The organism is Sphingomonas sp. RIT328, assembly GCF_000632225.1.
GTDB lineage: Bacteria > Pseudomonadota > Alphaproteobacteria > Sphingomonadales > Sphingomonadaceae > Sphingomonas > Sphingomonas kyungheensis.
In genome coordinates this window covers 1-54,526 of the sequence record NZ_JFYV01000022.1, presented here as the reverse complement: position 1 = coordinate 54,526, position 54,526 = coordinate 1, and the positions used below count along the sequence as shown (strand labels likewise).

General features: G+C 69.0%; 57 protein-coding genes and 3 tRNA genes. 33 read left to right on the top strand and 27 right to left on the bottom strand.

The annotated features are described in order from the left end of the window. Positions 1-564: 564 nt before the first annotated feature. Positions 565-1,215: a Tim44/TimA family putative adaptor protein gene (locus BW41_RS10865; RefSeq protein ID WP_152542264.1), complete on the bottom strand. Its 651-nt coding sequence runs from the start codon at positions 1,213-1,215 to the stop codon at positions 565-567. A gap of 190 nt (positions 1,216-1,405) precedes the next feature. Between BW41_RS10865 and secB the strand changes: the two genes are divergently transcribed. Genes secB through trpS form a run of 3 tightly spaced genes read left to right on the top strand, consistent with a single transcriptional unit; the run spans position 1,406 to position 4,524 of the window. Next, positions 1,406-1,915: a protein-export chaperone SecB gene (secB, locus tag BW41_RS10860; protein ID WP_037534356.1), complete on the top strand. Its 510-nt coding sequence runs from the start codon at positions 1,406-1,408 to the stop codon at positions 1,913-1,915. 24 nt (positions 1,916-1,939) lie between these two features. After that, positions 1,940-3,502, top strand: a complete 1,563-nt coding sequence (gene murJ, locus BW41_RS10855) for a murein biosynthesis integral membrane protein MurJ (protein ID WP_037534355.1) — start codon at positions 1,940-1,942, stop codon at positions 3,500-3,502. 8 nt (positions 3,503-3,510) lie between these two features. Then, complete coding sequence (gene trpS / locus BW41_RS10850) at positions 3,511-4,524, top strand: tryptophan--tRNA ligase (protein WP_037534353.1); 1,014 nt, start codon at positions 3,511-3,513, stop codon at positions 4,522-4,524. Here trpS and dapE read toward each other — a convergent pair. From dapE to rpmH, 7 genes are all read right to left on the bottom strand, one after another. Continuing rightward, positions 4,521-5,636, bottom strand: coding sequence for a succinyl-diaminopimelate desuccinylase (gene dapE, locus BW41_RS10845; RefSeq protein ID WP_037534352.1), 1,116 nt, complete (start codon positions 5,634-5,636; stop codon positions 4,521-4,523). The genes trpS and dapE overlap by 4 nt on opposite strands. Next, positions 5,633-6,292, bottom strand: coding sequence for a glutathione S-transferase family protein (locus BW41_RS10840; protein ID WP_037534350.1), 660 nt, complete (start codon positions 6,290-6,292; stop codon positions 5,633-5,635). Before BW41_RS10840 ends, dapE begins: the two co-directional genes overlap by 4 nt. 246 nt (positions 6,293-6,538) lie before the next feature. Further along, on the bottom strand, positions 6,539-7,204 hold the full coding sequence (yihA, locus tag BW41_RS10835; protein WP_051583435.1) for a ribosome biogenesis GTP-binding protein YihA/YsxC: 666 nt from the start codon (positions 7,202-7,204) through the stop codon (positions 6,539-6,541). After that, a complete protein-coding gene (gene yidC / locus BW41_RS10830; RefSeq protein ID WP_037534349.1) occupies positions 7,201-8,904 on the bottom strand; it encodes a membrane protein insertase YidC in 1,704 nt (567 codons plus the stop codon). Before yidC ends, yihA begins: the two co-directional genes overlap by 4 nt. A 16-nt stretch (positions 8,905-8,920) precedes the next feature. Next, positions 8,921-9,133, bottom strand: a complete 213-nt coding sequence (gene yidD / locus BW41_RS20545) for a membrane protein insertion efficiency factor YidD (protein WP_081793046.1) — start codon at positions 9,131-9,133, stop codon at positions 8,921-8,923. Beyond that, positions 9,130-9,444, bottom strand: a complete 315-nt coding sequence (gene rnpA / locus BW41_RS10825) for a ribonuclease P protein component (protein ID WP_051583438.1) — start codon at positions 9,442-9,444, stop codon at positions 9,130-9,132. Before rnpA ends, yidD begins: the two co-directional genes overlap by 4 nt. Before the next feature lie 131 nt (positions 9,445-9,575). Next, positions 9,576-9,710 carry a 50S ribosomal protein L34 gene (gene rpmH, locus BW41_RS10820; protein WP_031393806.1) on the bottom strand — a complete coding sequence of 45 codons (135 nt, stop codon included), beginning with the start codon at positions 9,708-9,710 and terminating at the stop codon, positions 9,576-9,578. A gap of 227 nt (positions 9,711-9,937) precedes the next feature. On the opposite strand from rpmH, the gene BW41_RS10815 reads away from it, so the two are divergent. Beyond that, entirely contained in the window at positions 9,938-11,446 is a 1,509-nt protein-coding gene (locus BW41_RS10815) for a YifB family Mg chelatase-like AAA ATPase (protein WP_037534347.1), read from the top strand. On the opposite strand, the gene BW41_RS21250 is transcribed toward BW41_RS10815, so the two are convergent. Next, positions 11,419-11,589 carry a hypothetical protein gene (locus BW41_RS21250; protein WP_153810802.1) on the bottom strand — a complete coding sequence of 57 codons (171 nt, stop codon included), beginning with the start codon at positions 11,587-11,589 and terminating at the stop codon, positions 11,419-11,421. The genes BW41_RS10815 and BW41_RS21250 overlap by 28 nt on opposite strands. Before the next feature lie 161 nt (positions 11,590-11,750). On the opposite strand from BW41_RS21250, the gene BW41_RS10810 reads away from it, so the two are divergent. The 10 genes from BW41_RS10810 (at position 11,751) to BW41_RS10770 (ending at position 21,049) form a co-directional block, all read left to right on the top strand. Further along, a tRNA-Leu gene (locus BW41_RS10810) sits at positions 11,751-11,834 on the top strand. Positions 11,835-12,110: 276 nt separating this feature from the next. Continuing rightward, on the top strand, positions 12,111-13,826 hold the full coding sequence (locus tag BW41_RS10805; protein ID WP_051583437.1) for a phospholipase C: 1,716 nt from the start codon (positions 12,111-12,113) through the stop codon (positions 13,824-13,826). Positions 13,827-13,831: 5 nt separating this feature from the next. Beyond that, positions 13,832-15,208, top strand: a complete 1,377-nt coding sequence (locus BW41_RS10800; RefSeq protein WP_037534346.1) for a cytochrome-c peroxidase — start codon at positions 13,832-13,834, stop codon at positions 15,206-15,208. Between the two features lie 105 nt (positions 15,209-15,313). Next, the gene (locus BW41_RS10795) at positions 15,314-17,134 is read left to right on the top strand and encodes a methyl-accepting chemotaxis protein (protein WP_051583434.1); all 1,821 of its coding nucleotides are present in this window, start codon (positions 15,314-15,316) and stop codon (positions 17,132-17,134) included. A gap of 247 nt (positions 17,135-17,381) precedes the next feature. Then, positions 17,382-17,768: a MerC domain-containing protein gene (locus BW41_RS10790; protein ID WP_037534345.1), complete on the top strand. Its 387-nt coding sequence runs from the start codon at positions 17,382-17,384 to the stop codon at positions 17,766-17,768. A gap of 41 nt (positions 17,769-17,809) precedes the next feature. Beyond that, positions 17,810-18,277, top strand: coding sequence for a Fur family transcriptional regulator (locus BW41_RS10785; protein ID WP_037534344.1), 468 nt, complete (start codon positions 17,810-17,812; stop codon positions 18,275-18,277). 54 nt (positions 18,278-18,331) lie between these two features. Next, entirely contained in the window at positions 18,332-20,257 is a 1,926-nt protein-coding gene (gene dxs / locus BW41_RS10780; RefSeq protein ID WP_037534342.1) for a 1-deoxy-D-xylulose-5-phosphate synthase, read from the top strand. Beyond that, positions 20,254-20,403, top strand: coding sequence for a hypothetical protein (locus BW41_RS21565; protein ID WP_153810801.1), 150 nt, complete (start codon positions 20,254-20,256; stop codon positions 20,401-20,403). The genes dxs and BW41_RS21565 overlap by 4 nt, the downstream gene beginning before the upstream one ends. Positions 20,404-20,420: 17 nt before the next feature. Continuing rightward, positions 20,421-20,648: a hypothetical protein gene (locus BW41_RS10775; protein ID WP_037534340.1), complete on the top strand. Its 228-nt coding sequence runs from the start codon at positions 20,421-20,423 to the stop codon at positions 20,646-20,648. Continuing rightward, on the top strand, positions 20,648-21,049 hold the full coding sequence (locus tag BW41_RS10770) for a PIN domain-containing protein (RefSeq protein ID WP_037534338.1): 402 nt from the start codon (positions 20,648-20,650) through the stop codon (positions 21,047-21,049). The genes BW41_RS10775 and BW41_RS10770 overlap by 1 nt, the downstream gene beginning before the upstream one ends. Positions 21,050-21,055: 6 nt before the next feature. On the opposite strand, the gene BW41_RS10765 is transcribed toward BW41_RS10770, so the two are convergent. Then, positions 21,056-21,727, bottom strand: a complete 672-nt coding sequence (locus BW41_RS10765) for an RBBP9/YdeN family alpha/beta hydrolase (protein ID WP_037534336.1) — start codon at positions 21,725-21,727, stop codon at positions 21,056-21,058. A 198-nt stretch (positions 21,728-21,925) separates the two neighbouring features. Here BW41_RS10765 and BW41_RS10760 point away from each other — a divergent pair, with 198 nt between their 5' ends. The 5 genes from BW41_RS10760 (at position 21,926) to BW41_RS10740 (ending at position 25,012) form a co-directional block, all read left to right on the top strand. Then, positions 21,926-22,660 (top strand): TlyA family RNA methyltransferase, encoded by a 735-nt coding sequence (locus tag BW41_RS10760; RefSeq protein WP_037534333.1) that lies wholly within the window; start codon positions 21,926-21,928, stop codon positions 22,658-22,660. Positions 22,661-22,749: 89 nt separating this feature from the next. Continuing rightward, positions 22,750-23,301: a TspO/MBR family protein gene (locus tag BW41_RS10755; RefSeq protein ID WP_200870402.1), complete on the top strand. Its 552-nt coding sequence runs from the start codon at positions 22,750-22,752 to the stop codon at positions 23,299-23,301. Positions 23,302-23,329: 28 nt separating this feature from the next. Further along, on the top strand, positions 23,330-23,614 hold the full coding sequence (locus BW41_RS10750; protein ID WP_037534332.1) for an accessory factor UbiK family protein: 285 nt from the start codon (positions 23,330-23,332) through the stop codon (positions 23,612-23,614). A gap of 97 nt (positions 23,615-23,711) precedes the next feature. Then, positions 23,712-24,215: a YbjN domain-containing protein gene (locus BW41_RS10745; RefSeq protein WP_037534330.1), complete on the top strand. Its 504-nt coding sequence runs from the start codon at positions 23,712-23,714 to the stop codon at positions 24,213-24,215. 11 nt (positions 24,216-24,226) lie between these two features. Beyond that, the gene (locus tag BW41_RS10740) at positions 24,227-25,012 is read left to right on the top strand and encodes a pyrroline-5-carboxylate reductase family protein (protein ID WP_037534365.1); all 786 of its coding nucleotides are present in this window, start codon (positions 24,227-24,229) and stop codon (positions 25,010-25,012) included. Here the strand turns inward: BW41_RS10740 and BW41_RS10735 are convergent. Then, complete coding sequence (locus BW41_RS10735; RefSeq protein ID WP_037534329.1) at positions 25,009-25,497, bottom strand: MarR family transcriptional regulator; 489 nt, start codon at positions 25,495-25,497, stop codon at positions 25,009-25,011. The two genes, BW41_RS10740 and BW41_RS10735, sit on opposite strands and share 4 nt — an antisense overlap. A gap of 60 nt (positions 25,498-25,557) precedes the next feature. Here BW41_RS10735 and BW41_RS10730 point away from each other — a divergent pair, with 60 nt between their 5' ends. Continuing rightward, positions 25,558-26,664, top strand: a complete 1,107-nt coding sequence (locus BW41_RS10730) for a branched-chain amino acid aminotransferase (protein WP_037534327.1) — start codon at positions 25,558-25,560, stop codon at positions 26,662-26,664. 78 nt (positions 26,665-26,742) lie between these two features. Further along, positions 26,743-26,817 (top strand) — tRNA-Gln (locus BW41_RS10725). A 51-nt stretch (positions 26,818-26,868) separates the two neighbouring features. Here BW41_RS10725 and BW41_RS10720 read toward each other — a convergent pair. The 3 genes from BW41_RS10720 to BW41_RS10715 form a co-directional block, all read right to left on the bottom strand. Further along, entirely contained in the window at positions 26,869-28,431 is a 1,563-nt protein-coding gene (locus tag BW41_RS10720; protein ID WP_037534324.1) for a family 43 glycosylhydrolase, read from the bottom strand. Beyond that, positions 28,428-28,556, bottom strand: a complete 129-nt coding sequence (locus BW41_RS21965; protein WP_268747115.1) for a hypothetical protein — start codon at positions 28,554-28,556, stop codon at positions 28,428-28,430. The genes BW41_RS10720 and BW41_RS21965 overlap by 4 nt, the downstream gene beginning before the upstream one ends. A gap of 392 nt (positions 28,557-28,948) precedes the next feature. Then, positions 28,949-29,962 carry a zinc-dependent alcohol dehydrogenase family protein gene (locus BW41_RS10715; protein WP_200870401.1) on the bottom strand — a complete coding sequence of 338 codons (1,014 nt, stop codon included), beginning with the start codon at positions 29,960-29,962 and terminating at the stop codon, positions 28,949-28,951. Positions 29,963-30,059: 97 nt separating this feature from the next. Between BW41_RS10715 and BW41_RS10710 the strand changes: the two genes are divergently transcribed. The 5 genes from BW41_RS10710 (at position 30,060) to BW41_RS10690 (ending at position 34,539) form a co-directional block, all read left to right on the top strand. Beyond that, positions 30,060-30,977: a LysR family transcriptional regulator gene (locus tag BW41_RS10710; protein WP_037534322.1), complete on the top strand. Its 918-nt coding sequence runs from the start codon at positions 30,060-30,062 to the stop codon at positions 30,975-30,977. Positions 30,978-31,024: 47 nt separating this feature from the next. Then, positions 31,025-31,702, top strand: coding sequence for a response regulator transcription factor (locus BW41_RS10705; protein ID WP_037534320.1), 678 nt, complete (start codon positions 31,025-31,027; stop codon positions 31,700-31,702). Next, positions 31,692-33,044, top strand: a complete 1,353-nt coding sequence (locus tag BW41_RS10700) for a sensor histidine kinase (protein ID WP_235199731.1) — start codon at positions 31,692-31,694, stop codon at positions 33,042-33,044. The genes BW41_RS10705 and BW41_RS10700 overlap by 11 nt, the downstream gene beginning before the upstream one ends. Before the next feature lie 94 nt (positions 33,045-33,138). Then, the gene (locus BW41_RS10695; protein WP_037534317.1) at positions 33,139-33,786 is read left to right on the top strand and encodes a Dps family protein; all 648 of its coding nucleotides are present in this window, start codon (positions 33,139-33,141) and stop codon (positions 33,784-33,786) included. Positions 33,787-33,840: 54 nt separating this feature from the next. After that, entirely contained in the window at positions 33,841-34,539 is a 699-nt protein-coding gene (locus BW41_RS10690; RefSeq protein ID WP_037534315.1) for a VIT1/CCC1 transporter family protein, read from the top strand. Positions 34,540-34,553: 14 nt separating this feature from the next. On the opposite strand, the gene BW41_RS10685 is transcribed toward BW41_RS10690, so the two are convergent. Continuing rightward, complete coding sequence (locus tag BW41_RS10685) at positions 34,554-35,006, bottom strand: SRPBCC domain-containing protein (protein ID WP_037534314.1); 453 nt, start codon at positions 35,004-35,006, stop codon at positions 34,554-34,556. Between the two features lie 53 nt (positions 35,007-35,059). Beyond that, on the bottom strand, positions 35,060-35,650 hold the full coding sequence (locus BW41_RS10680) for an FKBP-type peptidyl-prolyl cis-trans isomerase (protein WP_037534312.1): 591 nt from the start codon (positions 35,648-35,650) through the stop codon (positions 35,060-35,062). 77 nt (positions 35,651-35,727) lie between these two features. On the opposite strand from BW41_RS10680, the gene BW41_RS10675 reads away from it, so the two are divergent. Beyond that, complete coding sequence (locus BW41_RS10675) at positions 35,728-36,393, top strand: HAD-IA family hydrolase (protein ID WP_037534311.1); 666 nt, start codon at positions 35,728-35,730, stop codon at positions 36,391-36,393. Here BW41_RS10675 and BW41_RS10670 read toward each other — a convergent pair. Together BW41_RS10670 and BW41_RS10665 are read right to left on the bottom strand one after the other, a co-directional pair. Next, positions 36,390-37,715: a PQQ-dependent sugar dehydrogenase gene (locus BW41_RS10670; RefSeq protein ID WP_037534308.1), complete on the bottom strand. Its 1,326-nt coding sequence runs from the start codon at positions 37,713-37,715 to the stop codon at positions 36,390-36,392. The two genes, BW41_RS10675 and BW41_RS10670, sit on opposite strands and share 4 nt — an antisense overlap. Continuing rightward, positions 37,712-38,167 (bottom strand): DUF2231 domain-containing protein, encoded by a 456-nt coding sequence (locus tag BW41_RS10665; protein WP_037534307.1) that lies wholly within the window; start codon positions 38,165-38,167, stop codon positions 37,712-37,714. Before BW41_RS10665 ends, BW41_RS10670 begins: the two co-directional genes overlap by 4 nt. A gap of 131 nt (positions 38,168-38,298) precedes the next feature. Here BW41_RS10665 and BW41_RS10660 point away from each other — a divergent pair, with 131 nt between their 5' ends. The 3 genes from BW41_RS10660 to BW41_RS10650 all read left to right on the top strand — a co-directional run bounded on the left by BW41_RS10660 (position 38,299) and on the right by BW41_RS10650 (position 40,770). Further along, a complete protein-coding gene (locus tag BW41_RS10660; protein WP_051583433.1) occupies positions 38,299-39,171 on the top strand; it encodes a hypothetical protein in 873 nt (290 codons plus the stop codon). A gap of 83 nt (positions 39,172-39,254) precedes the next feature. Further along, positions 39,255-39,686 (top strand): MarR family winged helix-turn-helix transcriptional regulator, encoded by a 432-nt coding sequence (locus BW41_RS10655; protein ID WP_037534302.1) that lies wholly within the window; start codon positions 39,255-39,257, stop codon positions 39,684-39,686. A 61-nt stretch (positions 39,687-39,747) separates the two neighbouring features. After that, the gene (locus tag BW41_RS10650) at positions 39,748-40,770 is read left to right on the top strand and encodes a YncE family protein (RefSeq protein WP_152542263.1); all 1,023 of its coding nucleotides are present in this window, start codon (positions 39,748-39,750) and stop codon (positions 40,768-40,770) included. 155 nt (positions 40,771-40,925) lie between these two features. On the opposite strand, the gene BW41_RS10645 is transcribed toward BW41_RS10650, so the two are convergent. The 4 genes from BW41_RS10645 to moaA all read right to left on the bottom strand — a co-directional run bounded on the left by BW41_RS10645 (position 40,926) and on the right by moaA (position 43,599). Beyond that, positions 40,926-41,123 (bottom strand): hypothetical protein, encoded by a 198-nt coding sequence (locus tag BW41_RS10645; protein ID WP_037534301.1) that lies wholly within the window; start codon positions 41,121-41,123, stop codon positions 40,926-40,928. A gap of 307 nt (positions 41,124-41,430) precedes the next feature. After that, positions 41,431-41,505 (bottom strand) — tRNA-Asn (locus BW41_RS10635). A 310-nt stretch (positions 41,506-41,815) separates the two neighbouring features. Beyond that, positions 41,816-42,592 carry an NAD kinase gene (locus tag BW41_RS10630; protein ID WP_037534298.1) on the bottom strand — a complete coding sequence of 259 codons (777 nt, stop codon included), beginning with the start codon at positions 42,590-42,592 and terminating at the stop codon, positions 41,816-41,818. Beyond that, complete coding sequence (gene moaA, locus BW41_RS10625) at positions 42,589-43,599, bottom strand: GTP 3',8-cyclase MoaA (RefSeq protein ID WP_037534362.1); 1,011 nt, start codon at positions 43,597-43,599, stop codon at positions 42,589-42,591. The genes BW41_RS10630 and moaA overlap by 4 nt, the downstream gene beginning before the upstream one ends. A 98-nt stretch (positions 43,600-43,697) precedes the next feature. Between moaA and BW41_RS10620 the strand changes: the two genes are divergently transcribed. Beyond that, complete coding sequence (locus BW41_RS10620; protein WP_037534296.1) at positions 43,698-45,332, top strand: EAL domain-containing protein; 1,635 nt, start codon at positions 43,698-43,700, stop codon at positions 45,330-45,332. After that, entirely contained in the window at positions 45,329-45,742 is a 414-nt protein-coding gene (locus BW41_RS10615) for a YybH family protein (RefSeq protein WP_235199730.1), read from the top strand. The genes BW41_RS10620 and BW41_RS10615 overlap by 4 nt, the downstream gene beginning before the upstream one ends. 120 nt (positions 45,743-45,862) lie before the next feature. Here the strand turns inward: BW41_RS10615 and mfd are convergent, their stop codons facing one another. Next, positions 45,863-49,345 carry a transcription-repair coupling factor gene (mfd, locus tag BW41_RS10610; protein ID WP_037534295.1) on the bottom strand — a complete coding sequence of 1,161 codons (3,483 nt, stop codon included), beginning with the start codon at positions 49,343-49,345 and terminating at the stop codon, positions 45,863-45,865. A gap of 170 nt (positions 49,346-49,515) precedes the next feature. Beyond that, a complete protein-coding gene (locus tag BW41_RS10605) occupies positions 49,516-49,782 on the bottom strand; it encodes an FAD assembly factor SdhE (protein ID WP_037534360.1) in 267 nt (88 codons plus the stop codon). Between the two features lie 72 nt (positions 49,783-49,854). On the opposite strand from BW41_RS10605, the gene recG reads away from it, so the two are divergent. Continuing rightward, positions 49,855-51,912 carry an ATP-dependent DNA helicase RecG gene (gene recG, locus BW41_RS10600; RefSeq protein WP_037534293.1) on the top strand — a complete coding sequence of 686 codons (2,058 nt, stop codon included), beginning with the start codon at positions 49,855-49,857 and terminating at the stop codon, positions 51,910-51,912. Between the two features lie 28 nt (positions 51,913-51,940). On the opposite strand, the gene BW41_RS10595 is transcribed toward recG, so the two are convergent. The 3 genes from BW41_RS10595 to BW41_RS10585 form a co-directional block, all read right to left on the bottom strand. Next, positions 51,941-52,252 (bottom strand): PilZ domain-containing protein, encoded by a 312-nt coding sequence (locus BW41_RS10595; RefSeq protein ID WP_037534291.1) that lies wholly within the window; start codon positions 52,250-52,252, stop codon positions 51,941-51,943. 71 nt (positions 52,253-52,323) lie between these two features. After that, positions 52,324-53,553 (bottom strand): tyrosine--tRNA ligase, encoded by a 1,230-nt coding sequence (tyrS, locus tag BW41_RS10590; protein ID WP_037534289.1) that lies wholly within the window; start codon positions 53,551-53,553, stop codon positions 52,324-52,326. A 20-nt stretch (positions 53,554-53,573) separates the two neighbouring features. Continuing rightward, positions 53,574-54,521, bottom strand: a complete 948-nt coding sequence (locus BW41_RS10585) for a M23 family metallopeptidase (RefSeq protein ID WP_081793047.1) — start codon at positions 54,519-54,521, stop codon at positions 53,574-53,576. Between the last annotated feature and the right edge of the window lie 5 nt (positions 54,522-54,526).

The window sequence follows — 54,526 nt, the reverse complement described above, 5'->3', positions numbered from 1 at the left end:
CGGGGGAGGGGGGGGGGGGGGCTGGATGCGTCCATCGAAGGCGCGACCGCTGGCGATCGGCTGTGCGCCCGCACCGGCGCCGGGGCGCGGCGCGGGTCTGGCCGGCTGGCGCACCGGCTGACGACCGGGTTGCGCGACGGGGGTATGACCGGGGGCGAGCGGCACGACCCGGCCGCCGCAGGCACTGAGGGCAAGGGCCAGCGCGATGCTGGCGATTACGCGGTTACCGGTCATGCACATCCCCGTATGTCCGCATCGTGATTGCGGAAAGATGCGGCTGTGCCGAACCGCGGAGGAGACGACAAGGGCTATGCGGCTGATCGCAACGGGCGCCGGTTTTGCGGAGCGCAGGCGGAGTCAGATACGAGCCGTACATCCGCCCCGGACACCCGTCAGTCCCGGCAGAGCCGGCTTGAAGATCGGGTGTCGCGGTCAAGCGACACTGATCACGTGAGTCGGCTCCCGCGAAGCTGGTTCCGACACACGAACGCCCAAGCAGGCGGGAGGGAGCTTTAACAGTCTGCCATGCTGCGGCCCGGATCGATCAAGGGCCGATCGGACCGATCAGGCCTCGTCGGTATCCGCCAGCTTCCAGTTCGGGTCGCGGCTCTTCAACGTACGGGCGAAGGTCCAGACGTCATGCGTCTCGACCGCATCGGTCAGCGATCCGGCGATGACATGCCCCTCGGCATCGCGCGTCACCGCAGCGATGTCGGCATCGAAGCGGACGGTGATCCGCGCCTCGCGCCCGTCGAGCGACGCATCGGCAATCGCCGCGCGCTCGATCGAGACGAGCCGGTTCTCCAGCGTCTCGCCGGCAGCGCGCCGCGCCGCGATCGCCTCGCCAAAGGCATGCGCCACGTCCGGCTCGGTAAGTTCGGCGAGCGTCGCTTCGTCGCCCGCCCAATAGGCTTCCAGCGTCATGCGATAGGCGCTCTGCGCCCCGGCAAGGAACTGATTGACGTCGAAGCCCTGTTCGCCGGCGATGATCGCCCGCAGCCCCGCCTCGGCGCGCGGATCGATGTTCCGGTTGACCGGCTCGCGCTGCTCGACCGTCGTATCGAGCGGACGCGGGGCCGCGGCGATCGCCGCGGGGCGATCCTCGGCGGCCCGCGGCAACGGCTGCTGTTCTTGGCCGGTGCGCTTGCCGAGCACGCTGTACAGGCGCAGCGCCAGGAACGCCGCCACCATCGCGAGAAGAACTACGTAGAACACCGTGCCTCCGATCCAACCCGATACATAGGCGCAAAACCCCTTCGATTCAAACCTGCCCGCGCATCGGCCAGGTTTTGAGCCCAGCCCGTTGAAACCGCGTCGGCACGCTGCTAGCGCGGGCGCCATCGGCATCGAACGCCCGACCCCGGGCTTCGGTCCCCCTCTTTTCGTTTCATTCGAGGATCATCTCATGGCCGACCAGGACAACGGCACCACGATCGACACGCAGCCGCTCAGCAACGGCGCCGACGATGCGCCCGCTGCCGGCCTCATCTCGCAATATGTCAAGGATCTGTCGTTCGAGAACCCGAACGCCCCCGGCATTTTCCAGAACCCCAATCCGCCGGCGATCGACGTGCAGTTCAACATCGGCACCGCGCAGGTCGGCGAGGAAGTGCACGAAGTGCTGCTGAAGATCGACGTCAAGGCGGAGGCCGAGGGCCAGACCGCGTTCATCGTCGACCTGACCTATGCCGGCCTGTTCGGGCTGCGCAACGTTCCCGCCGATGCGATCCAGCCATTCCTGCTCGGCGAAGCGCCGCGGCTGCTCTTCCCCTTCGCGCGCCGCGTGCTCGCCGATTGCGTCCGCGACGGCGGCTTCCCGCCGCTGCTGCTCGAGCCGATCGACTTCGGCCAGCTCTACCTGCAGCAGGCCGAGCAGGGCGGCGCTTTCTCGGTCGGCGAGGTCGGCCACGCCTGATCACCGCGCGGGGGGCGTCGCGGCGTGAACCTGACCAAGGCCTTGGGCTCGGTCGGCGGGCTGACGCTCGCCAGCCGGGTGCTGGGACTGGTGCGCGACGCCTTGTTCGCGCGCTTCGTCGGCGCGGGCTTCGCCTCGGACGCCTTCCTGATCGCCTTCCGCCTGCCCAATATGTTCCGCGCTCTGTTCGCGGAGGGCGCCTTCTCGGCGGCGTTCATCCCGATGTTCAACCGCAAGGTCGCCGACGTCGAGGGTGACGGGCTGCCGAGCGGGGTGCGCTTCGCCGAGGATGCTCTGTCGGTCCTGCTGCCGATCCTGATCGGCATGACCGTGCTCATCGAGATCGCCGCCTCGCCGGTGACCTGGCTGCTCACCTGGGGGTTCAACGACGCCTCGCCGGAGCAATTCGCCTATGTCGTCGAACTCTGCCGGCTGACCTTCCCCTATCTGCTGCTGATCAGCCTCGTTTCGTTGCTCGGCGGCATCCTCAATTCCCTGCATCGCTTCTGGGTCGCGGCGGCGGCGCCGATCCTGCTCAATTTGACGCTGATCGTCGCGCTTCTCGTCTTCCACACCAATCTGCCGCTGCTCACCGCGCGCAATCAGGCGATCGCGGTAACGGTGTCGGGGCTGCTGCAGCTCGGCTGGCTGTATGTCGCCTGTCGACAGGCGGGCGTGCATCTGCGGATCAAGCGGCCGCGGCTCAACCCCGACGTCAAGCGGTTGCTGGCGCTGATCTGGCCCGCCGCCGCCGGCGCGGGCGCGGTGCAGATCAACCTCGTCGTCTCGACCGCGCTGGCCGCATCGCTGCTCAGTCACGGCTCGGTGACCTATATCTATATGGCCGACCGGCTCAACCAGCTGCCGCTCGGCCTTGTCGGGATCGGGCTCGGCACCGTGCTGTTGCCGACGATCTCGCGGCAGCTCGGCAAGGGCGACGAGGCGGCGGCGATGACGACGCAGAACCGCGGCATGGAGCTGGCCCTGTTCCTGACGCTGCCGGCGACGGTGGCGCTGATCGTCTGCGGCGTGCCGATCGTCGCGGCGCTGTTCCAGCATGGCCAGTTCACCGCCGCCGCGGCGCATGCCACCGCCCAGTCGCTCGCCGCCTTCTCGATCGGTCTACCGTCGTACATCCTCGTCAAGGTGCTGACGCCCGGCTATTATGCGCGCTCCGATACGCGCACGCCGGTGCGCTATGCGACCGTGTCGATGGCGGTCAATCTGATCCTCAATCTCATCCTGATCGTGCCGTTGCAGCATATGGGGCCGCCGCTCGCCACCGCGATCGCCAGCACGGTGAACGTCGCACTCCTCTATAATACCTTGCGCCGCCGCAGTCAGTTCGTGCCCGATGCGCAACTGACCCGGCGCGCGCCGCGGCTGCTCGTCGCGGCGCTGGTGATGGGTGGGGTGATGTTCTTTCTCAACGATCTGTTCGCGCCCTATGTCGCCGGCAGCAATCTTGCGCGCTGGGGAGCGATGGCGGTGCTGGTCGGCACCGGCACGCTCGTCTATGCGCTCGCCGTGTTCGCGACCGGCGCGCTGCGTCCCGCGGACATCCGTCAGCTCATCCGTTCCAGATAAGGCCCATCATGGCAAAGCGCGTCGTGTCCGGTATCAAGCCCACCGGCAACCTCCACCTCGGCAATTACCTCGGCGCGGTGAAGCAGTGGGTGGTGCAGCAGGACGATATTCAGGCGGAAGGGGGCGAGACGCTCTACTTCATCGCCGATCTGCACGGGCTGACCGAGTGGATCAGCCCCGCCGAGCTGCGCGCCAATACGATCGAGATGACCGCGACGCTGGTCGCCGCGGGGATCGATCCCGACCGGTCGATCCTGTTCAACCAGGCGCGGGTCACCGCGCATAGCGAGCTCGGCTGGCTGCTCAACAATGTCGCGCGGGTCGGCTGGCTCAACCGCATGACGCAATTCAAGGACAAGGCGGGGAAGAACCGCGAGGGCGCCAGCGTCGGCCTCTACGACTATCCCGTGCTGATGGCGGCGGACGTGCTGCTCTACAACACCACGCACGTCCCGGTCGGCGAGGATCAGAAGCAGCATCTCGAACTGGCGCGCGACATCGCGACCAAGTTCAATGCCGATTATGAGACCGAACTGTTCACGCTGCCCGAGCCGCTGGTCAGCGCCGACGCGCCGCGGATCATGTCGCTGCGCGATGCGTCGGCGAAGATGTCCAAGTCCAACCCGTCCGAGCAATCGGTGGTCAAGCTGATCGACAGCGACGAGGTGATCGCCGACAAGTTCCGCAAGGCAAAGACCGATCCCGACCTGCTCCCCGACACGATCGAGGCCTTGGCGGAGCGGCCCGAGGCGCGCAATCTGCTGACGATCTTCGCGGCGCTCGCCGATCGCAAGCCGGCGGACGTGCTGCGCGACTATGCCGGCAAGGGCTTCGGCGTGTTCAAGCCCGATCTCGCCGATCTGGCGGTGGCGACGCTCGCGCCGATCCGGGACGAGATGGTGCGGCTGCTCGACGATCGTGCCGCGATCGACGCGATCCTCGAACAGGGGGCGGAGAAGGCGCGGGCGCTCGCCGCGCCGATGCTGCGCCGGACGCAGGAGACGATGGGGCTGATGCTCTAGGCGGCGAGGCGGGCGATCACCTCGGCATAGATGGCGGTGAGCGTGGCGAGGTCCGCCACCGCCACCGCCTCGTCGACCTGATGCATCGTCGCGTTGACCAGCCCGAACTCGACCGTCGGGCAGAGTCGCGACAGGAAGCGCGCGTCGGAGGTGCCGCCCGAGGTCGACAGTTCGGCGATGAGCCCGGTCCTGGCCTCGACCGCGCCGCTGACCACGGCGGTCCACGGCCCCGGCGGGGTGAGGAAGGCCTCGCCCGATACCTTGCCGGTCACGCTTGCCGCGGGCGCATGCTCGCGGACCACCGCGGCGACGCGTTCGATCAGCGCCTCGCCGCGTTGCAGATCGTTGAAGCGGATGTTGATCCGCGCCTCGGCGCGCGCCGGGATGACGTTATGCGCCGGATTGCCGACGTGGATGTCGGTGATCTCGAGGTTCGACGGCTGGAACCAGTCATTGCCGTGATCGAGGCCCAAGGTCTGGAGCGCTGCGAGTGCACGCGCGAGCTTGCCCGCCGGATTGTCGGCGAGATGCGGATAGGCGACATGGCCCTGCCGCCCCGGCACGCTGATCCAGATGTTGACCGATCCGCGCCGGCCGATCTTGATCATGTCGCCGAGCTGGCGGACCGAGGTCGGTTCGCCGACGAGGCAGACGTCGGGGGCGATGCCGCGCGCCGCCATCCGGTCGATCAGCGCCGGCGTGCCATAGGTCGCCGGTCCTTCCTCGTCGCCGGTGATCAGCAGGCTGAGCGTCGGTCCCTGCGCCTGCGCCGCCGCCGCGACGAAGGCGGCGACCGCGCCCTTCATATCGACCGCGCCGCGCCCGTAGAGCAGGTCGCCGCGAATCTCGCCGGACCAGGGCGAGCCGGTCCAGCCGTCACCCGGCGGCACGACGTCGACATGACCGGCGAAGGCGAGATGCGGGCCCGCGCCGGGGCGCAGCGCGATCATATTCTCGACCGGCCCGTCGGGGGCGCTGCCGCTGACGAAGCGATCGACGGCAAAGCCGATCGGGCGCAGCGCGGCTTCGAGCAGGTCGAAGACGGTTCCGCGCGCCGGCGTGACGCTGTCCGCCCGCAACAAGGCCTGTGCGAGCGCGACGACGTCGGTCACGCGGGCTGCTCGAACTGCTCGATCACCCAATCCTCTTCCTGCGCGCCGGCGATCCAGTCCTGCATGAACGGATGGCGGATCATCGCGTCGAGATAGCCGGCGGCGAAGCGCGCGATCGGCAGTTGATAGGTGAGGATGCGCGTCACCACCGGCGCGTACATGATGTCCGCCGCGCCGAAGTCGCCGAACAGGAAGGCGCCGCCACCGCCCCAGCGCGCGCGCGCCTGCGCCCACAGCTCCATGATCCGTGCGAGGTCGGCGACCACGTCATCGTCGGGGCGGCGCGCGTCGAAGACCTGGCGGATGTTCATCGGATGCTTGCGACGCAGGGCGGTGAAGCTCGAATGCATCTCCGCCGCCATCGAGCGGGCCATCGCCCGCGCCGCCTCGTCGGTTGGCCAGAACCGCTCGCGCGCGGTCTTGTCGGCAAGATAGTCGACGATGGCGAGGCTGTCCCATACCACCGCCTCGCCATCCCACAGGATCGGCACCTTGCCCGAGGAGGGGGCGAACTCAGCGCCTTCGCGGCGGCGGTCCCATGCCGCATCGTAGAGCGGCACGACCACCTCTTCGAAGGCGAGGCCGGATTGCTTGCACGCCAGCCAGCCGCGCAGCGACCAGCTCGAATAGGCCTTGTTGCCGATGATGAGCTTCATGACCAAGGGCCTAGCCGGGGGCGGGCCACGGGTCCAGCCGTCCACGCACCGGCGAACATGGACAAGTTGGACACCTTAACGGAAACGATCCGCATCGATCGTTTCCGTTTGCGACCGGTGGCGGCGCGGCGGCAGGGCAGGCGGATCATGCCGTACCCTATGCGCGGCGCGGGGGAGATAGGACAGGAGGCGTCATTCGGCGGCCGATCCCAACGGCTTGCGGCCGCGGGCAACCAATGGCGCCGATCAGCCGATCGCTTCGAGCACCGCGGCGCGCAATTCGGCGATGCCCATGCCGCCCTCGCTCGACGTCGCGAGGATATCGGGATGCGCGGCCGGGCGCTTGCGCGCTTCCGCCGCGACGCTGTCGGTCACCGCGGCGAGTTCGGTCGCCTTGACCTTGTCGGCCTTGGTAAGGACGAGGCGGTAGCTGACCGCGGCCTTGTCGAGCATTTCGAGGATCTCGCGATCGACGTCCTTGATGCCGTGGCGCGAGTCGATCAGCACCAGCGCGCGCTTGAGCGTATCGCGCCCGCGCAGGAAGTCGTTGACCAGGAACCGCCACTTTTTGACGACATCCTTGGGGGCCTTGGCGAAGCCATAGCCCGGCATGTCGACCAGCCGGAACGCAAGCGGTGCGCCGACGTCGAAGAAGTTGAGCTCCTGCGTCCGCCCCGGCGTGTTCGAGGTGCGCGCCAGCCCGTTGCGCCCGGTCAGCGCGTTGAGCAGTGACGACTTGCCGACGTTGGACCGGCCGGCGAAGGCCACTTCCGGCACCACCGGCGCCGGCAGATGCTCCAGCGCCGGCGCCGATTTGAGGAAGCTCACCGGCCCGGCGAAGGTCTTGCGCGCACGTTCGAGCAGCTCGGGCGAGAAGCCCTCGTCCTCGGGGATGATGACGTCCTCGCTCACTTGGCGGCCGCGATCTTGAGATCGGGGTGGCGCGCATAGAGCACCCGCTGCTGCAGGATCGCGAGGAAGTTGGAGGCGATCCAATAGACCTGCAGGCCGACCGGATAGCTCGCCATCACGAACATCAGCACCCAGGGGATGACCGCGAACACCTGCTTCTGCGTGTCGTCCATCGGCGCCGGGTTGAGCTTGAACTGGAAGTACATCGAGATGCCGAGGATGATCGGCACCACGCCGATCGCGATCATGTGCGGCGGGGTGAAGTGCAGATAGCCGAACAGGTTGAGCGGGGTCAGCGGATCGGGCGCGCTGAGATCCTTGATCCAGGCGACGAACGGCTGGTGCCGCATCTCGATCGTCAGCATCAGCACCTTGTATAGCGCGTAGAAGATCGGGATCTGGATCAGCGTCGGCAGGCAGCCGGCGACGGGATTGACCTTCTCCGTCTTGTAGAGCGCCATCACCTCCTGCTGCATGCGCGGCTTGTCGTCCTTATACCGCTCCTGGATCGCCTTCATCTTGGGCTGGAGCGCGCGCGTCTTCGCCATGCTGGCGAACTGGCGCTGCGCGATCGGGAACATCAGGCCGCGGATGGTGAGCGTCAGCAGGATGATCGCGACGCCGAAATTGCCGACCATGCGGAACAGCCAGTCGAGATAGGTGAAGATCGGCTTTTCGAGGATCTCGAACCAGCCCCAGTCGATCGCCTTGTCGAGCTTGGCGACGCCCGCATCATTCTCGTAATGCTGAAGCGCCTTGACCTCCTTGGCGCCGGCGAAGAAGCGGCTGGTCTGGGTCAGCGCGCGGCCGGCGGGGAGCAGCTTGGGCGCGAAGGCGTAATCCGCCTGATAGGCGGTGTTGGCGCCGGCGCGGAACTGGCCGTCGAACTGCGCCGCCTGATCGGGGACGAGCGCGGTCAGCCAATATTTGTCGGTGAAGCCGAGCCAGCCGCCGGTCGTCGTGAACTTCTCGGGTGCCTTGTCGAGGTCCTTGAACTTGGTGCTATAATCCGCACCGCCGCCATGGACCGACATCGGGCCGGTGTGGATCTGCCAGGTGCCGGGGTCCTTCGACACGCCGACGCGGTTGACATAGCCATAGGGGGCGACCGGCACCGGGGCGTTGCCGCCATTCTGCACCGTCTGCTTGACGGTGAACATATATTGATCGTCGACCGACAGCTCGATCGCGAAGCGCTGGCCGGTCGCATTGGCGGCGGTCAGCGTCACCGGACGGCCGGGGGCGAGCAAGGGCGACGAGGCGGTCCACACCGCATCCGCGGCGGGCGGCTTCAGCCCGTCGTCGCGCCAGCCGAAGCCGGCGAAATAGGCCTCCGGCGCGCCGGCGGGGGACAGCAGCCGGATCGGCGGCGAATCCTTGGTGATCGTTTCCTTGTATTTGACCAGCACGAGATCATCGATCCGCGCGCCCTTGAGGTTGATCGAGCCCTGCAAGGTCGGCGTCTGGATGCGCACGCGCGGCGATTCGGCGAGCACCGCCTGGCGGCTGCGCGTCGCGGCGGGGGCGTCGGCGGTCGGGTCGGCGGTCTTGGTGGTGACCGGCACCGACTTGCCGTTGACGATCTTCGTCACCGGCGGATTGGCGACGGGGAAGAATTTGCCCTGGATCAGCGGCCAGCCGAACAGGATCACCGCCGCGATGACCGCGAACAGGACGAAATTCTGACGTTCTTTGTTCAAAGTACAGCCCCGTAGCTCAAGGGACGGGATCGGGTCCACACCCGCCCCAGGGATGGCAGCGCGCTATCCGCTTCGCCGCCAGCCAGCCGCCCTTTGCCGCGCCATAGCGGCGAAGCGCAGTGATTGCATAGGCAGAACAAGACGGTTGATACCGGCAGGAGGGCGGCAGGATCAGCGACGGCCCCAATTGCCAGCCGCGCGCCACCCAGATCAGCAGCCGCGCGATCACCGGCGCGGCTTTCGCGGCCCGCGCGGCCGCGCCGGCGCATCCTCGCCGCGGGCGATCTTGCCGAGCGCCTTGCCGAATTCCGCCTTCAGAAGATGGTGATCGCGCTCGATGCCGCCATCGCGGCCGATCAGCACATGGTCGGCGCCGCGAATGCCGCCGACGGGCAACAGCTCACGCGCCAAGGCACGCAGCCGCCGTTTCATGCGGTTGCGGACGACGGCGTTGCCGATCTTCTTGGTCACGGTAAAGCCGACGCGCATCGTCGGATCGCCGTCTTTGCGGTCATGCACGAGCAGGACGAAGCCCGGCATCGGTGCGCGCCGCCCGGCATTGGCCGCGAGGAAGTCGCGGCGCAACGTCAACGTCCGGATCGTGGCATCGGCGTGTGCCGCCGCGCCCGCGGACGTCTGGACGTCGGCAGCGCCGACGTCCGTCACGCAGATTACGCCGACAGCTTCTTGCGGCCACGCGCGCGGCGCGCGTGAATCACCGCACGGCCGCCGACCGTCGCCATGCGGGCGCGGAAGCCGTGACGGCGGGCACGCACCAGATTGCTCGGCTGAAAGGTCCGCTTCATGATTCATTCCCTGATCGTCTGAATAGAAAAGGGCCGCCACGCGGACGGCCTTGATGGGGCGCGCTTACCCAGACGGGCCGACGAAGTCAACGCGAGCGGGCTTTGTTCGGCCATGATCCGCCAGATAGGGCGCGTGTGTTACCGGAACAAGACGGTGCGGCGATCCTTGCGCGCCGCATCGTCGCGCCCCGCGACGCCGCTATGGTGGAAGGGCAGGGGGTAAGCGGATGGCGGCGATCGTGCAGACGGTGGCATATCTCGGGCTGGAGGCGCGCGGGGTCGAGGTGCAGGTGCAGCTCGTCCCCGGCGTGCCCGGCTTCTACGTCGTCGGGCTCGGCGACAAGGCGGTGACCGAAAGCCGCGAGCGGGTGCGCGCGGCGATCTCCGCGCTCGGGCTGGCGCTGCCGCCGAAGCGGATCGTCGTCAATCTGTCGCCGGCCGACCTGCCCAAGGAGGGATCGCATTTCGACCTGCCGATCGCCCTCGCGTTGCTCGCCGCGATGGCGGTGATCGACGTCACGCTGCTCGCCGACTACGTGGTGGTCGGCGAACTGGCGCTCGACGGGCGGATCGCGCCGTCGCCGGGTGTGCTGCTCGCCGCGATCCACGCCCATGGCGAGGGCAAGGGGTTGATCTGCCCCGCGGCGCAGGGGTCGGAGGCGGCGTGGGCGGGATCGCTCGACCTGCTTGCCGCGCCGGCGCTCCTGCCGCTGATCAACCATCTCAAGGGGCATGGCCGGCTCGCCCCGCCGACGCCGGGGGAGGTCGACGCCGCCGCCGCCGGTCCCGACCTGCGCCAGGTGCGCGGGCAGGAGACGGCACGCCGCGCGCTGGAGATCGCCGCGGCGGGCGGGCATAATCTGCTGATGATCGGGCCGCCCGGCGCGGGCAAGTCGCTGATGGCGTCGTGCCTGCCCGGCATCCTGCCACCACTCGACGCCGCCGAGGCGCTCGAAGTGTCGATGGTCCAGTCGGTGGCGGGGACGCTCGGCCAGGGGCGGCTGACGCGGGCGCGGCCGTTCCGTGCGCCGCATCACAGCGCGTCGATGGCGGCGCTGACCGGCGGCGGGCTGCGCGTCAGGCCGGGCGAGGTCAGTCTCGCGCATCTCGGCGTGCTGTTCCTCGACGAACTGCCCGAATTCCAGCGCGCGGTGCTCGATTCGCTGCGCCAGCCGCTCGAGGCCGGCGTGGTCAGCGTCGCGCGGGCGAATGCGCATGTCACCTTCCCGGCGCGCGTCCAGCTCGTCGCGGCGATGAACCCGTGCCGCTGCGGGCATCTCGGCGATGCCAGCCTGGCCTGCGCACGCGCGCCGCGCTGCGCCGCGGACTATCAGGCGAAGGTGTCGGGGCCGCTGCTCGACCGGATCGATCTGCATGTCGAGGTGGCGGCGGTCAGCGCGGCGGACCTTGCCCTGCCACCCGCGGCGGAAGGGTCGGCCGAGGTCGCCGCGCGCGTCGCCGCGGCACGCGTGGTCCAGCGCTGCCGTTATGACGCGGATGCGATCCGCACCAATGCGGAGGCGGACGGGCTGGTGCTCGACCGCGTCGCGACGCCCGATGCGGCCGGGCGCGCCCTGCTCACCGAGGCGGCGGAGGCGATGCGGCTGTCGGCGCGCGGCCATGGCCGGGTGCTGCGCGTCGCGCGCACGATCGCCGACCTCGCCGGATCGGCGACGGTGACACGGGCGCATGTCGCCGAGGCGCTGAGCTACAGGCGGCGCGCGCCGAGCGGCTGATCGCTGGCTGCGGCGTGGCGCCGCTGGCGGATCAGCGCGAGGCATTGGCTGAGCAGTGCCGCGATCAGGCCATCGTGATCCGCATCCGCCCGCTGCAACGCGGCGACGACGCGCGCCTCGAGCGTGTCCTGTTGGTCCGACATTCCGGTCACCCCACCGGCCAGAGAGGCGGCGAGGAAACCACGGACCCTGATCGATCACAACGACATGGATCAGTCCGCGTCAAGCAGCTTGCGAACCGCCCGTCATGCCGCTACCGCCGCGACCTTGCCACCGACGCGTCGCGTCGGCGCGCGGCCGGTGTGCGGGCGTGGCGAAATGGTAGACGCAGCAGACTCAAAATCTGCCGTAGCAATACATGTCGGTTCGAGTCCGACCGCCCGCACCATCCCCCGACCGTTGCATTCGGCCCCGCCGCGACAAAATGATGCGATCCGGAGGTTATCGTCTACCTGCCGGAAGTTGTTGGTGAAGTTGGCGCAGCTTGCGCCAGCGATCGGCCGCGATGCGGCAAGTCCCGTCCCACCCGTCATCATCGTGTCACCGTCCGCTGCTCTGGGCGGCACCATCGGCCGGGGGGTCGAGGTCGGATGAGCATTGCGACGCGCCCGCGGGGCGGCGTCGGATGACGCGCGCCGACGGGCAATGCTTGTGGAGGACGATGATGACGACGTGGCGTGGCGCATCGCGCGCGGTGATCGCTTTGGCTCTGGTGCTGAGCTCCTGCTCGTCCGATACGCCCGGCGGGTCGGGCGGCGCCACGCCCGCGCCGACCGCCGCGGCCTCGCCCGCGGTCTCCGAACAGAATGCGCTCGCCACCGCGACGCCGATCAAGCACCTCGTCGTCATCTTCCAGGAGAACGTCTCGTTCGATCATTATTTCGGCACCTATCCGCAGGCGGCCAATCCGGCCGGCCAGCCGGTGTTCACCGCCGCCGCGGAGACGCCGTGGGTCAACGGCTATCTCGCGAACACCACCCTGCTGACCAACAATCCCAACACGACCAGCGCCGCGAACCTCAAGACGTCCGTCGCGCCGGAGCTGATGAACCCGTTCCGCATCGATCGCGCGCAGGCCGATACGACCAGCCAGAACCACAATTATCTCGCCGAACAGCTGGCCAGCAACAATGGCCGGATGGACTCGTTCGTCGCCTATACCGGGCGCAGCAACCAGAATAAGCCGGGGTCGGGGGCGTTCGGCACCGCCGCACAGGTGATGGCCTATTTCGACGGCAACACCGTCACCGCCCTGTGGAATTACGCCCAGAATTTCGCGATGAGCGACAATGCCTATACCGACACCTTCGGCCCGTCGACGCCGGGGGCGCTGCACGTCGTCGCGGGTACCAATGCCGGCGCGACGCAAGGCACCGGCACGGTCGCCGACGGTCAGGGCGGCTGGACGGTGATCGGCGATCCCGAGCCGGCGGGGGACGTCTGCACCAAGGACAGGACGCCGGTGTCGCTTGCCGGCAAGAATATCGGCGACCTGCTCAACGCCGCGGGGATCACCTGGGGCGGCTTCATGGGCGGATTCGACCTGACCGCCCATAATCCGGACATGACCACCGGCTGCCGGCGTTCGATGACCTCGCCGATCACCAGCCGCAGCGTCGTCGACTACAAGCCGCACCACGCCTGGTTCCAGTATTTCGCCTCGACCGCCAACCTCAAACATACGCGGCCGAGTTCGGTGGCGATGATCGGCCATACCGAACCGACGCTCGATGCCGCCGGGTCGGCCACCCCGGTCCACCACCAATATGACTTGAACGACTTCATCGCCGCGGTGAAGGCCGGCAACTTCCCCTCGGTCAGCTACCTCAAGGCGCAGGCGATCGGCGACGGCCATCCCGGCAATTCCAATCCGCTCGACGAGCAGACCTTCCTCGTCAACACGCTCAACTTCCTCCAGCAGCAGCCCGACTGGAAGAGCACCGCGGTGCTGATCCTCTATGACGATTCGGACGGCTGGTACGATCACCGCTCGCCCAACATCCTCACCTCCTCCTTCGACGCGACGGTCGATCAGATGACCGCCCCCGGCAAGTGCGACGGGCTCGGCGCGGTGCAGGGCGTCGGTCTGACCGGCAAGCCGATCAACGGCCGCTGCGGGCCGGGATCGCGCATTCCCTTCCTCGTCATCTCGCCCTGGTCGCGGGTCAATTATGTCGACTCGACGCCCATCACCCAGTCATCGGTGCTGCGCTTCATCGAATATAATTGGCTCAAGGACGCGCGGATCGGTGGCGGGTCGAACGATGCCAATGCGGGCAAGATTCTCAACATGTTCGACTTCACCAATGCGCCGCATCTGACGCCGCTGTTCCTCGATCCGACCACCGGCACCAAGGTCGCCGCCGCGCCGGCGATGTGACCATCATGACGCGCGACGCCGCGTCGCTGCGCCGGACCGGCCGCGTCGCCCTCATGCTCGCCGCAACGGTGTTGCTGGCATCGCTGGTCGGCGCGGGCGGTATCTTCGTGCCGCACCCCGAGCGGGCGCCGGCGCTGTTCGGCGGCGTGCTGCAGGACGTCACCGGGTTCAATCCGCACCCGGTGACGCTGCTGCGTCCGCCGGCGCAGCCGCTCAGCGCACTCGCGCAGATCGGTCGGCGCATCTTCTACGACCGCAGCCTGTCGGCGTCGGGCCGCCAGTCCTGTGCCTCGTGCCACAGCCCGGCGCGCAGCTTCGGCCCGCCCGACGGCCAGCTGCTGCAGCCGGGCGGCATGACGATGGTGGCGCAGGGCCTGCGACCGCCGCCGTCGCTCGCCTATCTGTACCGGCAGGAGCCGTTCGGCATCGGCCCGGCAGTCGACGACGATGCGCCGCCGCCCGATCCAGCGGCGCAGCCTTCGGCGCCGGCCGGACCGCGCGCCGCCAAACAGGCGAGCGTGGCGGCCGGGCCCGCGATGGTGCCGCATGGCGGGCTGTTCTGGGACGGGCGTGCCGATACGCTGATGGATCAGGCCGCCGGACCGCTGCTCAATCCCAACGAGATGGCCAATCCCGATACCGCGACGGTGGTCAGCAAGCTGCTGCGCGCCGGCTATGGCGAGGCGCTGCGGCCGCTGTTCGGCGCTGCGATCGTCCGCAATCCGCCGCTGCTCTTCGCCGAGGCGATGTCGGCGGTGTCGCGCTATCAGATCGAGGACCCCGCCTTCCACCGGTTCGACAGCCGCTACGACCGTTGGCTGGAGGGCAAGACGCGGCTCAGCCGCCAGGAGATGCGCGGGCTGCGGCTGTTCAACGATCCCGCCAAGGGCAATTGCGCGGCCTGCCATATCAGCCGGCCGACGGCGGACGGCCTGCCGCCGCTGTTCACCGACAGCGAATATGAAGCGCTCGCGGTGCCGCGCAATCCGGCGGTGCCCGCCAATCGCGATCCGCATTTCGTCGACCTGGGGCTGTGCGGGCCGCTCCGTACCGATCTCGCCAGGCAGACGGATTATTGCGGCATGTTCCTGACGCCGACGCTGCGCAACAGTGCGCGGCGCGGCGTCTATTTCCACAACGGCCGCTATCGCAGCCTGCGGCAGGTGCTCGACTTCTACAATTGGCGCGACGTCGCGCCGCAGCGCGTCTACCCGCATGGCGTCGCTGACGATCTGCCGCGGCGCTACTGGGCGAATATCGATCGTGGCGACGCGCCGTTCGGCCGCCGTCGCGGTGACACGCCGCCGCTGACCGACGTGGAGATCGCGGCGATCATCGCCTTTCTCGGCACGCTCGACGATGGTGCATCCCCGCCGCCCTGAGGGGGTGTTCGCCTCTATAGTAGATTAAGATCGGGCGCGGCTGCGCGGGTGGACCGGTCGGGATGATGTTTTCGGCAGAGGCCGCGAACGCGGCGGGGGCAAGGCATGGATATTCAACGCAGATGCCAGATCGCCGGCACGATCGCGATCGTCTCGGTGATCGTGTGCGGCATCATCGCCGGGGTGGAGATCAACACGATCCGCGTCGGCGGTCCGATCCAGGCGCGCAATCACGAGATCAGCGAGCTGGATGCGGATGTATTGCCGCCGCCCGCCTATATCGTCGAAGCCTTTCTGGAGACGACGTTGCTGGCACGCAACCCGGCCGCGCTCGCCCGCCACGAAGCCGTGTTGGCGCGCAAGGAGCGCGACTTCCGAGTGAGCGTCGCGCGGTGGAAGGCATCGCAGCTCAGCACGACCGCGATCGGCGCCCCGTTCCAACAGGCAACGGCCGCCGCCGACCAATTCTGGACCGAGCTCGATCAGGTCATGCTGCCGGCCCTGCACCGCGGCGATCGGCAGGCCGCGTCGCAGAGCTATATCCGGCTGACGGCCCTGTACGACAGGCATCGCCATGCCATCGATCGGGTGGTGACGGCGGCGAACCAGGTCAGAAGCGACCTGATGGCGCATAATGCCTATACGCTCGGCCGGGCGATCGCGCTGCTGACGCTGATCGGGCTGTTGCTGATCGCCGCGACGATCGCCGGCATCCTGTATCTGTTGCGGGCGGTGTTGCGCCCGATCGGCGAAACCGCTCTGGCGATGCAGCGGATGGCCGGCGGTGACCTCCAGCTGACCCTCGCCGGCGGCGATCGCCGCGACGAGATCGGCACGATGGTGCAGGCGGTCGAGGTGTTCCGCGCCGCGGCGCAGGCGGAGCGCGCCAATGCGCGCAAGCAGGAGATCGTCGTACGCGAGCTGGCGACCGCGCTCGGCCAGCTCGGCGACGGGAATCTCAGCTATCGGATCGGCGACGGGCTGCCCGAGGAATATCGGGAGCTGGCGCGATCCTTCGATCGATCCACCGAACGGCTGACGCAGGCGCTGACCCGCGTCGCCGATGCGGCGATGCGCGTGAAGGTGTCGACCACCGAATTGCGCTCCTCCTCCGACGATCTGTCGATCCGCACCGAACAGCAGGCGGCGGCGCTCGAACAGACGGCGGCGGCGATTCACCAGATCACCGCCTCGGTCGGCGAGGCGGCGCAGGGCGCGACGCGCACCGACACGATCGTGCGGACGGTGCGCAAGCAGACCGAACATTCCAGCGACGTCGTCCGTCGCGCGATCGAGGCGATGGCGAAGATCGAACGCTCGTCCAACGAGATATCCGAGATCATCTCGGTGATCGACGGTATCGCCTTCCAGACCAACCTGCTCGCGCTTAATGCCGGGGTCGAGGCGGCGCGCGCCGGCGATGCGGGGCGTGGCTTTGCGGTGGTGGCGCAGGAGGTCCGCGCGCTGGCGCAACGTTCGGCGGAGGCGGCCAAGGACGTCAAGAGCCGGGTTACTGCGTCCGGAGCGCTGGTCCACGACGGCGTCGATCTCGTCACCGAGACCGGCGAGGCGCTGGAGACGATTTTCGCGCGCATCGGCGAGGTCAGCGGCCTCGTGTCGGGGATCGCCCAATCGGCGGACGAACAGGCGCGCGGCCTCAACCAGGTCAATGTCGCGGTCGGCGAGATGGATGGCGTCACCCAGCAGAATGCCGCGATGGTCGAGCAGGCGACCGCCGCTGCCCGTGCGCTCGCTGCGGAGGCGGACGCGCTGGCGCGCGACGCGGGCAGCTTCCGGCTGAGCCAGGCGGGCGCGTCCGCGATGCCGCCGCCGGTCCGCGAGCTGCGTCCGACGATGCCGCCCGCCGCGGTGGTGGCTGCGCTGGCGCGTCCCGGCAACGATAATCCGGCGCTGGCGGCGCGCTGATTCCTATGCGCGGCGCGGCACCGGCGTCGCATGCGCCTGGCCGTGTCGGGCCGGCATGGCCATGTCGGGTGCCGTAGCGACGGCTGGCGATCGGTTGGTGCGGATAGCCCGAAAACGGTCTCGCGAAATGCCGTCTGTCTTATGGTAAAGGGCGCGCGCGGCGGTCTCGACGTCGCGCAGGAAATCGGCCTTGGCGCGGACATGTGATATTGTAACCTGCCTGCGATCGGCCTAGATAGGCGCCGCAATGGTCGCTTCGACTCCTGTACGCCGCCTCGGCTGGGCCTGGCTCGATCGCGCCGCGATCGCCTTGTCGGGACTGTGCGTCGTCCATTGCATCGCCAGTGCGGTGCTGCTCGCGATGCTGTCGGCGGCGGGCGGACTGTTGCTCAATCCGATCTTCCACGAGATCGGGTTGAGCATCGCGATCGTGCTGGGCGCGATCGCGCTCGGTCGCGGTATCCTCGATCACGGCTATGTCATGCCCGCGTCGATGGGCGCGTTCGGGCTCGGCATCATGGCCGGCGCGATGACCTTGCCGCACGACGGCGGCGGCGCCGAGACGCTGTGGACGGTGATCGGCGTCGGCCTGCTCGCCTTCGGTCACGATCTGAACCGACGGGCGGCACATTGACCCGGCTTGTGATCGCCCCTGACGGCTCCTAAATCGCGGGGATGGCAGCTTCCGCGCATCACGATCATCACGAGCCGCAAGGCGCCGACCTCACCGCCGCGGCGCGGGCGACGCTCGAGAAATCCGGCGAACAATGGACGCAGATGCGCGCCAACGTCTTCGCCGCGCTCACCGGCTTCACCAAGCCCGCCAGCGCCTATGACATCGCCGAGGCGATGTCGAAGAGCGAGGGGCGCCGCGTCGCCGCCAACAGCATCTACCGTATCCTCGACGTCTTCGTCGCCACCAATCTGGCAAGAAAGGTCGAGAGTTCGAATGCTTACGTCGCCAACGCGCATCCCGATTGCCTGCACGACTGTATCTTTTTGGTGTGCGATTCCTGTGGGCAAACCGTGCACCTCGACGACGATTCGGTCACGCGCGGCGTCCGTAACGCGGCGCAAGCCGTTGGTTTTGCACCGATTCGTCCCGTGATCGAGGTGCGCGGCCGCTGCGCCGACTGCGCATGATCGTTACACCGGTCACCAATCGACACCTCTGATGCAAGCGCGTAGACGAAGGTGATGGCCGAACTTCCCGAAACGCCGCTGCTCGACACCGTCAACACCCCGGAAGAGCTACGAAAACTCGCACCAGAGCAATTGCGGCAGCTCGCCGACGAGCTGCGGCAGGAGACGATATCGGCGGTCGGCACCACCGGCGGCCATCTCGGCTCGGGGCTCGGCGTCGTCGAGCTGACGACGGCGATCCATTATGTCTTCGACACGCCGCGCGACCGGCTGGTGTGGGACGTCGGCCACCAATGCTATCCGCACAAGATCCTCACCGGGCGGCGGGATCGCATCCGCACCCTGCGCCAGGGCGGCGGGCTCAGCGGCTTCACCAAGCGCAGCGAGAGCGAATATGATCCGTTCGGCGCGGCGCACAGCTCGACCTCGATCTCGGCGGCGCTGGGCTTTGCCGTCGCCAACAAGCTGGCCGACACGCCGGGCCGCGGCATCGCGGTGATCGGCGACGGATCGATGTCGGCGGGCATGGCCTATGAGGCGATGAACAACGCCGAACAGGCCGGCAACCGGCTCGTCGTCATCCTCAACGACAATGACATGTCGATCGCGCCGCCGGTCGGTGGGTTGTCCGCCTATCTGTCGCGCATCGTGTCGAGCCGCGAGTTCCTCGGCATCCGCGACATCTTCAAGAAGTTCGCGCGCCGCCTGCCGCGGCCGATCCACGCCGCCGCGCGCAAGACCGACGAATTCGCCCGCGGCATGACGATGGGCGGCACCTTGTTCGAGGAGCTGGGCTTCTATTACGTCGGCCCGATCGACGGCCATAATCTCGACCATCTCATCCCGGTGCTGGAGAATGTCCGCGACGCCGAGGAGGGGCCGATCCTCGTCCATGTCGTCACCAAGAAGGGCAAGGGCTATGCCCCGGCCGAGGCGGCGGCGGACAAATATCACGGCGTGCAGAAGTTCGACGTGATCACCGGCGCGCAGGCCAAGGCGCCGCCGGGTCCGCCGCAATATCAGAACGTCTTCGGCGACGCCCTGGTCAGGGAAGGCGAGCGCGATCCGACGATCGTCGCGATCACCGCGGCGATGCCGTCGGGTACCGGCGTCGACCGTTTCGCCAAGGCCTTCCCGGACCGCGCCTTCGACGTCGGCATCGCTGAACAGCATGCGGTCACCTTTGCGGCGGGACTCGCCGCACAGGGGATGCGGCCGTTCTGCGCGATCTACTCGACCTTTCTGCAACGCGCCTATGACCAGGTCGTCCATGACGTGGCGATCCAGAACCTGCCGGTGCGTTTCGCGATCGACCGCGCCGGGTTGGTCGGCGCAGACGGCGCGACGCATGCCGGCAGCTTCGACGTCACCTATCTGGCGACGCTGCCCAATTTCGTCGTGATGGCGGCGGCGGACGAGGCCGAGCTCGTCCATATGACGCATACCGCGGCGCTGCACGACAGCGGTCCGATCGCCTTGCGCTATCCGCGGGGCAATGGCGTCGGCATCGACCTGCCCGCCGTCCCCGAACGGCTCGAGATCGGCAAGGGCCGCGTCGTCCGCGAGGGCAAGACTGTCGCGATCCTGTCGCTCGGCACGCGGCTGGAGGAGGCGCTCAAGGCGGCCGAGGTGCTCGAGGCCAAGGGCCTGTCGACCACCGTCGCCGATCTGCGCTTCGCCAAGCCGCTCGACGAGGCGCTGATCCGTCGCCTGCTCACCACGCATGAGGTCGCGGTGACGATCGAGGAGAATGCGGTCGGCGGTTTCGGCGCGCATGTGCTGACGCTGGCGAGCGACGAAGGGCTGATCGACGGCGGGCTCAAGCTGCGCACGATGCGGCTGCCCGACGTCTTCCAGGATCAGGACAAGCCCGAGAAGCAATATGCCGAGGCGGGCCTCGACGCCGATCATATCGTCCAGACGGTCCTCAAGACGCTCCGCCACAACAGCGCCGAGGTGCCGGCGGGCGCGCGCGCGTGAAGGGCTGGACCGCGGTCGTCGTCATCACCGGCCTCGCGCTGGTGATGCTGATCGGGCTCAACGTCCGGTTGTGGCGGATGATGAAGGCGGCGACCGCGAAGGGGCGTGAGCAGCAGGCGCGCGGTGAGTCGCCGCCGCCGGTCTGAGCTGCTATAATGGCCTCATGAAGCTGACGAAGACATCGGACGGCTATGTCGTGAAGGTCCCCGACGAAGTGGTCGCCTCGCTCGGCCTGCATGACGGCGATGACGTGCAATTCGCGCGGTCTGGGGTGGTCGTCATCCCTGTGAGCGAGGAACAGCGGGAACGGGCTTTGGAAGACATGAAGCGGCTAGCGCGACCCTTCCCCGCGGATTACAAGTTCGACCGCGAGGAAGCCAACGCACGCTAATGCGGGCGTTCCTCGACTCCAATATCCTTGCCTATGCGTTCGGAATTGATCCGCGGAGCGCCACGGCCTTCAAGCTTGTGGAAGACGGTGGCGTCATCAGCACACAATCGCTGAACGAATTGGCCAACGTTCCTCGCCGCAAGCATCGTTTGGCTTGGGACGATGTCAGACGAGCGGTTCGAGACGTCATCGTGCGTTGCCCGGCCATCATCACTCTCACCGTCGACCTCCACCACCTCGGCCTACGCCTCGCCGACCGCTACACGCTGTCCGTCTACGATGGCATGATCGCCGCCGCCGCGGTGATCGGCGGCTGCGACACGCTCTATTCGGAGGACATGCACCACGGCCTCGTCATCGACGGGCGGGTGCGGATCCTCGATCCGTTCGCGCCCGTCTGAGCCGCATCAGCGGTGCAGGTAATGCGCCTGTGCCGCGTCCGTTGCGTTGATCGCGAGGATCGAGCGCGCGTCGCCCGGCGGGCGGGCGTGGCCGCGGCCGTCGCTGCCCGCGGTGATAACGCGGTTGAGCAGTTCCTGCCCTTCCGCCCACCAGCCGATGCCGCTGGCGGCGTTGAGATGGCCCTGCGGCCCGGCATCGACGAAATGGCTGCCCCATTGTGCGGCAAGGCTGTGCGCCCGATCGATGCCGATCCACGGATCGTCGCTCGATGCGACGAGGATCGAGGGGAAGGGCAAGGGCGTCTTCGGCGTTGGCGCGAAGCCGCGCAATTCCTCCGGTGCGCCCGGTCGGTCGACGTCGGCGGGGGCGACGAGCAGCGCGCCGGCCACCGGCCAGCCATAAGGCTGCGGGCTGAGCTCCGCCCACCAGGCGACCGCCAGGCAGCCGAGGCTGTGCGCGGCAAGGATCACCGGCGCCTCGGCGCGCGCGATCGCCTGGTCGAGCTTGGTCACCCAGGCGTTGCGATGCGGCGTGTTCCACATGCCGAGCTCGACGCGCATCGTATCGGGGCGCGAATCCTCCCACAAGGTCTGCCAATGCGACGGGCCCGAGCCGCCGAGGCCGGGTACGGTCAGGATGGTCGGCTGCGCGCTGTCGAAACTGGAAAATCCGGTCATGGCTGCATCTCCCTCCGTTACGGGCGGGTGGCGGGCAGCGGCCGGAGCCGTCGCGCACCACCTCATCCCCAACGCCGAGCTTAATCCTACCGTTCCGATAGGCAATAAGCGATGCGCCCAGCCGATGGTGGCAGGCGGCGGGGCGAGGGTGCCGTCAAACGGGGTGACGATCGCGGCGCTTCGGCGCTAGGGGAGGGCATGGCAAAGACGCGTGCGGACCAGATGCTTGTCGATCGTGGCCTCGCCGAATCGAAGACGCGCGCGCAGGCGCTGATCATGGCCGGGCTGGTCTTCGCGGGGACGCGCAAGATCGACAAGCCGGGGCAGGCGCTCGCCGACGACGTGACGCTCGACGTGCGTGGGCGCGATCATCCCTGGGTGTCGCGCGGCGGCATCAAGCTCGCGCATGGCTTGGACCATTTTGGCTGGGACGTTACCGGCGCGGTGGCGATCGACGTCGGGTCGTCCACCGGCGGCTTTACCGACGTGCTGCTCCATCGCGGCGCGGCGCGCGTCTATGCGGTCGACAGCGGCACCAACCAGCTGGCGTGGAAGCTCAGGCAGGACCCGCGCGTCATCGTCCACGAACAGACCAGCGCGCGCATCCTCACCCCCGCGCATATCCCAGAGGCGATCGGCCTGATCGTCTGCGACGCGAGTTTCATCGGTCTTGCCAAAGTGTTGGAGCGGCCGATGACATTCGCGGCGCCCGCCGCGCGGCTGCTGGCGCTGATCAAGCCGCAGTTCGAGGCGGGGCGCGACGAAGTCGGCAAGGGCGGCGTCGTGCGCGATCCCGCGATACGCGCGCGCGTCTGCGCGGCGGTGGTCGACTGGCTTAGCGTTTCGGGCTGGTCGGTGGCCGGGGTCACCGAGAGTCCGATCACCGGCCCCGAAGGCAATGTGGAATATTTGGTCGCCGCAATACGTGATTGATCTACAATGGGAACGATCACCGATACGGGTGCTTTACGAAGGCTGCGCGCCGCGGCAAAGCAGGGGCGCAGATTGTTAGGGAGCATCGGGTGGGCGGTATCGCATCCAAAGGGCAGTTGCGGGTGTCGTTCCTGCGCTGGGCCGTCTTTACCGTTCCGTTGATCCTGTTGCTCGGTTTCGCCTCGGGCCGTGCGGTGCCCGCCGGTGCCGACAACAATTGGTATGTCGCCTTGCAGAAGCCGGCACTGACTCCGCCGGGCTGGGTCTTCCCGGTCGCCTGGAGCTCGCTCTACGTGCTGCTCGGACTGGCGGTGGCGATGATCCTCCACGCCAGGGGCGCACGCGGGCGCGGCGCGGCGCTCGCCGCCTTCGCGGTGCAGTTCGTGCTCAATCTCGCCTGGACGCCCCTGTTCTTCGGCATGCATCAGGTCGGAGCGGCACTGTTCGTCATCATCGCCATCCTCGTCGTCGCGACGATCACCACTGTGTTGTTCGGGCGGATCCGGCCGGTCGCCGCTTGGCTGATGGTGCCCTATCTCGTCTGGATCAGCTTCGCCGGTGTGCTCACCTGGCGCATCGGCCAGCTCAACCCCGATGCCGAAACCCTTGTGCCGGCGGCGCATACGTCCCAGATGCTGTGACACGTTACGCTGACCGGGACCCAATCCAATGCAATCCGACAATCGCCTGTTCGATGATCTCGTTAAGCTGATGAACGGTGCCGCCGGCACGCTCGCCGGCGTCGGCCGCGAGGCCGAATCGGGGGCGCGGGCGCGGGCGCGCGAGTGGATCGGCGGGCTCGACTTCGTCAGCCGCGACGAATTCGAGGTGGTCAAGGCGATGGCGGTCGCCGCCCGCGACGAGAATGACGCGCTGCGCGCGCGGCTCGACGCGCTCGAGGCGAAGCTCGGTGCCGCCGCTACCCCCTCGGCGGACCTGCTTCCCACGGCCTGAGCGACGTTTTCCACAGCTTTATCGACAGTGTTGTCCACTATGGGGTTGCCTGGGCGTTTTTGCCTCGGCAGCCTTGTCGTGCGATAGAGGCGTAACGATGCTCGACCACGCTGAACACGAATCCGAACCCGATGCCCCGATCGACATGCTCGAGGCCTATTATGCCGCGCATGGCTGGGACCATGAGCGTCACGATGATGAGATCGTCGCCACGGTCAAGGGCAGCTGGACCAGCTACGAATTGCGCGCACTCTGGCGCGAGGATGACAGCGTGCTGCAATTCCTCGCATTTCCGGACATCAAGGTCACCGATGACCGGCGCGGCGCGGTGTATGAAGCGATCGGCCTGGTCAACGAACAGCTGTGGATCGGCCATTTCGAACTGTGGTCGTCGTCGGGCGTGCTGCTCTACCGCCATGCCGCGATGATCGACGGCGAGGAGGAGGGGACGATGTCGCTCGGCGCGACCGAATTGCTCGTCGAGTCGGCGATCGAGGAGTGCGAGCGCTTCTACCCCGTGTTCCAATTCGTGCTGTGGGGCGGCAAGACCCCCAAGGAGGCGCTCGCCGCCGCGCTGATCGAGACGCAGGGCGAGGCGTGACGCGCCTGCTGATGGTCGGCGCCGGCCATATGGGCGGCGCGATGCTGCGCCGCTGGCTCGCCGCCGGCCTGTCGCCCGCGGAGGTCACCGTCGTCAGTCCGAACGGCCGTCCGATGCCGGACGGCGTGCGCGTGCTGCGGGCGATCCCGGACGTGTGCGAGGGGGATTATGACCTGATCCTGCTCGCGCTGAAGCCGCAGCAGCTTGCATCCTTGCGCGACGGGCCGCTCGCCGGGCACAGGCCACGTCTGCTCGTCTCGATCCTGGCGGGGGTCGAGGTGGCGACGCTGGCGCCGCTCTGCCCGGCGGCGACGGTGGTGCGGGCGATGCCCAATCTGCCCGTCGCGATCGGCGCGGGGGTGGTCGCGCTCCATGCCGCCGATGCCGGGACCGCTGCGCGTGACGAGGTCGCCGCGCTGATGGCGCCGCTCGGTCTGGTCGAATGGATCGCCGACGAGGCGCAGTTCGACGATGTCACCGCGCTCGCCGGCTGCGGCCCCGCCTTCCTGTTCCGCTTCGCCGACGCGCTTGCCGCCGCCGGTGCGTCGCTCGGGCTGCCGCAGGATCAGGCGGCGCGGCTGGCGCTGGCGACGATCCGCGGCGCGGCGGAGATGGCGGCGCAGGCGGATGTCGGCCCCGCGGTGCTCGCCGACCGTGTCGCCAGTCCCGGCGGATCGACGCGGCAGGGGCTGGACGTGCTCGATCGCGCCGATGGCCTTGCGCCGCTGCTGCGCGAGACGCTCGCCGCGGCGGCGGCGCGCAATCGCGAGATGGCGGCGGCGGCGCGGCGCGCCTAGCTGCGCAGCGCTTCGATCAGCGGCCGGTCGCCGTCGGGGATCATGCCCTCCAGCACCGCCCAATAGCCCGACACCGCATCCTGTCCGGCGATCTGATAGGCCTGCGACATCTTGACGCGCACCGCCTCGAACAGCTCGCTTTCCATCCGCGTGCCCTCTTCGGTCAGCCGCAGCAGCCGCTGGCGCCGGTCGCGCTCGCCCGGTCGGGTTTCGACCAACTTGCGATCGGTCAATTCGTTGAGTACGCGACCCAGCGACTGTTTGGTGATCGCGAGCAGCCCGAGCAATTCGCTGACCGTCAGGTCCGGTTTGCGCGCGATGAAATACAGTGCACGATGATGCGCGCGGCCCAGACCCTGGGCGGCGAGCCCCTGATCGACGGAGCGGGTGAGATGGCTATGGCCAAAATACAGCAATTCCATGCCGCGACGCAGTTCGGGCTCGCGGAGAAATTGGGCGGAAGCGGTGGGAGCTGTGGCAGCCATGTTGACCGGTCTAGCCCCCGCCCGTAGGCCTTCGCAACCCCTGATGCCTGAGAGAAATCGATGACCCTCGTTTCGCCGGCCGCCGCGCCGACCTTCCGCTTCGATCGCAGCGCGACCCCGGTCGCCGCCAACGAGCGCGCCGCGCGCCTCGTCGATCCCGGCTTCGGGCGCGTCTTCACCGATCATATGGCGGTGATCCGCTATGCGGAAGGCGAAGGCTGGCACGATGCGACGATCACCGCGCGCGCGCCGGTCACCGTCGATCCGTCGACCGCGGTGCTCCATTATGCGCAGGAGATATTCGAAGGCCTCAAGGCCTATCGGCTCGACGATGGCGGCATGGCGCTGTTCCGGCCGGAGGCGAATGCGCGCCGCTTCAACAACAGCGCCCGCCGCCTCGCCATGCCCGAACTGCCCGAGGCGCTGTTCCTGCAATCCTGCCGCCAGCTGGTGCAGACCGAGCGCGACTGGTTCCCGCAGATCGAGGGCGGGGCGCTGTATCTGCGCCCGTTCATGTTCGCGAGCGAGGCGTTCCTCGGCGTCAAGCCGTCGTCCGAATATCTTTATATGGTGATCGCCTCCTCGGTCGGCGCCTATTGGAAGGGCGGCGCGCGCGCGGTGTCGATCTGGGTCAGCCAGGATTACACCCGCGCCGCGCCCGGCGGCACCGGCGAGGCCAAATGCGGCGGCAATTACGCCGCCAGCCTGCTCGCCCAGTCAGAGGCGATCCGCCAGGGCTGCGACCAGGTCGTCTTCCTCGATGCGGTCGAGCGCCGCTGGGTCGAGGAACTGGGCGGCATGAACGTCTTCTTCGTCTTCGACGACGGCACGATGGTGACCCCGCCGCTGACCGGCACGATCCTGCCCGGCATCACGCGCGATTCGATCATCCGCATCGCGCGCGATCAGGGGATCACGGTGCGCGAGGAGAAATACGGCATCGACCAGTGGCGCGCCGATGCGGCGAGCGGCCGGCTGACCGAGGCCTTCGCCTGCGGCACCGCGGCGGTGGTGACGCCGATCGGCGAGGTGGCCGAACCCGCCGGCCGCTTCACCATCGGCAGCGGTGGCACCGGCCAGCTGACCCAGCGGATGCTCGACGCCCTGTCGGCGATCCAGCGCGGCCGCGCCGCCGACCCGCACGGCTGGCTCGACCGGCTCGGCTGATTGTCGCCGCGGCGGCGAAATAGCCGGCCGGCGGGGCTTCCCAACCCCGCCGGCCCCGCTATAAGGCCGCCTCCTCGTTGGGGCGTCGCCAAGTGGTAAGGCAGCGGCTTTTGGTGCCGCCATCCGCAGGTTCGAATCCTGCCGCCCCAGCCAGGTCTCCTGTCCGGACCTTGGCAGAACTTCTCAGACTGTCCGGTCCTGCATTTACCCGTCGGATCGCGCGCAACCCGGGACAGCTGGCGGCTTCGTGCGCGACGGCACGGCGGCGCCCGGGGCGAGCGCTTCCCATTCCTGCACCGCGACCCCGGCGTATCGGCCGGATTGACCCGAGGCGTCGAAGAGGGCGCGCAGACAGCGTGTCGTGATCGGTGGAAAGCGGACCGCCTGCCAGGCGTCCGGATCGGTGCCATAGCCGCTGGCGCCGGACACCGGCTTCCAGCCATCGTGCCAATATTCGAGATGCCACCCGCGTGGCGGCGCGACGCCTTCATCTGCACCGGCGGGATGATCCGCCCAGAACCGGATACGGCTGCCGTCCAAGGTCACCGGCTGCGGCCAGCGGTACTCGATCCACTGCCGGGGCGGATTGTTCGGCGACCAGCTGCCCCACAGATCGGGCGGCAGCGGTGCGTCCTTGACCACGCCGTCGTTGAGCGACTTGATCCAATATTGCACCGGCACCGGCTCGTTGGAGGCGGTGGCATAGGCAGCGGCGGCGATGTTGCGCGTCGGCGCGGCGGGCGGCTGCCGGCGGCGGGTCGGGATGACGGGCCGGATCGCGGCGGGGGTGACGCTGTCGTCCCACGCCATCCGGTCGATCGCGACGCTGCGGCGGAAATGGCCGCCGCCCACCGCATCGGCGGTGTGATAGGTGAGATACCAGTGGCCCTTGAACGCGACCGCCCCCGAATGGCTGGTCGTCGAGCTGACCGGGCGCAGCACCGTGCCGCGATAGGTCCATGGCCCCAGCGGCGACGGCGCCGATCCGTAAGCGATGCAGGCGTGATAGATGGCGGGCGTGCAGGGCGAGTCCGGCCCGGCAGTGTTGGCGGCGTAGAGCATGTAATAGGTGCCGCGCCGCTTCATCAGCCACGGCGCTTCGAAGAAGCCGGTGAGAGAGGGGACGGCGATCGGTGCGCCCTTCGGCGTCAGCATGTCGCGCGCCAGCTCCATGCCGCGCAGCTGCCCGAACGTCCCCCAATAGAGAAAGACCCGCCCGTCGTCGTCGATCAGCACGGTCGGATCGATATTCTGGATGGCGTTGCGCACCGGCACGCGCTGCGACACGATGGGGCCGGCGGGATGCGCGTCCCGCCACGGCCCGGTGATCCGGTCGGCGACCGCGACCCCGATCGCGAACCGGTCGCGCGCATCGCTGTTCCGCTCGAGCACCGGAGCGTACATATAATATCGCCCGTCGAAGCCTTTGACGATCTGTCCGGCATAGGCACGGCCCGGCTCCGCCCAGGCGAATACCGTCTCCGGCCGCGCGATCGACGGATAGTGCCGCCAGCGCCCGGAGGCCGGATCACTGGTCGACAGCAATTGCCACTCGTTCATAATGAAGTCGTTGACGTTGGGCGGCGCCTCGTCACGGCCGGCAAGGATCCACAAGGTGTCGCCATCGACGAATGGCGCGGGGTCGGTCGAATAATAACGCCCGTCGGCGAGGATCGGGTTGCCGGGCGCGACGACCGGGCGTCCCTCGTCGGCGAGCAGCGCGGCAGGCAGCACCGCGAGCAAAGCGGCGGCGAGACATCGGCTCACGCCGCCGCGAGCGCCGGCGGCCAGCGTCGGTTCGCCTCGACCGCCGTGGCGAGATCCAACGGCACCGGTGGCGCATCGGCCGGCGGTGATGCCGTGATCCGGGCGGGAAAGCGCTTGTGCGGCATGACGCGTCTGGTGCGGCAACCAGCCGGCGGAGGGCGCAGCCGTGCTTTCTCTGATCAACGCGCAGTGCCTCATGCCCGACATCGCCTCCCGTTGCGGTTACGTCCTTCTAAACTGGTTTGATACCGTATACGATAAGGCGCAATACCAATTCGACCTGCGATGCCCCCGGGCGAAGCTGGTCATGCCTGACACGATGCCATCCGGTTCACGCGGCTTTTCGCAGCGGTGCTTGGCTGCGCCGCGGCCGCGTGGTCTGGGCAGGCGGCACCGCCAAAGTCTTGAGGGGAGGGCGGCCGCGAACGGGACCGGCGCTCCGCAGCCGCCACACCGGCGTGGCAGCCGGGCGAGCGACCAGCCTGCGCCGCGTCCAACGATGCGGCCGCCGGTCCGGTCAGTCGAGCGTCACCACGATCTTCCCGAACGCGCCGCGATCGAGATGGTCGAGCGCAGCCGGCAGCGCGTCGAAGGCATAGCGGCGGTCGATCACCGGCTGGATGGCATTGGCGTCGATCGCGCGTACCAGATCGTCGAGCGCGCGCCGGTGGCCGACGCGGATGCCCTGCACGACCGCGTTCTTGAGCATCAGATGCCGCGCTGCGCCGGGCAGCTCGACGCCGTCGATCACCCCGATCAGCGCAATCCGTCCCTGCACCGCCACCGCCTCGAGCGACCGCGCCAGATGCGCGCCGCCGACGATGTCGAGGATATGATCGACGCCGCGATCCGCGGTGAGGCGATGCACCGTCTCGACCCAGCCATCGCGGGCGATCGCATGATCCGCGCCGAGCGCCGCGGCCCGTTCGCGCTTTGCCGCGTCGCCCGACGTGACGAAGACGGTCGCGCCATGCGCCTTGGCGATCTGCAGGCCGAACAGCGCGACGCCGCCGGTCCCCTGGACCAAGACGCTCGCCCCCGCCTTGAGGCGACCCTGTTCGACCAGAGCGAACCATGCGGTCAGTCCGGCGCAGGTCAGCGTACTCGCCGCGACGGGATCGAGGCTGTGCGGCGCGGCGACGAACCAGTCCTCGGGCATGGCGACATATTCGGCGAGCACACCGGGGTAATTGCCGCCGAGCGCAGCGCCCGGCGGGTTCGCGGCGCTGCCCGCATAGCTGCCGTCGATCCAGCCGGGGAAGAAGACCGATATCACCCGCTCGCCGACAGCGAAGCGCGTCGCCCCCGCGCCGGTCGCGACCACCGTGCCGGCAAGATCGGACCCCGGCGTGAACGGGAACGGCAAGTGCGTCCCCAATCCGTTGTCGATCACCAATTTGTCGCGATAGTTGAGCGCCACCGCCGCGACCTTGACCAGTACCTCACCCGCGCGCGGCTCGGGCCGCGGCACGCGCGCCAGCCGCAGATTGGCGCGGCCATAGTCGGTCATCTCCCAACGCGTCATCGTCATCATGCGTCTCCTTTCGTCCAGACCGGGCCGATCTAGCGTTGATCGTCACGCCCCGGTGGCGATAGTCGGGACCGGCTTTGGTGCATGGGACGCGACAATGAAGCGGGCAGATGTGTTGGCGGAGGTGCCGGTGTTCGTCGCCGCGGTCGAAGCGGGCGGGTTCAGCGCCGCCGCGGCGACGCTCAACCTCACCCGGTCGGCGATCGGCCGGTCGGTCGCCCGGCTCGAACGGCGGCTCGGCGTGCGGCTGTTCCACCGGACCACGCGGCGGCTGACGCTGACCGAGGACGGGCAGGCGTTCTTCGATCATTGCCGCCGCGCGCTCGACGAGCTCAAGGCGGCGACCGCGGCATTGCAGTCGGAGCGCTGCGAGGTGGCGGGGCGGCTGCGCGTATCGATGCCGGTCTTGTTCGGGCGGCAATGCGTCGCCCCGATCCTGATCCGGCTGGTGGAGGCGCACCCGCGGCTGGAGATCGACTGCAATTTCAACGACCGGCTCGTCGACGTGATCGAGGACGGCTTCGACCTCGTCCTCCGCAACGGCCCGTTGCGCGACTGGCCGGGGCTCGCCGGGCGGCGCGTGGCGACGCAGCATATGCGCGTCTGTGCCGCTCCCGGCTATCTCGCGGAGGCGGGCAGGCCGGCGACGCTCGACGACCTCGCCCGGCACCGCGCAATGCTCTACGGCCGGCCGGGGCGGATCCGGTCGTGGCTGTTCCCGCAGCCGGGCGCCGCGCCGCGCGAGATCGTGCCGCCGAGCCGGATGCGCTTCGACGATCTCGGCACGATCCGCGACGCCGCGGTCGCCGGCCACGGCCTCGCCTGGCTGCCCTGCTGGCTTATCCGCGACGATGTCGCCGCGGGGCGACTGGCGACGGTGCTGGACGCGCTGCCGGCGCACAGCTTCACCAGCCATGCCTTATGGCCGCAGGCACCGCGCCTGCCGCTGCGGCTGCGGCTGGCGATCGACGCGCTCGCCGCCGAACTGCCCGCCGCCACCGCGCTCAAACTCTGAATTGCATTTCATTTGACGCAGATGCGGCGCGCGGGCGATCAGAAGCGGTGGCGCATATCCTGCTCATCGAGGACGACGCGGGCACCGCCAACGAGATCGCCCTCGAACTCGTCGCGGCAGGGCATCGGCTGACCCATCACCTGACGATCGCGGCGGCGCTGGCCTGCGCGCAGGCACCGGGCGTCGACCTGCTGATCGTCGACCGGCAATTGCCCGACGGCGAGGGACTCGACCTGATCGCGCGGCTGCGCGGCGACGGCTGCCGCACCCCGGCGCTGGTGCTGAGCGCGCTCGGCAGCCTCGACGATCGCGTCCGCGGGCTGCGCGCCGGCGGCGACGATTATCTCCCCAAGCCGTTCGCGCTGGTCGAGCTGGTCGCACGCGTCGAGGCGCTGCTGCGCCGCCCCAACGAGACGCGCGACACACGGCTGATCGTCGGGCCGCTCGATCTCGATCTGCTCGCCGGCACCGCGACGCGGGCCGGCCGCCCGCTCGAACTGCTGCCGCGCGAGATGAAGCTGCTCGACTATCTCGTCCGCCGGCCGGGGCAAATCGTCACGCGATCGATGCTGTTGCAGGACGTCTGGGGTTATACGTTCGAACCCAACAGCAACGTCGTCGACGTCCATATCGGCCGGTTGCGCCGCAAGGTCGATGTCGCCGGCGAACCGCAGCTGATCCGCAACGTGCGCGGCCGCGGCTATGTCTTCGATCATGCGGGCTGATCCGCGCACCCGTGCAACGCTGCGCTGGGGCGGGGCGATCGCCGCGCTGCTCGTCGTCCAGTCGCTGGTCACCGCGGCGATCGTCTGGGCGCTGGTCAACGCCAGTCACGCGCATGCGATCGACCAGGCGCTCGCCGGCGACTGCCGCTTCTTTGCAAAGACCCCCGCCGCCGAACGCCGCGAGGAGGTGCGCGAGATGCTCACCCGCGACATCCATCGCGAACGCTTCCTCGGCCTGTTCGACGCGTCCGGCCGGTTGATCGACGGCAATGTCGCGCGTTTGCCCGATCTGCCGCCCGGCCGGGCGCGCATCGTCACCACCGCGGTGGCGCCGACCGAGCTGCCCGGCAAGACCAGCGACGTCGCCCGACTTTCGGTCTGTCCGCTGCCGGGTGGCGAGCGGCTGCTCACCGGCTTCGACCTCGACAATGCCGAGGAGGCGCTGCACCTTGCCGGGCGGGCGATGCTGCTCGGTCTGCTGCCGGCGCTCGTGCTGGCGCTCGGCTTCGGGCTCGTCGCCGGACGCCGCGCCGCGCGGCAGGTCGATACCGTGCGCGCGCTGACCGCGCGGATCGTCGCGGGCGGCCTCCACGAACGTTTGCCGGTGGAGCGCCGCCCCGACAGCTTCGGCCTGCTCGCTGAGCATATCAATGCGATGCTCGATCGCTTGCAGGTGCTGGTCGCCGACGTGCGCGGCGTCGGCGACGATATCGCGCATCAATTGCGCACGCCGCTCACCCGGCTGCGGGCGCGCGTCGAACGCGGCATGCGCGAGGCGCGCGCGCCGGCGGATTTCCAGACGGTCGCCGAGGCGGCGCTGACCGAGATCGACCAGCTGCTCGGCATCGTCGCCGCGCTGCTGCGCATCCGCGAGCTGGAGGATCATGCCCGCCGCAGCCGCTTCGCGCCGGTCGATCTCGCCCGCGTCGCCGCCGATGCCTGTGACCTCTATCGGCCGACCGCGGAGGATCGCGGCATCGACCTCGTCTGCCGGATCGACACGGCCGCGCCGATCGAGGGCGATGCCAGCCTGTTGATCGAGGCGCTGTCCAACCTGCTCGACAATGCGATCAAATTCGGTCCCGCCGGCGGCCGCGTCACGCTGACGGTCGAGCGCAGCGCCGCCGCGATCACCGTCAGCGTCGCCGACGAGGGGGCGGGGATTCCCGCCGCGGAGCGCGACTTGGTGACCCAGCGCTTCTACCGGGGCCGGCACGATTGCCAGGGCGCGGGGCTGGGGCTCAGCCTGGTCAAGGCGATCGCCGACATGCACGGGCTGAGCCTGCGTTTCGCCGAACAGGGCAGCGCCGTGCTGCTGGTCATGCCGCTGCGTCGAGACTGAACACGAATTTAGACAACCGCGCCGCGCGACGTCCGTTTGATCCGCATCAACCCCGCTGCGCCCGGCGACCCGGGCGGACAACGAAAGGACGACGATGCGCTATACCCTCCTCGCCGCGACACTGTTCGCCACCGCGATCGCCAGCCCTGCCATCGCCCAGCAGGGTGCGACAGGCGGCTTTCCGACCAACAGCCTCAGCGACCGGCCGCACGGCGGCCCGCAGGGCGCCGACCAGCGCGCCTCGATCCAGGCGCTGCAACAGACGCTGACCGAGCTTCAGCAGCTTCAGCTTCAGACCAAGCAGGCGCATTGGAACGTCTCGGGCACGCTCTACTATCCGCTGCACGAACTGCTTCAGGATCATTATGAGGGCGTCGGCAAATATGCCGACGAGGTCGCCGAACGGCTGCTCGCGATCGGCGCTTCGTCGGACGGGCGCGCCAATACCATCGTCCGCACCAGCCGCATTCCCGAATATCCCGGCGGCTTCACCGACGACGCCCAGGTGATCGGCTGGTTCGCGCGCTATTACCTCACCACCAGCACCGAGATCGGCCAGGGCATCAAGGCGACCGAGGACAAGGACCCGACCACCTCCAATCTGTTGCAGGAGGTGCAGCATGCCATCGACAAATATCAGTGGCAGATGCGTGCGATGATCCAGCCGACCCCGACCGATCCCAACACGGGCGCCGACCTCAACGCGGGCCGCCCGATCATGATGCCCGGCGCCGGCGGCTGAGCGGGCTCGACAAAGGCGCTGGCACGGGCGACTAACGCCTTGAAGGGGAATGCGATGTCCGAGCCGGTCGCCGAACATCATCTGGTCCATCGCACCGGCTGGCTACGGGCGGCGGTGCTGGGGGCCAATGACGGCATCATCTCGGTATCGAGCCTGCTGGTCGGCGTCGCCGCCGCGCCGGGTGCGACGCATGGCGGCGTGCTGCTCGCCGGCACCGCCGCTCTGGTGGGCGGCGCGCTGTCGATGGCGGCGGGCGAATATGTCTCGGTCAGCTCGCAGGCCGATACCGAACAGGCCGACCTCGCCCGCGAGCGGCTCGAACTCGCCCGCGCACCCGAGCAGGAGCGTGCCGAACTCGCCGCGATCTACGAGGGGCGCGGCGTCACCCCCGATGTCGCGTTCGAGGTGGCGACACAGATGATGGCGCATGATGCGCTCGGCGCGCACCGGCGCGACGAACTCGGCATCTCCGACGAACTGGCCGCCCGTCCGATCCAGGCGGCGCTGTCCTCGGCGGCGGCCTTCTTTGCCGGCGCGATCCTGCCAATGCTCGTCGCTACGTTCGTGCCGCGTGCCGTCACGGGTATCGCGGTGTCGTCCTGCGCGCTGGTGATGCTGGCGATCCTCGGCGCGATCGGCGCGCGGGTCGGCGGCGCGCGGGTCGGCCCGGCGATGCTCCGCGTCGTCTTCTGGGGGCTGATCGCGATGGGCGTCACCGGCGCGATCGGCCGGGCGCTGGGTACGGCGGTCTAGGCGCGCGGGGCGGCTTACCCGGTGACGAGCGTGTCGAGCTGGCGCAATTGCTCCGGCCAGCCGCTCGTGCTGCCCTCCGCGACCGCGGCGTCGCGTGCGGCGGCGGTCGGATAGACTTCGGTGACGGTGACGCGGGTGGCGCCGTCCTGCTCGGCGAAGGTGACGGTGGTGACCGCGCCGTCCGCCTCTTCCTCGTTGGTCCAGACGATGCGCCGGGCGTCGATCACCTCGACATAGCGGCCGTGGAAGACCATCGGCTCGCGGCGCCCCGGCGGCACGATCGCCAGCCGGTAGTGGCCGCCGGTCTCGACCCGCATCTCAAGGTCGGCCAGCGTCAGCCCGGACGTTTCGGGCAGCCACCAGCGCCGGAACAGCTCGGGCCGCGCCCAGGCCGCGAACACCTGCGCGGGCGGCGCAGCGACCCGTTGCTCGACGACGAAGCTGCGGTCCGTGGGCGCCTGCGTCATCGCTTTCTCTCCTCGCTTATCCGGGAGAGATCAAAGCACAAGCACGTGGCGCGTCAAGGCTTGGGCGGCGTCGCCGGCTGCGGGGCGGGGGCGGCGGCGGCGGCGGCCGGCGGTTCGGCGCGCATCTGCTCGACTTCGGCGGCGGTCTTATAGTCGAGCAACTCGACCTGGAAGACGAGGTCGCTGTTCGCCGGGATCGGCCCGGAGGCCTGCGCGCCATAGCCGAGCGTCGCGGGGATGCAGAAGCGGACGACGGCATTGCGCGCCATCATCTGCAACCCCTGCGAGAAACCGGGGATGACGCCGTCGACCGGCAGCGGCGCGCGCATGTTCTGGTCGAACACCGCGCCGGTCGCCTTGAGGTAGCCGACGTAATTGATCAGCACGACGTCGCTCTTGGCGGGCATCGTGCCGCTGCCGGCGCGCAGGACCGTATAGCCGAGGCCGGTCGGCGTCGTCGCGCTGCACAGCCGCTGGCCGGCGGGGACGATCGGGTTGAGCGGCAGCGGGATGATCGCATTGTTGGGCGCGGCGGGCGCGGGGGCGCGCTTGCGCACGGTCGCGCCGCTGGCGGGAAGGGCGATCGCCAGCATCGGCAGGATCGCGGCGGAAAGGAGCGGGCGGAGGCGGGTGTGGCTGGACATCGCGCGCCTATACGCAGGCGATCGCCGCCGCGCTACATAGGTTGCACGGCCGGCGCTTATCCTTACGGGTGCGGCGCATGACCGATCCCGCCCCGACGCCCTATCCCGGCCGCCGCTTCGCCGCCTTCCTGTTCGACATGGACGGCACGCTGATCACCAGCATCGAATCGGCCAATCGCGCCTGGAGCGAATGGGCGCAGGGTCATGGCATCGATCCGCATCACGTGCTGTCGATCCTGCACGGCGTGCGGACGATCGAGACGATGCGGCGGCTCGGCGTCGCCGATCCCGAGAAGGAGGCGGCGGCGATCACCGCGCGCGAGATCGAGGACACCAGCGGCGTCACGGCGATCCCCGGCGCGGCGGCGTTCCTCGCCGCACTGCCGGCGGAGCGCTGGGCGATCGTCACCTCCGCGTCGCGGCCGCTCGCCGAGGCGCGGCTCGCCGCCGCCGGCATCCCGGTCCCGCCGGTGCTCGTCACGTCGGAAGACGTCGTCCACGGCAAACCCGATCCCGCCTGCTTCCGGCTCGGCGCCGAGCGGCTCGGGGTCGACGTGGCGGACTGCCTGGTGTTCGAGGATACGATCGCCGGCCTCACCGCCGCCGATGCCGCCGGTGCCGCGGCGATCGCGATCACCGCGACGCACACGCACCCGATCGGCACGGCGCATCCCGCAATCTCCGATTACCGCGGCCTGACCGTCGCCACCGAGGCAGACGGTCTGACCATCGCCGCCGGTTAGCCGGCCGACACCCGCCACAGCACGTTGCCGGCATCGTCGGCGACGAGCACCGCGCCGGTGCGATCGATACCGACGCCGACCGGCCGGCCGCGCACCTGCTTGCCGTCGGGCGACAGGAAGCCCGACAGGAAATCCTGCGTCTTGCCGCTCGGCCGGGCATTGGCGAAGGGGACGAAGACGACCTTATAGCCGTTGAGCTCGTCGCGATCCCAGCTGCCGTGTTCGCCGATCAGCGCCCCGCCGCGATAGCGCGCCGGCAGGCTGGTGCCCGTGTAGAAGGTCAGCCCCAACGCAGCGACATGGCTGCTCAGCGCGTAATCGGGCGGGATCGCCCGCGCGACGAGATCCGGCCGCTGCGGCATCACGCGCGGATCGATATGCTGGCCGTAATAGCTGTAGGGCCAGCCATAGAAGCCGCCGTCGCGCACCGAGGTCAGATAATCGGGCACGAGGTTCGGGCCGAGTTCGTCGCGCTCGTTGGCGACGACCCACAAGGTGTTGGTGCCGGGGTAGAAATTGGGGCTGTTGGGATTGCGCAAGCCGCCCGCGAAGACGCGCGCCCGGCCGGAGGCACGATCAATCTCCCATACCGCGGCACGGTTCTTCTCCGCCTCCATGCCGTTCTCGGTGATATTGCTGTTCGATCCGACCGTCGCATAGAGCAGGCGGCCGTCGGGGCTGAGCGTCAGGCTCTTGGTCCAGTGATGATCGATCGGCCCGCCGGGCAGTTCGGTCAGCCGCGTCGGCGCGGCGGTGATCCGCGTCTGGCCGAGCGTGAAGGGATAGCGCAACACCGCGTCGGTCGCGGCGACGTAGAGATGATTGTCGGCGAAGACCACGCCGAACGGCGAGTTGAGCTTGGCGAGCAGCACGGTGCGCAACTCGGGCACGCCATCGCCATCGGCGTCGCGCAATAGCGTGATCTGATTGGTCGGCCCGCTCGGCTTGGCGCCGCTCTGCCCCGTGGCGCGCTTCTGCACCCAGGAGACGATCGGGTTCTTGGGTCGGGTGATCGGATCGAGATTGGGGCCCTGCGATTCGACGACGAGCACGTCGCCATTGGGCAAGGCCAGCATATTGCGCGGATGGTTGAGGTTCCGCGCCATCGCCTGCACGCGCATGCCGGGCGCGGCGGTCGGCATCTCGCTGCCGTGCCAGCCGACGACTTCGGCGACGTGGATCGGCGGCACGAGATATTGCTTCGGCGCGGGCAGCACCGGATTGGGGCCGATCTGACTGTTGCGATCGAACTTATGCCCGCCGTCGTTGCACGCGGCGAGCGCGACGACCAGGGCGCCGGCCAGCGTGACCCGCGCGCTCACGAGCGCACCCCGACGCGATGCTTGTAAACCAGCGAGCCGCCGAGCCATGCGCTGACCGCGAGCAAGGCGACCGCGATCGCCGACAGCGTCAGCCCGGTCGGCACCACCGCGGTCCAGCCGTCACGACTGTGGACAAAGGCGTTGACGATCTCGATCACGAAGACCGAGATGTTGATGATCATATGCGCGGTCGCCGGCCGCGCCGCGCGCACCCGCTTGTCGCCGGCATAATCGATGATTCCGGTCAACGCCGCGAACCCGCCCATCACCAGCCCGCCGGTGATCAGCCAGATCGAGAAGTTGCTCCACTGCACGTTGGCCGAATTGAGATAGGCGAGATCGGTGATCAGCGCGCCGACGAACCCGACGATGGGAAAGGGCACCAGCATCGGGTGCAGCGGATGGCCGAACAGCGATGCGGTCGATCGCGGATTGCCGGAAGGATGGTTCATTCTCGCATAGCGTCACCGCCGTTGTAATGTTCCAGACGGGCCGGAACGGAGGTAAGTAAAGCTCCGGCATAACATCGATCAGTGATTTTCGCTATATTGCTTTGCCGAAGTTGTCGCCATGGCCGGAGAGGATGATCGACGACAGGATATTTTGGACCCGGTGCGGCGGCGCGATCGTGGCGGCGGTGTTCGTCGCTGCCGCGGCCGGCGCGCAGGTGCCGACCATCGATACCGAAGATGCGACGATCGGCAGCGACACAGCCGGCGCGGGGCGCTTTCATCTCAGCGCGGGGCTCGATGCGCGCAACGGCGATTTCGCCCGCGGCAGCTATGACGACGACCGCGCCGTTCTCGACAGGCTGCCCGTCCATCTACAGCTCGGCGCGGCGCTCGACCTATGGCGGCGGGACGGTGGCGATCCGGGCGGCTGGTTCCTCCTGCGCACCAGCAACGGCTTCCACACCCCCCGCCTCGCGGAGCGAACGGCGCCACGCGGCTGGTATGAGAGCAACACGCTCGCCGCTTTGGTGCTCGCGCCGAGCAAGGCGCTGCGCACCGCCGTCATCTATACGGTCAAGGCCAGTCCCAACGGCATCGCCGGGACGACGCACGAGGCGAGCCTGTCGCTCGCGCACGATGACGCGCTGTCGCCGACCTTCGTCGTGACGATGCGGCCGAAGGGCGACGGTGGCGTCTATACGCAGGCGGGGGCGGAACCGGCGGTCTCGCTCGGTGAGGGCGATGGGGCGGCGAAGCTCAGTCTGCCGCTCGCGCTCGGCATCGGCTGGCACGGCTTCTATGGCGCGGGCAGCGGCGACCGGGTGTTCGCCAGCGCCGGCGCCGCGCTGGTCAAGCCGTTCCGGCTCGGTGCGACGCCGGGGACGATCCGCTGGGAGGCGCTCGCCTTGCATCGTGACCGCCGCCTCGCCCGGCTGAGCGGTCCGGATGGCGAGACGGCGCGGATCGTCCCGCTCGTCACCTGGTCCGTGTCGCTCGCCTATTGATGGCGCGGCGCGGCGGGTCACCCGACCGCGCGCGTTGCCCGGCATGCGCCTGCTGCGCTATCGCCCGCCGGTGAGGAGATCCGATGGCCGATCCGCTACCGCTCGACGAACAATTGTGTTTCTCGCTCTACGCGGCGACCATCGCGATCAACCGCGCCTATAAGCCGGTGCTCGACCGGCTCGGCATCACCTATCCGCAATTCCTCGTCCTGCAGGTGCTGCACGGCGCCGCGGACGGCCGCGCGATCGGCGAGATCGCCGAGCGGTTGGCGCTCGAGCCGAGCACGATCACCCCGCTCGCCAAGCGGCTCGAGGCGGCGGGACTGGTGACGCGGCTGCGCAACCCCGCCGACGAGCGGCAGGTGCGCGTGCGCCTGACCGACGCGGGCGAGGCCTGCTGGGCGGAGACCGGCTGCCTCGCCCCGCTGATCGTCGCGCGCAGCGGCATGGCGCCGGAACGGCTCGCCGCGCTCAACCGCGAAGTCGCCGCCTTGCGCCGCGCGCTCGCCGAATAGACTGCGCCGCCGACGGGAACTCCGGCGGTGGTTCGATCCTTCACCCCATGATGAAGGAGCTATGGCATTGATCGATCGACGGCAGGGATTGTGGATGCTGGCCGGCGGCGGTGTCGCGGCGATGGCGCTCGGCGTCCGCGCCGCCGCGCAACCCGCAACCTCCGAAGCCAGCCGTCAGACGCTCGCCCTGATCGAGAAGAGGGCGGGTGGCATCGGCTTTTACGAGGTGCCGGGCGGATCGCCGGTCGCGACGCTGCACCTCGGCACGCAGCCACATGAGATCGCCGCCGATGCTGCCGGCCGCTTCGCCTATGTCGGCCATTATGGCGTCGAGAGCTGGAAGGCGCCGGGGGCGGGGGGCAGTGCGATCTGGGTGATCGATCTCCACCGCCGGGCGCTGGCGCGGACGATCGACCTGTCGCCGCTGGGTCGGCTCCACGCGGTGCGACTCGACCGGCAGGGGCGTCTCTACGTGCTCGCCGAGGCGGACAGCGTCCTCGCGCGCTTCGATCACCCGGCGACCGATGACGCGCCCTCGCGGCTGATCCCGGTCGGCGGCGCGCGCAGCCACTATCTCGTGCTCCGGCGCGACGGATCGCGCGCCTATGTCGCCGATACGTTGAGCGGCGGCGTCATCGCCGTCGATCCCGAGGACATCGGCACCGCGCCGCTGCGTCGCGCTATCGGCACCGCGCCGGAGGGCATGACGCTCAGCCTCGACGAGCGCACGCTCTATGTCATCGATCGCCCCGCCGGCACGCTCCACTCGCTCGATGCGGGGACGCTGGCCGAACGCAACCGCCGGACGATGCGCGGCGAGGCAGTGCGGATCGTCACGGCGGCGGACGGCCGGCTGATCGTCGCCAATACCGCCGACCGGAGCCTGACGCGGCTCGATCCGGTGACGCTCGCCGAGCAGGACCGGCTGCCGCTCGACGCCGCCGCCAACGGGCTCAACCTGTTCGGCGATACGCTGTTCGCCTCGCTCGACAGCGACCGGGTGGCGATCATCGACCTGCGGCGCTGGGCGATCACCGGCGGCTTCGCCACCGGTAAGTCACCCGATGCGGCGGTGCTCGCCTGACTTCCGACAGACAAGGATCGACGATGACCGACAGCGACGAACGACCCCAGCGCGACGCACTGCCCCGCATGATGATGTTCGTCGGCGTGATCACGCTGATCGCGCTGGCGATCCTCGCGTGGTTCGCGCTCGGCAACTAGCCGCGCGCCGGGGTCTCAGGCGAGCTTGGCGATCTCCACCGCATTGAGCGTGCGGCGCAGGTTCGGCTCCGGCCCTTCGAGGACCAGATAGGCCGATGCGCGCGCTGCCGCGTCGAGCCGCTGCCAGCGGTCAAGGCATTCGCGCACCGACGCCCGCCACGGCTGATGGATCGAGGCGACGAGTTGCGCGGTGATGGGGGCCGGCGATTCCACGATGAAATCCTGTTCCAGAGTGACGGTGACGCCGCCGCTCTAGACGCAATTCGTGTCGCGTGCACTAACGCTGGCTGGTCCCGCGCGCGGGACGGCGCTTATTCCGGTCTGGTGAGCTTGCGCCGGTCGACCAGCGCGATCACCACGGGGATGCTGAGCAGGGCCACGGCGGTCGCACCGATTGCCACTTCCAGGAAGACCATCATCATCGCTCTCCAGCGGGAGCGTCTACGCCCCTCGTCTGCGGGGATGATGTCGGGGGTGGGGAACGAACGCAAGCCGGTTTTCACACGCGATCGGTGAAAAATGGCTCCCTGAGTAGGATTCGAACCTACGGCCGCTCGATTAACAGTCGAGAGCTCTACCGCTGAGCTATCAGGGAACGCTGCGTCGTGGAGGGGGTCTATAGCCGCCAAAAATTGCAGTGCAACCCCGTTGTCACGTTTTTCCACAGCTTCGTGCGCTGCCGGGGTGGGCGATCGAGAATTCGGGCGGAGACGCGGAGAAGAGGGCGCGCGTGTCGAGGTACGGAGGCTTTCGGATCAGGCAGGACCCGTCTCGCTTCGGCGGATCAGCAGAGAGGGGCGCTGCCGCGTTCGATCTTCGCGCCTTCGCAGGTGTCTGACACGGCATTGGCCGGGAGCGGGATCACTTGACGGGTTGGAGCGCCGGTGGTCCTGCACGCGCGCCGGTCAGGCGACGAATTGCTCCATCGTGATCCGGTCGTCGAGCGCGTGTTCGGGATCGAACAGCAAGGTCAGCTCGCGCGCGCGGTCCATGCAGATCGAAACTTCGGCGACGTCGCGGAATTCGCGCTGGTCGGCGACGGCGGAGACCGGGCGCTTGGCGGGGTCGAGGACACGCAGCGTGATGCGCGCCTTGTCGGGCAGGATCGCGCCGCGCCAGCGCCTGGGGCGGAACGGGCTGATCGGGGTCAGCGCGAGCATGTTGGAGCCGAGCGGCAGGATCGGCCCCTGCGCCGACAGATTATAGGCCGTCGACCCGGCCGGCGTCGCCACCAGGATGCCGTCGCAGGCGAGTTCGGGCATGACGATCCGGTCGTTGACCGTCACCTCCAGCTTGGCGGTCTGCCGCGTCTCGCGGAGCAGCGACACCTCGTTGATCGCGGGTGCCTGATGGACGCGGCCGTCGATGCCGGTGATCGTCGCGGCGAGCGGCGTCACCTTGAACGACTTGGCGCGGTTCAGCCGTTCGGCGATGCCGTGCCGCCGCCATTCGTTCATCAGAAAGCCGACCGTGCCGAGGTTCATGCCGAACACCGGCACCGGCGGGCCGCGGCGATCGAGCAGGCCATGCAGCGTCTGCAACATGAAACCGTCTCCGCCAAGCGCGATCAGCACGTCGGCGCCCGAGGGATCTACCCAGTCGAGCGCGTCGGCGATCTCCGCCGCGGCGGCCTGGGCCGGCGCGGTCGGAGAGGCGACCAGCGCCCGCCGCTCGTAGCTCATCCGCCGGTGACGCTCATATGCCGCGCGACGGCCGGCGCCGCGCCGCTGGCGATGCGGAAATCATGCCGCGCCGGCTTGCGCGACAGGCCGATGTCGATTGCGGCGTCGAGTCCTTCGATCCCGCCGTCGCGCAACGCAGCCTTGAGGTCGACCTGATCGTCATGGCCGAGACAGAGATACAATTTGCCCTCGGTGGTCAACCGCACGCGGTTGCAGCCGTCGCAGAAATTGGCGGTGAGCGGCGAGATCAGCCCGAGCCGCGTCTTGCTGTCGCCGACGCGCCAATAGCGCGCCGGGCCGCCGGTGCGGTGCGAATCGCGGGTCAGCGCGAACTGCGTCTGAAGATCGGCGAGCACGCGGGTCAGCGGCACGAAACGGTCGGTGCGATCCTCGTCGATCGCGCCGAGCGGCATCGTCTCGATCAGCGACAGGTCGTGGCCCTCGTCGACACACCAGCGCAGCATCGCCGGTATCTCGTCCTCGTTGAGCCCCGCCAGCGCGACCATGTTGATCTTCACCGCCAGCCCCGCGGCGCGTGCCGCGGCGATGCCGCGCAGAACCTGGTCGAGATCGCCGTGGCGGGTGATGTAGCGGAAACGGTCGGCGTCGAGGCTGTCGAGGCTGACGTTGATCCGGCGGATGCCCGCGTCGACCATCGCGCCGGCATAGCTCTCCAGCCGCGTCGCATTGGTGGTCATCGTCAGCTCGTCGAGCCCGGTGCCGACATGGCGGCCAAGCCGGCGGACGAGATCGCCGACGTCACGCCGGACCAGCGGCTCGCCGCCCGACAGGCGGATCTTGGTGACGCCGCGCGCGATGAAGCGCTCGGCGATGATCGCGATCTCGTCGAGACTGAGCAGCGCGGCGCGCGGCAGGAAGGTCATCTGCTCGGCCATGCAATAGCGGCAGCGCAGGTCGCACCGGTCGGTAACCGAGATGCGCAGATAGCGGATGGTGCGACCCTGCGGATCGACCAGCGGCTGAGCGGATTGGGGAAGGCTGGTCATCATCAGGAGCTAAGCGGTCAACCGTTAGCGGACAAGTCCGTTCCGTTTCCTATGCGGCGGCATTGCCGCTGCGCTGTCAGCAGCTTAGGCAGGCGGCAATGGTTACAGAGGCGGAGCGCGCGACGCTGTTCATCGTATCGGGCGCCCGCGGCGCGGCGGCAGCGGCCGATTGGCCGGGCTGGCGCGTCGTGCCCGACGACGGCGGCGACGGCGTCGCGGCGCGCGCGCTCGCCAGCGCGGCGGCGTTGCTCGTCGTCGACGGGCGCGACGATCCGGACGGCGGGCTCGTCGGCGTGCGCGCGCTCGGCGGCCTGGCCGCGGCGACCGGTGGTGCGCTGCTCGCCTGGGTCGACGATCTCGGGCCGCTCGAGGCACTGCACGCGGCCGGTGCGACGCATTTCCTGATCGACCGCAACGATGCGGACGAACGCTTGCAGGTCGCCCGGTTCGCCGCCCGCGCGCCGATCGACCGGCGCAATCACGGCATCGGCGAGCCGGCCGAGGCGCCCGATGCGGCGGTCTGGCTGTCCGCGCGGCGCGCGGCGGGGGATGCGGTCGGCGTGCTGCGGATCGCGCTGTCGCGGCTCGACATCCTCAACGCCGCGCGCGGGCGGGCGGTGGGCGATGCCTCGATCGCCGCGGCGCGCGCGCGCGTCACCGCGATCACCCGCGCGCTGCTCGGCCCCGCCGGCTTCGTCGCGGCGCCGGCGGGTGGCGAGATCGTCGTCGCCGCCGCCGCGTCGCCCGAGGTGATGACGACGCTCGCCGCCGCGCTCGACGCCGCGCTGGCGCAGCCGCTGCCGATCGGTCAGCGGCAGGCGGTGCTCGGCAGTCGCTGGGGCATGGCGGTGAGCGGCCCCGACGACGATGCCGTGCGCCTGCTCCGCCGCGCCGGCGAGGCGTTGCGCGACGCCAAGGCGAGCGACGGCGCGATGATCCGCATCGCCGGTCCGGAAGGCGCGGCGCCGCTCGATTCGCTGGCGATCGACCTGCACCTCGCGATCGAGCGCGGTGAGATCGACGTGCTGTTCCAGCCGCAGGCGCGGTTCGATTCGCCGCGGATCACCGGCGTCGAGGCGCTGGCGCGCTGGACGCACGGCCGGCTCGGCCCGCTCGGCGCCGACGCGCTGTTCGCCGCCGCCGACCGCGCCGATCTCGGCATCGCCTTGTCCGATCATATCCAGCGGCTGGTGCTCGCCCGCGTCGCCGCCTGGCCCGCCGCGCTCGACCATTTGCGCGTCTCGCTCAACCTCACCGCGGGCGATCTCGGCCGGCCGGGCTTCGCCGCCTTGTTCCTCGCCCGCGTGCAGGCGAGCGGCGTTCCCTTCGACCGGCTCACCGTCGAGATCACCGAGACCGGCGCGATCCGCAATCTCGAGGCGGCGGCGGCGGTCCTCGCGACGCTGCGCGACGCCGGCGTGCGCGTCGCGCTCGACGATTTCGGCACCGGCTATTCGAGCCTCGCCTATCTCACCGCGCTGCCGCTCGATTATCTCAAGCTCGACAAGGCGCTCGCCTGCGCGATCGACGGCAATGCGCGGCATCGCGGCGTGGTGCGCGCGGTGATGACGCTGGCGCGCTCATTGGACCTGCCGGTGATCGCCGAGGGCGTCGAGAGCGATGTGCAGCATGGCTTGCTGGCCGCCGAAGGCTGTACCTATCTGCAAGGCTATTGGCTCGCCGAACCGCTCGATGAGGCGGCGCTGGTCGCACGGGTGGAGGAAGGCGAATGATCGCGACGATGATGCTGTTGGCGGTGGCCAGTCCGGCGGTGCCCGCCGATGCGGAAGCGGCGATCGCTGCCGCCTTGACCGACAGCGCCGCCGGCTGGAGCGCGGGCGATATGCCACGCTTCCTCGCCATCTATGCAGAGGATGCGGTGTTCGTCACCAAGGCGGGGCTGGTCCGCGGCAAGGCGGCGATCGCCGCCCGCTACGACCGCAGCTATGGCAAGGATGCGGCGAAGCGCGGCCGGCTGTCGTTCCGCATCCTCGGCTCGCGCGGGATCGACGCGACGCACCAAATGTTGTGGGCGCAATGGCGGCTCGATTATCCCGGCGGGCGGCAGGATGCGGGCGTCACCTCCTTGCTGTTCGAACGGCAGCCGGCCGGTTGGCGTATCGTGTCCGACCATAGCAGCTGAGCGGCGGGGGCCCACACGCCCTTCGACAAGGTCAGACTGACGGCAACCGTGATGTCCTCCTGCCTCCATCTCCGCTGAGCTGGTCGACGCGCCGCGAAATCCCCCAACGGCGCCCCGACCTTAACCCGCCGCCTTCGCCAGCCCCTTCGACAATTGCAGCGCGCCGTGCAGCCGCGACTTGGCGTCGGGCCAGGCGCGTTGCAGCACCAGCTTGCTGTCGGGGCGCAGCTTGGCGACGCCGCCGAGCCGCTCGACATAGGCGAGCAACCCCGCGACATTGGGCGGGGTATCGTCGTGGAAGCCGACCAGCACGCCGCGCGGGCCGACGTCCATCTTGGCGATGCACGCCCGCCGCGCGTTCAACTTGATCTCGATCACCCGGATCAGATTGTCGGTCGGATCGGGGAGCGGCCCGAACCGGTCGATCATCTCCGCGGCGAAGGCCTCGATCTCGGCCTTGTCCTCCAGTTCGTTGAGGCGGCGGTAGAGGCCCATGCGCAGGTCGAGGTCGGGTACGTAATCGTCGGGGATGAGGATCGGCGCATCCACCGTGATCTGCGGCGAGAAGTCGCGCGGACGCGTCGCGAGCCCGCCCGCCTTGGCGTCCATGATCGCCTCTTCCAGCATCGACTGGTAAAGTTCGTAGCCGACCTCCTTGATATGCCCCGATTGCTCGTCGCCGAGCAGATTGCCCGCGCCGCGAATGTCGAGGTCGTGGCTGGCAAGCTGGAAGCCCGCGCCGAGCGAATCAAGATCGGACAGCACCTTGAGCCGCTTTTCCGCCGTCTCGGTCATCTGCCGCTCGGGCGGTGTCACCAGATAGGCATAGGCGCGGGTCTTCGACCGGCCGACGCGTCCGCGCAGCTGATAGAGCTGGGCGAGGCCGAAGCGGTCGGCGCGGTTGACGATGATCGTATTGGCGGAGGCGATGTCGATGCCGCTCTCGATGATCGTCGTCGAGACGAGCACCTCGAACTTCTTGTCGTAGAAGGCGCTCATCCGTTCCTCGACCTCGGTCGGTGTCATCTGGCCGTGCGCGATGACGTAGCGGATCTCGGGCACCTCGTTGCGGAGATAGTCCTCGATATCGGGCAGGTCGGCGACACGCGGGGTGACGAGGAAGCTTTGCCCGCCGCGATAATGTTCGCGCAGCAACGCCTCGCGCAGTACCACCGGGTCCCAGGGGATGACATAGGTGCGCACCGCGAGCCGGTCGACCGGCGGCGTCTGGATCACCGACAATTCGCGGATACCGCTCATCGCCATCTGCAAGGTGCGCGGGATCGGCGTCGCGGTCAGCGTCAGCATATGGACGTCGGCGCGCAGGGCCTTCAGCCGCTCCTTGTGGGTGACGCCGAACCTTTGCTCCTCGTCGACGATGACGAGGCCAAGTCGCTTGAAATCGATGTTTTTGGCGAGCAGCGCGTGCGTGCCGATCACCACGTCGATCGTCCCGGCGGCGAGCCCTTCCTTGACCGCCTTCGCCTCGCCGGCGGGGACGAGCCGCGACAGCCGCCCCATGTTCATCGGAAAGCCTTCGAAGCGCGCGCTGAAATTGTTGTAATGCTGGCGCGCGAGCAGGGTCGTCGGGCAGACCACCGCGACCTGCTTGCCCGCCATCGCCGCGACGAAGGCGGCGCGCAGCGCGATCTCGGTCTTGCCGAAGCCGACGTCGCCGACGATCAGCCGGTCCATCGGCTTGCCCGCCGACAGGTCGCCGAGCACGTCGTCGATGGCGCGGTCCTGATCGTCCGTCTCGGCATAAGGGAAGCGGTCGACGAAGCTCGGATAGCCGCTCGCGTCGGGTTCGAGCACATCGCCGGGATGGAGCGCACGTTCGGCGGCGGTCTTGATAAGTTCGCCGGCGATCTCGCGGATCCGCTCCTTCATCCGCGACTTGCGCCGCTGCCACGCCTCGCCGCCGAGCCGGTCGAGGCTCGCGCCCTCCTCGTTCGAGCCGTAGCGCGACAGTACTTCGAGATTCTCGACCGGGACGAAGAGCTTGTCGCCGCCGGCATATTCGACCGCGACGCAATCGTGCGGGCTCTTGCCGACGGGGATCGAGGTCAGGCCGAGATATTTGCCGATGCCGTGATCGCTGTGGACGACGAGGTCGCCCGGCGTCAGCGCGGCGAGTTCGGCAAGGAAGGCGTCCGCCGACTTCTTGCGCTTGGCGCGCCGGACCAGCCGGTCGCCGAGCATGTCCTGCTCGGTCAGCACCGCCACGTCGGGCGCGGTGAAGCCGTGATCGAGCGGCAGCACGACGAGCGCGACGCCCGCCGACTTGCCGGTATCGGCGATGCCGAGCGCGTCCTGCCAGCTGTCGGCCACCTTGCCGCCAGCGAGGCCGTGATCTTTCAGCAGATGGCCGAGCCGTTCGCGCGCGCCCGCCGAATAGCTCGCCAGCACCGGCTTCTTGCCCGCCTTGCGCAGCGCCTTGAGGTGATCGACCACCGCTTCGTAGACGTTGGCGTTGGCGGCGCGCTCGGGCGCGAAATCGCGCGGGCCGTCGACGTTGAAGTCGAGCACGCGCGGGCTTTCCGGCTCGTGGAACGGCGAGGTCAGATGCGCGCGCGCCGCCTCCAGTCCCGCCGCCCATTCCTTGGCGTCGAGGTAGAGCGTCCTGGCGGCGAGGGGGCGATAGCTGCCCGGCTGCGCCGCCTCGGCACGGCGGCGGTTCTCGAAATAATCGGCGATCGCCTCCATCCGCGCCTCGGCGGCGCCGGCGACGCCGAAATCGCGCACCACCACGTCGCCGGGGGCGAGGTGATCGAACAGCGTCGCCAGCTTGTCCTCGAACAGCGGCAGCCAATGTTCCATGCCGGCGAGCCGCCGCCCGTCGCTGATCGCCTGATAGAGCGGATCGCCGGTCGCGGTCGCGCCGAACTTTTCGCGATAGCGGGTGCGGAAGCGCTTGATCGACTCCTCGTCGAGCAGGGCTTCGGAGGCGGGCAGCAAGGTGAAACCGTCGATCCGCCCGGTGGTGCGCTGGTCCTCCGGGCTGAAGGTGCGCACCGTCTCGATCTCGTCGCCGAAGAAGTCGAGCCGCAGCGCCTGCTCCTCGCCGCTCGGGAACAGATCGACGATGCCGCCGCGCACCGCATATTCGCCTTGGTCGTGCACCGTCTCGGTGCGGACATAGCCGTTCGCCTGCAACAGCGTCGCGAGATCGTCGCGGTCGATGCGCGCGCCCGGCTCCAGCGTCGCGACGAGCTGGCGGATGCGGAACGGGGTGAGCACGCGCTGCGTCGCCGCATTGGCGGTGGTGAGCACGAGTTGCGGCGTCTTCGCGGGCTGCTGCAACCGCCACAGCGCCGCGATCCGCTCCGCCATGATGCGCAGCGTCGGGCTGGCGCGATCATAGGGCAGGCAGTCCCAGGCCGGAAAGCTGATCACCTCCAGCTCCGGCGCGAAGAAGGCGGCGGTCGCCGCGACCGCGCGCATCGCCGCATCGTCCGGCGCGATGAACACCGCGCGCCCGCCCTTGCCGTTATGCGCCGCGGCGCGCGCCAGATCGGCGAGCAGCGCCGGCTGGAAGCCGACCGGGACGCCGGCGAGCGTCAGGGGCGAGGTGGCGGAAAGGATCGTCTTCAGATCGGGCATCAGTGTTCCGGTTAGGGGGCGCGTACGAACGGGCGAGCTATGGTAACGTGTTGATCGCTCCCGCGAACGCGGGAGCCTAGGGTTAGGATCACCACGCCTGTTGTTCTACGTGGCTCTGAATTCCCGCGTTCGCGGGAATACCAACGCCGCGTGGCAGGTACTTTGCCGAGCTATTCCGCGACCGGCACGTAGCTCAGCGTCCGCATCCGCGCCATCATCGGCCCGTCCCAGGCGGGCGGGCAGGGCAGCGAGCCGATCGCCCAGCCCATGATGTCGACATCCTGCTCTTCGAGCAGCGCTTCGAACCAGTCGAGCTCGGCGGGCGTCCAGTCCGCCCCGTAGCGGTCGAAGAAGCCGCCGATCATCAGATCGGCCTCCTTGGTTCCGCGATGCCAGCTGCGGAACTTGAGGCGCTTCAGCCGGGTGGCGTGATCCATCGAATATCCCATACGAATTGCCCGGCAGGCGCTGGTAGCGCCGGTCGGGTGCGGTATAGCGGTCATGTAGTCATGCGCCCCGATATCCTCAATCCGCTGTTCGCCGAAGTCACCGCGCTCAAGGGGGTCGGGCCCGGGCTCGCCAAGCCGCTCGACCGGCTCGGCCTCGCCCGCGTCGTCGATGTCGCCTTCCACCTGCCGAGCGGCTGGATCGATCGCCTGCCGCGCGAGGAACTCGACGTCGCGGACGCCGGCCGCATCATCGCGATCACGCTGACGCCGCGCGATTATCGCACCAGCACCGGCCGCGGACCGACGCGCGTGCAGGCGAGCGACGCGGCGGGCAATATCGTCAGCCTCGTCTATTTCGGCGGATCGTCGGGCTGGGTGAAGAAGCTGCTGCCGATCGGCGAGCCGCGCCGCGTCTCGGGCAAGCTCGAAAGCTATGGCGAGACGCTGCAGATCATCCACCCGGAGATCGTCGGCGGCGACGGCGACGAGGCGTTCCGCGAGCGCGAGGCAATCTATCCGCTGTCGGAAGGCCTCACCTCGCGCCGCCTCGCCGGCTTCGCCGCGCAGGCGATCGCGCGCGCGCCCGACCTCGGTGAATGGATCGAGCCGGGGCTCAAGGCGAAGCGCGGCTGGCCCGACTGGCGCGAGGCGTTGCAGCGCATCCACGCCGACCCCGCCGACAAGCCTGCGCGCGAACGGCTCGCCTATGACGAGATCTTCGCCAACCAGCTCGCGCTGACGTTGGTCCGCGCCGACACGCGCAAGCGCAAGGGCCGGGCGCTGGTCGGCGACGGGCGGCTGCGCGATCTGCTGCGCCTTCCCTATACGCCGACCGGGGCGCAGAGCCGCGCGGTGGCGGAGATCGAGGGCGATCTGGCGCAGACCGCGCCGATGCTGCGGCTGCTGCAAGGCGATGTCGGCTCGGGCAAGACGCTGGTCGCGGCGATGGCGCTGCTGATCGCGGTCGAGGCGGGGGCGCAGGGGGCGATGCTGGCGCCGACCGAAATCCTCGCGCGCCAGCATTACGAAAGCCTGCGCAAGTTGCTCGCCGGTCTGCCGATCGAAATTGCCGTGCTCACCGGCCGCGACAAGGGGCGCGCGCGGGAAGCGACGCTGATGGCGCTCGCCAGCGGCGAGATCGACATCCTCGTCGGCACGCATGCGATCTTCCAGGATGCGGTCGGCTACAAGGACCTCGGCCTCGTCGTCGTCGACGAACAGCATCGCTTCGGCGTCGCGCAGCGGATGCTGTTGCAGGCCAAGGGCAAGGCGCCGCCGCACCTGTTGGCGATGACCGCGACGCCGATCCCGCGCACGCTGACGCTGGCGCAATATGGCGAGATGGACGTCAGCCGGCTCGACGAGATGCCGCCGGGGCGCGAACCGATCGAGACGCGTGTCGTCTCCGAAGACCGGCTCGACGAGGTGATCAACGCGATCGGCCGCCATATGGCCGACGGCGGCCAGGCCTATTGGGTCTGCCCGCTGGTCGAGGAAAGCGAGAAGAGCGACCTTGCCGCCGCCGAGATGCGCGCCGAAACGCTGCGCCAGCGGTTCGGCGAGCGAATCGGCGTCGTCCACGGCCGGATGAAGCCCGCCGAGAAGGACGCGGTGATGGAGGCCTTCGCCGGCAACCGGCTGAGCGTGCTGGTCGCGACGACGGTGATCGAGGTCGGCGTCGACGTGCCCAATGCAACGCTGATCGTCATCGAACATGCCGATCGCTTCGGCCTTGCCCAGCTGCACCAGCTGCGCGGTCGCGTCGGGCGCGGCGGCGGCCTGTCGCGCTGCCTGCTGCTGCGCGGATCGGCGCTGAGCGAGACGTCGCGCGCCCGGCTCGCGCTGATGCGGGAGAGCAACGACGGCTTCCGCATCGCCGAGGAGGATCTGCGGCTGCGCGGCGGCGGCGAATTGCTCGGCACGCGCCAGTCGGGCGAGGTGATGTTCCGGCTAGCGTTGCCCGAGATGCTGAGCGACCTGCTGCACTGCGCGCAGGACGATGCCCGCCTGCTGATCGACCGCGACGGCGGGCTCGAGGGCGTGCGCGGGCAGGCGGCGCGCGTCGCGCTCTATCTGTTTGATCGCGATGCGGGCGTGGCGCTGCTGCGATCCGGGTAAGCCGCCGCGGTTCGGCGCCGCAGAACCGCTACCCTGCCATGGCCCCCAGCACGGCATGGTAGCGGTTCGCGGGGATCGGCCGCTCCATCAGGCAGCCGATCCGTCCGCCCAGCGCCCAGCGGACGGCGACGCGGACGTCACCGATCGCGGGCAGCCGGATCCAGAGCCATTCGCCGGCGGCGACCGGCGCGTCGCAGCGGATCATCAGACCCGATGGCGACAGATTGACCACCAGCGCAGGCAGGCGGCGCTGGTCGGCCAGCACCACGCTGCTGCGGAAGTGCACCTCGTCGCGCGGCTCGGCGCGGTCGTCGATCGGGTCGGTTCTGGCAATCGTCACTGTCGTCCCCGATACATCCGAAAACCAACCATTTCGGACATAACCTTAGCGGCGAAGGTGTTGACGATTGCTTACCGATCCGGGGTGAGCAATCCGTGCAGCTTCTTGCCGGACGAGATACGGACGTCGTCGGTGCCCAGCGCGATCGACGCCGCCTCATCGGTGACCTTCTCGCCGTCGACGCGCGCACCGCCGCCGGCGATCAGGCGCCGCGCCTCGCCCTTCGACTTGGCGAAGCCGAGCGCGACCAGCGCGTCGACCAAGGCGATCGATCCGCCCGCCACCGCGACCCGCGGCAGCGCCGCGCCGCTCGTACCCTCTTCGAAGGTGCGGCGGGCGGTTTCCGCGGCTTCCTCGGCGGCGGCGCGGCCGCGGCACATCGCGGTGGCTTCGTTGGCGAGCACCTTCTTCGCCTCGTTGATCTCGGCGCCGGGCAGAGCCTCGAGCCGCGCGATCTCGTCGAGCGGCAGATCGGTGAACAGGCGCAGGAAGCGGCCGACGTCGCGATCGTCGGTGTTGCGCCAGAACTGCCAGTAATCGAAGTGCGGCAGCTGGTCCTCGTGCAGCCAGACCGCGCCCGCGACCGTCTTGCCCATCTTCTGCCCGTCGGCGGTGGTGAGCAGCGGCGTGGTGACGCCATAGACCTCGCTGCCGTCCATCCGCCGCGCCAGCTCGACGCCGTTGACGATATTGCCCCATTGATCGCTGCCGCCCATCTGCAGCCGCACGCCCTGCCGCCGTGCCAGTTCGCGGAAGTCATAGCCCTGCAGGATCATGTAGTTGAATTCGAGGAAGCTGAGCGACTGTTCGCGGTCGAGGCGCAGCTTGACCGAATCGAAGCTGAGCATGCGGTTGACGCTGAAATGCTGCCCGACCTCGCGCAGGAAGGGGATATATTCGAGCCGGTCGAGCCACTCGGCATTGTTGACCATCACCGCGTCGCTCGGCCCGTCGCCAAAGCTGAGGAAGCGTTCGAAGATGCGCTGGATGCCGGCGATATTGGCGGCGATCGTCTCGTCGCTCGACAATTTGCGCGCCTCGTCCTTGAAGCTCGGATCACCGATCTTGCCGGTGCCGCCGCCCATCAGCACGATTGGCTTGTGGCCGGTCTGCTGGAGACGACGGAGCAGCATGATCTGCACCAGGCTGCCGACGTGGAGCGACGGCGCGGTCGGATCGAAGCCGATATAGCCCGGCACCACCTGCCGCGTGGCGAGCGTATCGAGCGCGGTCGCGTCGGTGAGCTGGTGGAGATAGCCGCGGCTATCCAGCGTGCGGAGCAGATCGGACTGGTAGGTCATCCGCGCCGGTTACCGCCCCGTCAGCGCCGCGGCAACTGGCTGAGCGGATCGACCGGGGTGCGGCCCTTGCGCAGTTCGAAATGCAGCTCGGGCTGGTCGGCGAAGCCGGTGTCGCCGGACAACGCGATCGTCTGGCCACGCTTGACGCTCTGCCCGCGCGCGACGAGCAATTTGGCGGCATGGCCGTAGACGCTGGTCCAGCCATTGCCGTGGCGGATGATGATCAGCCCGCCGAGCGCGGCGATGCCGTCACCCGCATAAGCGACGACGCCATCGGCGGTGGCATGAATCGGGGTGGAGACCGGTACGGCGATCTTGATGCCGTCGTTGCGCTCGCCGCTGCGGCCGGGGCCGAAGCGGCGGACGATCTGCCCGTCGACCGGCCAGGCAAAGCCGCCCTGCAAGCGCGCCGGCGCCGCGACCACCGCGGTCGGCGGCAGCTCGCGACCGGGCTTGGCGACCGGCCGCACCGGGGCCTGCCGCGGTGCGGTGGCGGGCTCGCCGCCGGTGAGGATATCGTCGATGTCAAGCCGGAACGCCGCGGCGCGCTCGGCGACGCTCGGCGGCCGGCCCGGATCGCCGGGGATCAGCACGCGCTGCCCGGCGCGCAGGATATAGGGTTCGGCGAGCTGGTTGGCGGTGACGATCCGTGACCAGGCGACGCCATAGGCGCGTGCGATCGCGATGCCCGTCTCGCCCGACTGGACGCGATGATAGCGGCCGCCCGGAATGACCAGCCGCTGGCCGGGACGCAGATCATAGGGGGCGACGAGCCCGTTTGCCTGCGCGATCGGCCCGACCGCGGCACCGGTAGTTTGTGCGATCTGGGCGAGGCTCTCGCCGGGCGCGACGATATGGACCTGCTCGACGACGGCGGGGGCGTCGGCGGTGACCGGCCGCGCCTCCCACGCCGGGCGCGTCGGTCGTGGCGTCGCGACGGGCAGGGGGCGAGGCAGCGGGCGAAGCAGGGGGC

Excerpts from the sequence above, each read along its gene's own strand:
- secB (WP_037534356.1), top strand. The coding sequence starts at position 1,406 with ATGGCCGACCAGGACAACGGCACCACGATCGACACGCAGCCGCTCAGC.
- trpS (WP_037534353.1), top strand. The coding sequence starts at position 3,511 with ATGGCAAAGCGCGTCGTGTCCGGTATCAAGCCCACCGGCAACCTCCAC.
- BW41_RS10840 (WP_037534350.1), bottom strand. The coding sequence starts at position 6,292 with ATGAAGCTCATCATCGGCAACAAGGCCTATTCGAGCTGGTCGCTGCGC.
- rnpA (WP_051583438.1), bottom strand. The coding sequence starts at position 9,444 with ATGCCGGGCTTCGTCCTGCTCGTGCATGACCGCAAAGACGGCGATCCG.
- rpmH (WP_031393806.1), bottom strand. The coding sequence starts at position 9,710 with ATGAAGCGGACCTTTCAGCCGAGCAATCTGGTGCGTGCCCGCCGTCAC.
- BW41_RS10815 (WP_037534347.1), top strand. The coding sequence starts at position 9,938 with ATGGCGGCGATCGTGCAGACGGTGGCATATCTCGGGCTGGAGGCGCGC.
- BW41_RS21250 (WP_153810802.1), bottom strand. The coding sequence starts at position 11,589 with ATGTCGGACCAACAGGACACGCTCGAGGCGCGCGTCGTCGCCGCGTTG.
- BW41_RS10805 (WP_051583437.1), top strand. The coding sequence starts at position 12,111 with ATGACGACGTGGCGTGGCGCATCGCGCGCGGTGATCGCTTTGGCTCTG.
- BW41_RS10800 (WP_037534346.1), top strand. The coding sequence starts at position 13,832 with ATGACGCGCGACGCCGCGTCGCTGCGCCGGACCGGCCGCGTCGCCCTC.
- BW41_RS10795 (WP_051583434.1), top strand. The coding sequence starts at position 15,314 with ATGGATATTCAACGCAGATGCCAGATCGCCGGCACGATCGCGATCGTC.
- BW41_RS10790 (WP_037534345.1), top strand. The coding sequence starts at position 17,382 with ATGGTCGCTTCGACTCCTGTACGCCGCCTCGGCTGGGCCTGGCTCGAT.
- BW41_RS10785 (WP_037534344.1), top strand. The coding sequence starts at position 17,810 with ATGGCAGCTTCCGCGCATCACGATCATCACGAGCCGCAAGGCGCCGAC.
- dxs (WP_037534342.1), top strand. The coding sequence starts at position 18,332 with ATGGCCGAACTTCCCGAAACGCCGCTGCTCGACACCGTCAACACCCCG.
- BW41_RS10775 (WP_037534340.1), top strand. The coding sequence starts at position 20,421 with ATGAAGCTGACGAAGACATCGGACGGCTATGTCGTGAAGGTCCCCGAC.
- BW41_RS10770 (WP_037534338.1), top strand. The coding sequence starts at position 20,648 with ATGCGGGCGTTCCTCGACTCCAATATCCTTGCCTATGCGTTCGGAATT.
- BW41_RS10765 (WP_037534336.1), bottom strand. The coding sequence starts at position 21,727 with ATGACCGGATTTTCCAGTTTCGACAGCGCGCAGCCGACCATCCTGACC.
- BW41_RS10760 (WP_037534333.1), top strand. The coding sequence starts at position 21,926 with ATGGCAAAGACGCGTGCGGACCAGATGCTTGTCGATCGTGGCCTCGCC.
- BW41_RS10750 (WP_037534332.1), top strand. The coding sequence starts at position 23,330 with ATGCAATCCGACAATCGCCTGTTCGATGATCTCGTTAAGCTGATGAAC.
- BW41_RS10745 (WP_037534330.1), top strand. The coding sequence starts at position 23,712 with ATGCTCGACCACGCTGAACACGAATCCGAACCCGATGCCCCGATCGAC.
- BW41_RS10740 (WP_037534365.1), top strand. The coding sequence starts at position 24,227 with ATGGTCGGCGCCGGCCATATGGGCGGCGCGATGCTGCGCCGCTGGCTC.
- BW41_RS10735 (WP_037534329.1), bottom strand. The coding sequence starts at position 25,497 with ATGGCTGCCACAGCTCCCACCGCTTCCGCCCAATTTCTCCGCGAGCCC.
- BW41_RS10730 (WP_037534327.1), top strand. The coding sequence starts at position 25,558 with ATGACCCTCGTTTCGCCGGCCGCCGCGCCGACCTTCCGCTTCGATCGC.
- BW41_RS21965 (WP_268747115.1), bottom strand. The coding sequence starts at position 28,556 with ATGCCGCACAAGCGCTTTCCCGCCCGGATCACGGCATCACCGCCGGCC.
- BW41_RS10715 (WP_200870401.1), bottom strand. The coding sequence starts at position 29,962 with ATGACGATGACGCGTTGGGAGATGACCGACTATGGCCGCGCCAATCTG.
- BW41_RS10710 (WP_037534322.1), top strand. The coding sequence starts at position 30,060 with ATGAAGCGGGCAGATGTGTTGGCGGAGGTGCCGGTGTTCGTCGCCGCG.
- BW41_RS10700 (WP_235199731.1), top strand. The coding sequence starts at position 31,692 with ATGCGGGCTGATCCGCGCACCCGTGCAACGCTGCGCTGGGGCGGGGCG.
- BW41_RS10695 (WP_037534317.1), top strand. The coding sequence starts at position 33,139 with ATGCGCTATACCCTCCTCGCCGCGACACTGTTCGCCACCGCGATCGCC.
- BW41_RS10690 (WP_037534315.1), top strand. The coding sequence starts at position 33,841 with ATGTCCGAGCCGGTCGCCGAACATCATCTGGTCCATCGCACCGGCTGG.
- BW41_RS10685 (WP_037534314.1), bottom strand. The coding sequence starts at position 35,006 with ATGACGCAGGCGCCCACGGACCGCAGCTTCGTCGTCGAGCAACGGGTC.
- BW41_RS10680 (WP_037534312.1), bottom strand. The coding sequence starts at position 35,650 with ATGTCCAGCCACACCCGCCTCCGCCCGCTCCTTTCCGCCGCGATCCTG.
- BW41_RS10675 (WP_037534311.1), top strand. The coding sequence starts at position 35,728 with ATGACCGATCCCGCCCCGACGCCCTATCCCGGCCGCCGCTTCGCCGCC.
- BW41_RS10665 (WP_037534307.1), bottom strand. The coding sequence starts at position 38,167 with ATGAACCATCCTTCCGGCAATCCGCGATCGACCGCATCGCTGTTCGGC.
- BW41_RS10660 (WP_051583433.1), top strand. The coding sequence starts at position 38,299 with ATGATCGACGACAGGATATTTTGGACCCGGTGCGGCGGCGCGATCGTG.
- BW41_RS10655 (WP_037534302.1), top strand. The coding sequence starts at position 39,255 with ATGGCCGATCCGCTACCGCTCGACGAACAATTGTGTTTCTCGCTCTAC.
- BW41_RS10650 (WP_152542263.1), top strand. The coding sequence starts at position 39,748 with ATGGCATTGATCGATCGACGGCAGGGATTGTGGATGCTGGCCGGCGGC.
- BW41_RS10630 (WP_037534298.1), bottom strand. The coding sequence starts at position 42,592 with ATGAGCTACGAGCGGCGGGCGCTGGTCGCCTCTCCGACCGCGCCGGCC.
- moaA (WP_037534362.1), bottom strand. The coding sequence starts at position 43,599 with ATGACCAGCCTTCCCCAATCCGCTCAGCCGCTGGTCGATCCGCAGGGT.
- BW41_RS10620 (WP_037534296.1), top strand. The coding sequence starts at position 43,698 with ATGGTTACAGAGGCGGAGCGCGCGACGCTGTTCATCGTATCGGGCGCC.
- BW41_RS10615 (WP_235199730.1), top strand. The coding sequence starts at position 45,329 with ATGATCGCGACGATGATGCTGTTGGCGGTGGCCAGTCCGGCGGTGCCC.
- mfd (WP_037534295.1), bottom strand. The coding sequence starts at position 49,345 with ATGCCCGATCTGAAGACGATCCTTTCCGCCACCTCGCCCCTGACGCTC.
- BW41_RS10605 (WP_037534360.1), bottom strand. The coding sequence starts at position 49,782 with ATGGATCACGCCACCCGGCTGAAGCGCCTCAAGTTCCGCAGCTGGCAT.
- recG (WP_037534293.1), top strand. The coding sequence starts at position 49,855 with ATGCGCCCCGATATCCTCAATCCGCTGTTCGCCGAAGTCACCGCGCTC.
- tyrS (WP_037534289.1), bottom strand. The coding sequence starts at position 53,553 with ATGACCTACCAGTCCGATCTGCTCCGCACGCTGGATAGCCGCGGCTAT.